The organism is Kitasatospora brasiliensis, from assembly GCF_032654805.1.
Taxonomy (GTDB): domain Bacteria; phylum Actinomycetota; class Actinomycetes; order Streptomycetales; family Streptomycetaceae; genus Kitasatospora; species Kitasatospora brasiliensis.
Map to the genome: position 1 here is coordinate 225,016 of NZ_JAUOOW010000008.1, position 54,279 is coordinate 279,294.

The following is a 54,279-nucleotide window of genomic DNA, read 5'->3' on the forward strand; positions in this document are numbered from 1 at the left end:
GGCTGTCACGGCCGGAGCGCGGGCCGGCCCTGGCGTACGGCGGTACGGCGGTACGGCGGTACGGAGGTACGGCGGAAACCAGGGCACCGGGGAACGTTACCCGGTGGGGGCCTCCAGCCGCTGGGCATACGGTCCGGCCGGGCCGCCGAGGTCTGACCAAGTCATTGCCGAGTCATTGCTGTTGATGAGGTGGCGGGATAACTTCACTCCTGTACCACCCGTCCCGTACCTGCCCGGCCGTCACGCTGTTCCCGGCCGGATCCTGCACCCGGATGATGTGGAGTCTCAATGATTGAGTCAAGCCGTCTGCGCGACGGGATCGGGGGTGAAGACCCGGTTGTCGCGCAGGAGGGCCCACAGGACGCTGACCCGTCGGCGGGCCGGCGCGATGACGGCCTGGACGTGTTTGCAGCCCTCGGCGCGCTTCTTGAGGTAGAAGTCCCGGTTGGGGCCGTCCTTGATGATGCTGGTCTGCGCGGACAGGTAGAACACCCTGCGCAGGCGGCGGCTGTAGCGTTTGGGCCGGCGCAGGTTGCCGGTGCGGCGTCCGCAGTCGCGGGGGACGGGCACGAGCCCGGCCGCCGAGGCGAGGTGCCCGGCGTCCGCGTAGGCCGTCAGATCGCCGGCCGCGACGACGAGTTCCGCGCCGAGTATCGGGCCGATGCCGGGCAAGGACTCGATGACCTCGGCCTGCGGGTGGGCGTGGAAGGTGTCGCGGATCTGCTTGTCGACCCGCTTCAACCGGTCGTCCAGGGCCAGGATCTGCGCGGCCAGGTCCGCGACGATGGCGGCGGCGACGTCCTCACCGGGCAGCACGGTGCGCTGGGCCTCGGCGGCCTCCAGCGCGGTAGCCGCAACGGCATCGGCGCCGCGGACACCCCGGTTGGCCAGCCAGGCCGTCAGCCGGGCCCGGCCGCGGCGACGGATCGCGGCGGGAGTCTGGTAGCCGGTGAGCAGGACCAGGGCGCCCTTGTGCGCGGAGTAGTCGAAGGCCCGCTCCAGGGCCGGGAAGATACCGGTCAGCACGTCGCGGAGCCGGTTGATCATCCGTACCCGGTCGGCGACCAGGTCCGAGCGGTGGGCGGTCAGCAGGGCGAGGTCGGCCGCGAGCTGGGCGGGTACCTCGATCGTGGTGAAGTCCCGGCGGTGGCGGGCGGTCTCGGCGATGACGTAGGCGTCACGGGCGTCGGTCTTCGCCTCGCCCCGGTAGGCGCCGGCCATGCGGTTGACGGTCCTGCCGGGCACGTAGACAGCCTGCTGACCGTGCGCGGCGAGCAACGCGAGCAGCAGGGCGGAGGACGTCCCGGAGATGTCCACCGCCCAGTGGACCCGGTCGGCCAGAGCGAGGATCTCGCCGAGCGCGGTCAGGATCGCGGTCTCGTCGTTGTCGACCTTCTTCGACCACAGCGTGGCGCCACCCTCGTCGACCACGGCCGCCCAGTGATGGCCCTTCCCGGCGTCAACACCCGCCCAGACACAGGCACTTCGCTCACTCACTCGCCCCTCCTCGCTCCCACCGGCATCACGTTGGCCCGAGGAACACCCCGCCGTCGTCTCCGTAAACAGCGACCGCACACAGCGCGCACATCTCAATCAGCAGCCAGGGCGCCCCGGAGAGCCGGACGGCCACTCCTCAGGAGCCACTGAAGGCAAGACCCCATAAGCCACATCCGGCCCTCCTGGGCCGCCTAACACCTTACGGAGATCCCATGGCTCGACGACGTTCCTTACTTCGACTCGGCCTGGCCGTACCGACCGTGCTGTCACTGACCGCCTCGCTCGGATTCCTCCCCGCCTCGGCCTCGGCGACGCCCCGAATACCGCCTGCCGCGCAGGCCGAGGACACGCACTCCCTGGCGTACGTCGTCAACACCGAGACCGACCGTCACACGATCGCGGAGGTGCAGCGGGCCATCACCGCGGCCGGCGGCACCATCGTCGTCACGTACGACAGCATCGGCGTCATCGTCGCCCACTCGGCCAACCCCGACTTCGGCAAGCAGCTGCGCGCGGTGCGCGGAGTGCAGTCGGCGGGTGCCACGCGCACCGATCCGCTGAGCTTGGCGGGGACGACCGACGAGGGCCCGGTGCAGCACCTCTCCAAGGCCGAGGCCGCGAAGATCGCGGAAGCCTCCGGCGGCGGCACCGCAGCCCTCGAACCCCTCGAACCCCTCGAAGCCGAGCAGTGGGCCCTGCGGGCGGTCGGCGGCGACAAGGCCGCCAAGATCAACCCGGGCAGCAGGAACGTCACGGTCGCCGTGATCGACACCGGCGTCGACGACACCCACCCGAACCTCGCCCCCAACTTCTCCCCGTCGCAGTCCGCGAGCTGCGTCAGCGGCAAGGCCGACACCACGTACGGCTCCTGGCGGCCGTCGGACCCGAGCCACTTCCACGGAACCCACGTCGCGGGCACCATAGCCGCGGCCCGCAACGGCACCGGCGTCGCGGGCGTGGCACCCGGGGTGAAGTTCTCCGGCATCACCGTCGCCCAGCCCACCCCGCGTCAGCTGATCTACGCCGAGAGCGTCGTGTGCGCCTTCGTGTTCGCCGCCGACCACGACGTGCAGATCACCAACAACAGCTACTACGTGGACCCGTGGAAGTACAACTGCCTGGACGACCCCGACCAGAAGGCCATCGTCGACGCGGTCAACCGCGCCCAGCTCTACGCCCAGCGCAAGGGCACCCTCAACATCGCCGGGGCCGGCAACTCCAACCACGACCTGGCCTCCAACGCCCTGCCCGACGCCGGCAGCCCCAATGACTCCACCCCGGTGAACCGGACGATCGACCCGCACACGTGCCTGGACCTGCCCGCACAGCTGCCCGGCGTCGTCACCGTCAGCGCGACCAGTGCCAAGGGCACGAAGGCGTACTACTCCAACTACGGCCTCGGCGTGATCGACGTCGCGGGACCGGGCGGCGACCAGTACGTGCCCTCGGACGCGCCCTCCAAGCACCCCGGCGTCCTGTCGACGCTTCCCAACAACGACTACGGCTACGAGCAGGGCACCTCCATGGCCACCCCCCACGTCGCCGGCGTGGCCGCGCTCCTGAAGTCCGCCCACCCGAACGCGACCCCGGAGCAGGTGCAGGCGATGCTCAAGGCCCAGGCGGACAACCCGGGATGCCCGACCGACCCGTACGACGGAAACGGCGACGGCACCGTGGACGCCACCTGCGCGGGCGGCAAGCGCGTCAACGGCTTCTACGGCTTCGGCATCGTCAACGCGCTGCGGGCCGTCAAGTAGCTGCTCCGCCCCCGACGGCCCCGGCCACTCCGGCCGGGGCCGTCAGCGACGCCTCGCCACCGACGGGCACACCGGCACGTCGCGGTCGAGCCCTCCGAACTCGAAGACGGCTGACCCCGCGAGGGACGGGGAGGACGTCGGTGATTGCCGCGCAATCACCCTGGGGGGCGGCTGACCCCCCGCAGGTACGGGGAGGACGTCGGTGATTGCCGCGCAATCACTCTGGGGGGCGGCCGACCCTCCGCAGGTACGGGGAGGACACCTGGGACGACGACGCGGCCCGCCGGATCAACGGCTGACCCCCGCGGGTGCGGGGAGGACGCTTCCGTGACCTCCCCGACCTCCTCCGAGATCGGCTGACCCCCGCGGGTGCGGGGAGGACGGCCCCACCGACGGCATGGCCAACCCCAACGGCGGCTGACCCCCGCGGGTGCGGGGAGGACGCCGCGATCTTCGCAACCGCCGGCACCACCCCCGGCTGACCCCCGCGGGTGCGGGGAGGACCTCACCCAGATGGAAGCCGCCGGCGACGCGGCCGGCTGACCCCCGCGGGTGCGGGGAGGACACGGCCTGGGCATCGCCGGTGGCGTCGGCGAGCGGCTGACCCCCGCGGGTGCGGGGAGGACGCGATGACGGACACCCGCGTGCTGCCGCAGGCCGGCTGACCCCCGCGGGTGCGGGGAGGACCCTTCGTGACCTGGGGTGATGCGGAGGCTTTGCTATTTCTTTGCGCGACTTGGGCGCCGCAGTCCTCCGGCTGCCCCAACGTCCCATGCGAGCCATTGAGGTGTCAAAGGGCTTGCGAGTTCTCCCATCTCTCGCCACCGAGACACGCGGGAGGTGCCGATGACTTCGGCGTCGGCGGGGCCCGTCAGCCATGTCGCTGCCATTCGGCGACGGGAACTGAACTCCTGTCCAGCGTTCGCCGCGTGGCGCTGCGTAGCTCGTTTGGGTAGAGGGGCAGTCAGTCCCCCGTCGCGCCAAGCGGATTGCCGGTACTTTCCCGGGGCGACGGCATCACCGACCGAGAGGAGCCCAGGTATGGGCAAGCACGGCGACGGCCAGGGTGGCGAGTCCGGGGACAAGAAGCAGTCCCCGAAGGAGTCGGACGGCCAGTGGACCAAGCCCGTCACCGACCCGCCCAAGAAGAAGTGAGCCTGGACTGATGGATCAGTATGCGCAGTTGCTCGCGGACCTCGCGGAGGTGGGCGCGCTGGGCGAGGAGTGGCGGGGCGCGTTCGAGCGCGCCCCGCGCTCTGCCTTCGTGCCCGACGAGGTGTGGGTCGAGGACGATGAAGCCCCCAACGGCTACCGCTCGGTCAGCAGGCACGCGGATCCGGCGAGGTGGTGGGAGGAAGTCAACTCCAGGCGGCAGATCGTCACGCAGGTCGACGACGGCCGAGCGGACGGGCCCGGCATCGCCACGTCGTCCTCGTCCATGCCCTCCCTGGTCGCCGCCATGCTCCGCCACCTGGCCGTGGCGGACGGGAACACCGTGCTCGACATCGGCACCGGCACCGGCTGGACCAGCGCCCTGCTGTGCGCCCGCCTCGGCGACCAGGCCGTGACGACGATCGAGGTCGACCCGGCCGTGGCCGCGACTGCCGGCGAGCGCCTGGCAGCGATCGGTGCGAAGCCCACCCGAGTCGTCGGCGACGGCCTCCTCGGCCACCCGGCCGGCGCCCCCTACGACCGCATCCACTCCACGGCAGCCGTTCAACAGGTGCCGCCCGTCTGGATCGAACAGACCCGCCCCGGCGGCATCATCGTGACCCCCTGGGGCACCCCGTACGCCAACGCCGGGCTACTCCGGCTGGAGGCCGGCGAACCGGGCCAGGGCGCACTCGGGCGCTTCGTGGGCGACGTGTCGTTCATGTGGATGCGAGCCCAGCGCCCCCACGCGGTCAAGGCGCTGGGCCGTCCTTCGCCGGAGTACCAGGGCCCGTCACGGATCGACCCCGACCTGGCGGAGGAGAACGTCCACGCCGCCTTCGCCATCGGCCTCCGCGTACCAGGCGTCCGAACCCTGCACACCTGGGACGAGGCCGACCCGGCCGGCACCCACCGCTTCCACCTCGCGGACGACGCCGGCTCCTGCGCATCCGTCCGCTTCCAGGACTGGGCCGGCCCCGACGCCGTCCACCAGAGCGGCCCCCGCCGCCTGTGGGACGAGGTCACGTCCGCCCACCTGGCGTGGCTCGCGGACGACAGGCCGGAGCTGACCCGCTTCGGGCTGACCATCACGGCGGAGGGCGACCAGCAGGTGTGGCTGGACGCCCCGGGCAACGTCCTGCCTTGACCCCCAGCCCCTCGAAGGAACTGGGCTGACCCCCACAGGTGCAGGGAAGACGCTGGGCCGAGCAGGACGACCCGGAGACCGGCCGGCTGACCCCCGCGGGTGCGGGGAAGACTTCCCGAAGTACGCGAACTCGCCAGTGGTCGACGGCTGATCCCCGCGGGTGCGGGGAGGACCCGGCCGCCGGAACGCCCTCGCGGTTCAGCGCCGACTGACCCCCGCCGGTGCGGGGAGGACCGGCAGCCGGCTACTGCGGCCTTGAGCGCGACCGGCTGACCCCCGCGGGTGCGGGGAGGACCCCTCGGGCTCCTCGTAGGCGTCGGCGATCTCCGGCTGACCTACGCGGGTGCGGGGAGGGCTTGACCGCGCACGCCAGTTGCTCACGCCCGTGCGGCTGACCCCCGCGGGTGCGGGGAGGGCTTGACGAGGAGAGCCATGATCGCCCCCAGCCACGGCTGACCCCCGCGGGTGCGGGGAGGGCCAGCACGCCGGCCGCCGCGTCTACGGATCGGACGGCTGACCCCCGCGGGTGCGGGGAGGGCGGGCGAAGTCCCGGACGCCTAGCTCGCGCACCCGGCTGACCCCCGCGGGTGCGGGGAGGGCACGGCGTTGATGCCGGACACGTTGAGGATGCCCGGCTGACCCCCGCGGGTGCGGGGAGGGCGATCCGATGGTCGCAGGTCGGTTCATAGGTCTCGGCTGACCCCCGCGGGTGCGGGGAGGGCAGCACGACCTGCCCCGCGGTGTGCTCGCGCACCGGCTGACCCCCGCGGGTGCGGGGAGGGCCCTTTGTGACCTGGGGCGATGTGGCGGCTTTGCCATTTCTTTGCATGGCTGGCTCCCGGCCGTTCCAACGTCCCACGCAAGCTGTTGAGGTGTCAAAGGGCCTGCGAATCATCCCACGTGGTCTCCGCCGGTCACAGCGCGCGGCCGATGGCTGCCAGGGCCCGGTCCGTGACGTGCCGCGCCGGGAGGTGGGTGGTGTCGATGGCGTTGGCATCGGTGGCCAGACGCCGCCAGCAGGTCATGCCCGGGTCGAAGCCGGGCTCCTGCGGCAGGCGCTCCCAGCGGATGCCGGTGTGCACCACGAACAGGATTCCGTACGGCGCCTGCCGGTCCGCCGCCTGAGGGCGCCCCGGCTTGAACTTCGGCGGCTCCGGCGGCAGCAACGGCTCGATCAGTCCCCACGGTTCGTTCGACACGATCCACGGACGAGACACCCTCCTCCCCGCGCGCCGACCAGCGAGCACCAGGACCCGAGGCTGCGCCCGCAACGGCTTCTGTCGGGACCTCTAAGACTCGTTGAACAAGGCTTTTGCACAACAGCTACAACCGCCGTAGTCAGGGGATTCATATGTTATGCCACCATCGGTCTTCCCCAAGAGGTCTTGGTTGTCGACGGGGCAAATTGGTACGAATCTGGGATTCACTTGAAGGAGGGTTGAATTCTTTAGGGAGAATACTGAAGTTACGGCGTCGAGACCGTGCTCGCGAATCCCTTGCTGAATGAAGTCAAATGCACCGTAGGTGTGTCCGCAGTCGCATTCAATCGGGGAGAATCTGAAGTTTGCAACTTCGACACCCAGCTCTGCCCTAATCCTTTGAGTTTCCTCTTCGGATATCAGGCGGAGTCCCGCGCGGCGGGTTCTCTCTGGCGTCCAGAGCCAATCCTTGATGGCGTCGGCCTGGGTGCGGGTCAGGTAGAACGAAATCGAAGCGCTACCTCTAATCGCGGCCTTGACAATATCTATGATGGCCTGATCGTCTGCTGAAGCCACCAGCTTTCCAGTGGCGACTATGTTGTCGATCTCTGTTAGCAGCTTCATGGTGCCTACTTCTCAAGTTCTGGGGAATCTCCAGAATTGTCTGGGAATCGCGCCGAGGTGCGCCATGGCGCCCGCCGGGAACTAGGTGCGGGTGGGATTTCAGAGAGGGTCCACCTGGCCTGTGTGGTCGCCTTTTATCAAGTCTGCGACGTCGCGCGACTGCTCCGCAACCTGACTGGTGGGAAGTCCTTGCGCTCCAGAGGGGGCAAGGAGGTGAGCCCATGGCGCGCTACGAACTGCTCCAGACGAAGCTGAAGACCGGCGAAGTCGTCGCCTCGCTGCCGGCCACCGCGATCTCGTACACCGAGACCTTGAATCAGGCGGGTACGGCGACGTTCATGATCCCGTTGAACCCGCCCCAGGCCTCTCCGGCGAAGCTGTTCCCGGCGGCTCTGGGCTCGTGGTGGTGCGCGACGACGAATCGGTGTGGGGTGGAATTCCCTGCTCTGCTGCCGTAGACCTTGCCGCCGGGCCGCTATTGGACCCACACACCCGGCTGACCCCCGCGAGTGCGGGGAAGACCCGTACAGGGTGTCGACCGAGACCGTGGTCTGCGGCTGACCCCCGCGAATGCGGGGAGGACCCGTCGGGGCTGGCGGTGAACAGGCCGAGCGGCGGCTGACCCCCGCGAGTGCGGGGAGGACGACCCGTCACCGCCGGCGGCGCCCTGGCCACCCGGCTGACCCCCGCGAGTGCGGGGAGGACACGAGCCCGTGGACGCGCAGTGCACCGACGGCCGGCTGACCCCCGCGAGTGCGGGGAGGACAGGCCGCCCTGCCACGGCTGCGAGTCGGCAACCGGCTGACCCCCGCGAGTGCGGGGAGGACGTCCGCCGCGGACTCCCCGAAGTCGTCGCAGGCGGCTGACCCCCGCGAGTGCGGGGAGGACGGCGATCAGGGAGGCGAGCATCAGGCACCGTCCGGCTGACCCCCGCGAGTGCGGGGAGGACGTCCGCCGCGGACTCCCCGAAGTCGTCGCAGGCGGCTGACCCCCGCGAGTGCGGGGAGGACGGCGATCAGGGAGGCGAGCATCAGGCACCGTCCGGCTGACCCCCGCGAGTGCGGGGAGGACTGCCACACCTGCGGTGACGGCGGGGACGCCTACGGCTGACCCCCGCGAGTGCGGGGAGGACACGTCGGTGGCGACGTCGGCGGTGTCCTGGGTCGGCTGACCCCCGCGAGTGCGGGGAGGACCCTTTGTGACCTGGGGCGATGTGACGGCTTTGCCATTTCTTTGCATGGCTGGGCGCCGCTGCCTCTCGGCCGCTCCAACGTCCCACGCAAGCTGTTGAGGTGTCAAAGGGCCCGCGAATCATCCCACGCGGTCTCCGCCGGTCACAGCGCGTCGCCGACCCGCCAGGGCCCGGTCCGCGACGTGTCGCGCCGTGAGGTGGGTGGTGTCGATGGCGTCGGCGTCGGTGGCCAGCCACTGCGCGTACGCCGCCACGTAGGCGGGCAGCTTGCGGCGGCGGAAGGCGCGTACCTTCTCGCTGCGCACCTCGTCGTCGGGGAACTCCGTGCCGGCGTCGATGCGGGCGCTGACGGTGTCGGGGTCGGCGTGGAGCAGCAGGTGTGTCAGCGGGATGCCGGCGGCGCGGATGGTGCCGTGGATCTCGGCGGCGTAGTCCTGGCGCAGCAGGGTCATGGGGATCAGCACCGGGTGGCCGTTGTTCTCGCGGTGGCAGTGGACGGCGAACTGGGCGACGAGGGGGCGCCAGGACGGGAAGTCCTGGAAGTCCTCGTGCTTGCCGGGGAAGGCCTGGCGTAGGAGGATGCCGATCTCCTCGGCGTCGAAGAGGACCGCGCCGGGCAGCTCCTGTCGGAGGGTGGTGGCGAGGGTGGTCTTGCCGCCGCCGAAGGGGCCGTTGATCCAGACGATCATTGGCTGCTCGCTCTCGTTGCCGGGCCTGATGGCGGGCCAACTGCGCGAGCGGGTCTGAGGTCACGACGTGTCCGAGGTAGCGGCTGTTCACCCGCGATCGGCGGGCGAGCAGCTGGACCAGGTCGAGCGGAACTCCATTCGGTCCGGTCGGCTTCGTGGGTGTCGACGGGTGGGCCGGCGTACCGTGCTGCCCGGCCCGGCGTTCGATATCCCGCCGATCGGTTGGTTGTCGGCGAGCGGTTCGACGTCCACGAGGTCCAGGGGCACCCACGGGTTGGTGTGGACAGGTCGGCTGACCAGTCTGCTCCCGGGGCGGGCGAACCGGCCGTCCCGTCCCAGTGACTCCGGACCCCGCCACGGTTGCGAGGCCCAGCCGGAGGTAGCAGTGTCGTTACCTGTGCCGGTCGATTCCGCCCCGGGATTCGTTGACCTCACCGACGCAACCGGTCCATGGGCGAGAGGGGCGGATGTTCCCGGTTCGCCGTCTCTTGTGTGTGGTCACGGAAGCGGGGGCGGCATCAGGTGTGAGCGAACGGAAGGGAATCCCATGTCGCTGGCCATGGAATCCGTCGAGATCAACGCCCCGATCGACAAGGTCTACGAGCAGTGCCTGCGGTTCGAGGACCTCCCCCACTACGTGGAACCGCTGAAGCGCGTCGAGCGCCTCTCGGACACTCATGCCCGCATGGTCTACGACGTCGCGGGCCGGCAGTTCGACGTGGAGGCGGAGATCGTCGAGAAGCTGCCGGAGCGGAGGATCACGTGGCGCACCACGGGCGAGCCGCGGACCACCTGGGCCACCACGTTCGAGCGCCTCGGTGATGCCAGGACCAAGGTGACGTTCCAGGTGGACCAGGTGTCCGGCGGGGCGCGGGGGCTGGTCGGGCAAGCGGTGGGTGGCGTGCAGGACGGGGTGGCGAAGGAGATCTCCGACGAGCTCCTGAAGGTGACCAAGCCCAGCGTCCGGGAATTCAAGAAGCACCTGGAAGCCCAGGCGTCCTGATCTGCTGCGTCGGGTCAGCAGCAGCCGCCGCCGGCCGGGGCGCTCAGGCTGATGGTCACGGGGGTGGTCACGGGGACGGGGTCCCCGCAGCAGCCCCCGGCCTCCTGGGTGTCGGGCTGGTCGTACAGTCCGACACCGCCGCAGACGCCGGTCTCGGGGAGGGTGAGTTCGACGCGCTGGGCGGCGTCGTGGTCGCCGGCGAGGTGGGCGGCGATGGAGCGGACCTGCTCGTAGCCGGTCAGGGCGAGGAAGGAGGGGGCGCGGCCGTAGGACTTGGTGCCGACGAGGTGGACGCCCTTCTCCGGGTGGGAGAGCTCGTTGACGCCGTGCGGGTAGACGGTGCCGCAGGAGTGCTGGTTGGGGTCGATCAGCGGGGCCAGGGCGGTGGGGGCCTGGAGGCGTTCGTCGAGGCCGAGGCGCAGTTCGGTGAGGAAGGAGAGGTCGGGGCGCAGGCCGGTGAGGACGATGACCTCGTCGAGGTCGTCGGCGCGGTGGCCGTCCTCGGAGACCAGGGCGAGGGTGGCGCCGGAGGAGCCGGAGGTCTCGACGGCGGCGGTGCGGAAGCCGGTCAGGGCGCTGGCGTGGCCGTTCTCGACGGCGGCCTTGGCGGCGAGGCCGAGCGCGCCGCGGGCGGGGAGCTGGTCGGCGGTGCCGCCGCCGAAGGTGGAGCCGGTGATGCCGCGGCGCAGGATCCACACGGCGTGAGTGCCGGGTTCGGCCTGGGCGAGGTCGGCGAGGGCGGCCAGTGCGGTGAAGGCGGAGGCGCCGGAGCCGACGACGGCGGTGCGCTTGCCGGCGTAGCGGGCGCGGACGGCGGGGTCGGTCAGGTCGGGGATGCGGTAGGAGATCCGCTCGGCGTGGGTCTTCTCGCCGAGGGCGGGCAGGCCGTCGGAGCCGAGGGGGCCGGGGGTGGTCCAGGTGCCGGAGGCGTCGATGACGGCGGCGGCGGTGATCCGCTCTTCGCGGCCGTCGGCGTGCCGGAGGTGGACGGTGAAGGGCTGGTTCTCGCGGTCGGAGTCGACGACGCGGTCGCGGCCGGCGCGGGCGACGCCGGTCACCGTGGTGTGGTAGCGGACCTTGTCGCCGAGGGCGTCGGCCAGCGGCTGGAGGTACTGCTCGGCCCAGTCGGCGCCGTCGGGGTAGACGGCGGGGTCGGGCCGGGTCCAGCCGGTGGGGGCGAGGAGCTTCTCGGCGGCCGGGTCGACGAGTTCGGCCCAGGTGGAGAAGAGCCGCACGTGGCCCCATTCGCGTACCGCGGTGCCGGCGGACGGCCCGGCTTCGACGACGAGGGCGTCGAGGCCGCGGTCGGTGAGGTGGGCGGCGGCGGCCAGGCCGATCGGGCCTGCGCCGATGACGAGGACGGGCAGGTCGGTGGCGGAGGTCATGGTGGTCTGCTCCCCTTCGGGGTGTCCGGGCCGGCCTGGCCTGGCCCGACTGATTCGACAAGCGTCGATGTACTGGCGCTTTCGACCTTGCAGCACTATTCGACGAATGTCAATATAGACATATGTCGAACCTGGAGTTGTCGGTGCTCGAACCCGACGCCACGCCGTTCTGCCCGCCGCTGACCTCGGCGGAGCTGTCCGAGCAGGACGCCGTCACGATGGCGGCGATGTTCAAGGCGCTGTCCGACCCGGTACGGCTGCGCCTGTTCTCCAAGATCGCCGCGCATGAGGACGGGGAGGCGTGCGTGTGCGACATCCAGGACGTGGGGGTGTCCCAGCCGACCGTCTCGCACCACCTGAAGAAGCTCCGCGAGGCCGGGCTGCTGACCGGCGAACGGCGTGGTACCTGGGTGTACTACCGGGTCGAGCCGCGGGTCGTGGCCGAGATGGCGGCCCTGCTCGACCTGAACTGCCGCGCCGGAACGTAAAGACCCGGAACGCAAGGACCCGGGACGTAAAGACCCGGAACGCAAGGACGCGGGACGCAAAGGAGCATCCGATGCCGCAAGCCGCCCTCGCCCCGATGGGGCGCGAGCACGCCGAGCAGGTCCTGGCCGTCTACCAAGCCGGCATCGAGGAGGGCAACGCCACCTTCGAGACCGCCGCCCCGAGCTGGGAGGCCTTCGATACTTCGCGGCTCCCGGAGCACCGGTTCGTCGCCCTCGGCGAGGACAGCCGGGTGCTGGGCTGGGCGGCGGTGAGCGCGGTCTCCGCCCGTCCCGCCTACGCCGGGGTGGTCGAGCACTCCGTCTACGTCCACCCCGACGCCCGCGGCCGGGGCGTCGCCCGCCGGCTGCTGGAGGCGCTGATCGCCTCCACCGAGCGGGCCGGGATCTGGACGATCCAGTCCGCGGTCTTCCCGGAGAACACCGCCAGCCTCGCGCTGCACGCCGGGGCCGGGTTCCGCGTGATCGGCACCCGCGAGCGGATCGCCCGCCACCACGGGGTGTGGCGCGACACCGTCCTGATCGAACGCCGCAGTCCCATTGTCGACTGAGTGCGGCCGGAGCGGCTGCGTCGGCCGGCTCAGGCCAGTAGGTCGGTGATCTGCCGGACGGCGTCGCGGGCCGGACGGCCCACGCCGATGAGGGTGGCGGAGGCAGGTCCCGTCCAGTCGCCGTAGCCGAGCAGGTGCAGGCGCGGCTCGCCGAGCGCGCGGGTGCCGTCCGTGGCGATGTGCCCGTGCGTGCCGCGCAGGCCCAGGGCGGCGAGGTGGGAGAGGGCGGGGCGGAAGCCGGTGCACCAGATCACCGTGTCCGCCCGGGCGGTCGTGCCGTCGCTCCACCGGACGCCGTGTGCGGTGAGGCTCTCGAACATCGGCCGGGCTTTCAGCAGGCCCGCGTCCCGGGCGGCCCGTACCGGTGGGACGGCGACGATGTCGCCCAGGGACGCGACGCCGCCGGTGTCGGTGCGGCCCTCGTCCAGGGCGCGGCGGCGGGCGGTGGCGGCGTCGAACAGGGCGCGCCCGTCGATGTCGTCGGCGAGGAAGCGGGGCGGGCGCTGGGTTGCCCAGGTGAGGTCGATGCCGTCGTGGCCGGCGAGGTCGGCGGTGATCTGTGCGGCGGAGTTCCCGCCGCCGACCACGACCACTCGTTGCCCCGTGAACTCGGACGGGCGCCGGTAGCCGGTGGTGTGGAGCTGACGACCGGCGAAGATCCCCTGGCCGGGGACGGCGGGGACGAACGGGCGCCACCAGGTGCCGGTCGCCGAGACGACCGCCCGCGCCGACCAGTGGCCGGCATCGGTGTCGACCCGCAGCCGGTCGCCGTCGCGGACGACCGTGTGGACGCGGACCGGGCGGTGGAGGGGCAGGTCGTAGCGGTGCTCGTAGTCGGTCAGGTACCGCACCACGTGTCCGGCGTCCGGGTACTCCTGGCCCGGCTGGACGGGCATGATCCGGCCGGGCAGTGAGGAGTAGGCGGCCGGGGAGAACAGGTGCAGGGAGTCCCAGGTGTGCTGCCAGGCCCCGCCCGGCGCGCTCTGGGCGTCGAGGACGACGAAGTCCAGCTTGTTGCGGCGCAGGTGGTACCCGGCGGCGAGCCCTGCCTGCCCGCCGCCGATCACCACGACGTCGATCGCCCCGGTCACGGGACCAGTGCCCGTACGGGTGGCGCCTCGACCGCGGCACACGCCGGACCCGCGCCGCGGCCCTCCCGGATTCCGGCGGCGGGCCCGCCGACGAGAGGCGTACGGCGGTCGAGGCGGTGCATCAGCTGTGCCTTTCCGGGGTGGTGAGTTCCGCGGACTTGAACTTCTTGCGCCAGGCGAGCGAGACGTAGACCAGGGCGACCAGCACCGGCACCTCGATGAGCGGGCCGACGACGCCGGACAGGGCCTGGCCGGAGGTGACGCCGAAGGTGGCGATGGCCACGGCGATGGCGAGTTCGAAGTTGTTGCCGGCGGCGGTGAACGCCAGGGTCGCGGTGCGGTCGTAGGCGAGTCCGATGGCCTTGCCGAGCGCGAAGGTGCCGAACCACATGATCGCGAAGTAGGCGAGCAGCGGCAGTGCGATGCGGGCGACGTCCAGTGGCTGGGAGGTGATGGTCTTGCCCTGGAGGGCGAAGAGGATCACGATCGTGAACAGCAGCCCGTAGAGGGCCCAGGGGCCGATCTTCGGCAGGAACGTGGTCTCGTAGCGTTCGCGGCCGAGCTTCTTCTCGCCGATGCGGCGGGTGAGGAAGCCGGACAGCAGCGGGATGCCGAGGAAGATGACGACGTTGAGGGCGATCTTCCACATGGAGATGTCCAGGTGCTGGCCGTCGCCGAGGCCGAGCCAGCCCGGCAGCAGGTCGAGGTAGAACCAGCCGAGCAGGCCGAACGCGATCACCTGGAACACCGAGTTCAGGGCGACCAGGACGGCGGCGGCCTCCCGGTTGCCGCAGGCGAGGTCGTTCCAGATGATCACCATGGCGATGCAGCGGGCCAGGCCGACGATGATCAGGCCGGTGCGGTACTCGGGCAGGTCCGGCAGGAAGGTCCAGGCGAGGGCGAACATCACCGCGGGGCCGACCAGCCAGTTGATCACCAGCGAGGAGACCATCAGCTTGCGGTCGCCGGTGACGGCGTCGAGCCGGTCGTAGCGGACCTTCGCCAGGACCGGGTACATCATGATCAGCAGGCCGAGTGCGATCGGCAGCGAGATGCCGCCGATCTCGACCTTCGCGAGGGCGTCGTTCAGCCCGGGGATCAGCCGCCCGAGCCCGAGGCCGACGGCCATCGCGGCGAGGATCCACACCGCGAGGAAGCGGTCGAGGGTGGACAGCTTGGCGACGACCGAGGGCTGCTCGGACGAGGGGCGGGGAGCCGGCGCGGACTCGGTACGGGGCACTAGCAGGACCTCTTGGTGACGGCGCCCTCGCGGGCGGTGGCGGCGAGATCGGCGAACTGGCCCGACAGGCCCTCCAGGACCTCCGGCTTGAGCCGGTAGTACGTGAACCGCCCGCACGGCTCGGTGTCCACGAGGCCGGCCTCGCGCAGCACCTTCAGGTGGTTGGAGAGGTTGGTCTGGCGGGCTCCGGTCTCCTCCACCAGGTGGGTGGTGCACAGCGTCTCGCGGGCGAGCAGGGCCACGATCCGGAGCCTGAGCGGGTCGGCGAGCGCCCGCAACAGGTCAGTGTCGACTGACATCAGCATGGACTGATACTTTCACATCAGCCTCGGCTGATGCCATGAACGAACGAGTGAACGAAGGATCACCCCGATGACCGGGACCACCCCGACGACCGCCGCGCCGCTCGCCTCCGTGCTGTTCGTCTGCGTCCACAACGCCGGCCGCTCCCAGATGGCCGCCGGGTTCCTCGGCCACCTCGCCGGCGACCGCGTCGAAGTCCGCTCGGCCGGCTCCGCCCCCGGCGACCGGGTCAACCCGGCCGCCGTCGCCGCCATGGCCGAGCTGGGCATCGACATCTCCGACCAGCGGCCGAAGGTCCTCACGACCGAGGCCGTCCAGTCCTCCGACTACGTCATCACCATGGGCTGCGGCGACGCCTGCCCGTACTTCCCCGGCAAGACCTACCTGGACTGGAAGCTGGACGACCCGGCCGGCCAGGGCGTCGAGGCCGTCCGCCCGATCCGCGACGCGATCAAGACCCTCATCGAGGGCCTCATCGCCGAGATCGACGCCGGTGCCCTCCGCCCGTAGGCACCGCCCCCGGGCCCGGTCGCTCCCCGAGCCGGACCGATAATGAACCGAACGGTTCCGTGGGTGAGACGCGGGGGGTAGCCGAGGGTTCGCCGGAGCTCTTCGTCGTCGAGAGGAGCGAGAGCTGCTCGCAGTTCTCGACGGTCAGTGCACGCGTTCAAAGGACGCTGTCCGTCTGTTTGCGGAGTCGGACAGTCCTCGGATGACGGCAGGCCTGTCCGCTGACAGGAGACCGCCCCGTCATCCGAGAGCAAGGCTCCCGGGGATCGCCGTAGGAGTCGGTGCCGGTTTCGAGGACGGTGCCGTGGAAGGGGTTCAGCCGCCCTACCCCACCAACCCGCTGCGGTCGAGCAGCGCGTGGAGAAGGGCGAGGGGAAGGCGCGGGTTGGCGGCCGCCGCTTCGGCGGACTCCGGGTCGTCCAGGAGGGTTTCGACCAGGTCGAGGGGCAGGAGCGGGTTCGCGGCCGCCGCCCGTCGGACCTGCGCCTCCGGGTCGGTCAGAAAGTGGACGGGCGGCCGGTCGAGGCCCGGGTCGGCGGCGGCCAAGGCGCGGACCTCCGGGGCGGGATGATCGAGGAGGTGGCCCAGCCCGGTCCGCGGAAGCCCGCGCAGCATCAGCAGGTACGGCCGCTGGCACGGAAGGGCGAGGAAGGCGTCCAGGACGATCGCGGACGGCGCCAGCGGGTGGTTGAGGGCAAGCAGGTGGCGGACCTCCGGATCGGCGTCGTCGGCCAGGCGCCGCACCGACTCCGGCGACAGCCGCGCGCAGGTCGCGGCGACCTGGCGCAGCACGGGCTCCTCGGAGCGGACGCAGGCCTCGTACCAGTCCGTGGCCGGCTCCAGGAACATCTCGCCGACCCGACCGAGGCAGCAGGCCGTGTTGCCGAGCACCCGGTCGACGGCGACGCACTGCGGCCAGGTCCGCGGCAGCGGCTGGAGCCGGGCGCGAGCCCGTACGGCGCCCTCCGGGTCCTGGGCGAGCTCCGCCAGCAGGTCCGCCGTCAGATCGGCCCGCGCCGCCACCTGCTCACGCACCTTCGGATCGGGATCGCGGGCGAGGCGCGCGACGATGGCGGCGGGCGTGAGGCGGTTGTGGGCCAGCGCCCCCAGGTCGCGCCGTTCGGCGAGGCACTGCTCGGCCACGGCGACGGAGACCGCGCAGTTGGTGAGCAGGTAACTGCGGCGGCCGCAGTCGTCGTCGGGCAGCTCGGCCCGCATCGCCCCCGGGTCCAGCGTCCGGTTCTGCGCCCGGGCCGCCTCGGCCACGGAGGCGACCGGGTCGGCCAACAGGGCGTCACGTTCCGCAGGCGTGAGCATCGGCCAGAGGTCGACCGCCGTCACCCGCAGCTCCGGGTTCGGATGACGGGCCAGCCCCCGGCGGAACGACTGCGGGATCTGCCCGGAGAACCCCAGCTCGCGCCGGATCTCGCCCGCCGTCAGCAGGGGCTCCTTGCCCTCCTCGTCCTGTGCGGTCAGCAAGGTCTCCAAGGCGTCGTCGGGCAGCGGCTCGTTCACCATGATCCCCAGGTGCGGCCGCGGGCCCGCGGCGAGCGCCGCCCGCACCAGCGGGTGGGGGTCGCCGGCCAGCCGCCCGCGCAGCTCGGGCGCGACATGCCGGTTCCGGGCGAAGGCCCCGCGGACCCTCGTCTCCGGATGCGTGGCGGCCACCTCGGCCACATCCGCCGGCAACGCCCGAGCCCCCGCCACCACCGGCCACACCACGCTCACCCGCGCGGCCAGCAGTCGCAGCAACACCTTCGACGGAGTGGCCGGGTTGGCGGCGACACCGCGCAACCAGAGCATGGGGAGAGGCAAGGGACGCATCGCGCCATCCTGCCACCCGGCCGACTTCGACGATCGCGCAGCCCGCAGTCGAACCGCGGATCGTACGGAGCGAGGCGTGCGGGCCGGTTGCCCGCCTCCCCGCAGGTGCGGGGAGAACCGGGATGCCCTCGGGGTAGGCGATCTCGCGCGGCTGACCCCCGCGGGTGCGGGGAGGAGGCTGTGTGACCTGGGGTGCAGCAGGGGGCTTGCCAGTTCTTGGCCGATGGTCCTCGGCTGCTGGGGAGTCAGCGGGAGATGCCACTGTGTCCCGGGCCGCACCGGAGAGGTGCGGCCCGGGACACAGCAGGGGGCGTCAGCTGCCCGTGGTCAGCAGGCGGTTGGCGAGGGCGTCGGCGAGGCGGTAGGCCTCGTCGGCGGAGAGGGTGCGGCAGATGGCGTCTGCCAGTTCCTCGACGTTGTGCCAGTCGACGGTGTTGAGCTCCGGCTGAGCGGGGGCGGGGGCCGGTTCGTCTGCCGGGGGGGCGGCGATGACGGCGCGCTGTTCCGGCATCGGGAGGGACTCGGAGTTTTCCGCGGAAAATTGGTCGGGGCGCGGCGCGGCGGGTTCCGGCCGGGGAGCGACCGGCTCCGGGCGGGGGGTGACGGGGGCCTCCATGGCAGGCGCGGGTGCAGGCGCGGGTGCAGGAGCGGGAGCGGGGGCGACCGGAGCCGGTGCAACAGGAGCCGGAGCAACTGGAGCCGGCGCCGGGGCAGCCGAGGCGGCCGCCTTGGCTTCCGCCTTCGCCGCCCGCCTCGCGATCACCGCGTCCGCGTCGGCCTGGAGCAGCCGCTCCAGTTCCGCGGTCTGCTCGGCCAGGGACATCGTCTCGATGCCCTTCACCGAACCCAGCCGACGCGCGACGTTGATGGAGATGCCCTCCTCGCCGCGCGCCTTGGCCCGCACCTGGCGCTGGAGCTCGGCGTGGAGCTTCAGCAGGTTTTTGCGGTGCGAGATCCAGCTCTGCGACCAGCCTTCGGCCTCGGCGGCCTCCTTGGCGGTGGGGTACTGCGCCACGATGAGCAGGACCGCGTTGGCCTCCTCGATCGGGTCGAAGTCCTTGCGCGCCATGTTCTCGTCGAGCGCGGCGCGCAGCAGGGTGGCCTTGGATTCGGCGACCGTGTCGTCCACGACGACGAGCAGCTGCTCGCGTCCGTACAGTTCGGCGGCCGCGCGGCGGCGGTTGCCGTTGACGATGATGACGTCCTGCGGGCCCGCGCCGAGGGTCTGCCGGTCCTCCGGCCACAGCCGCAGGTAGGCGTCGGGGGTGACGGCGAGGCAGCTCTGGAGCTGGCGGTCCTTGATGCTCGCCAGGTCGGAGAGGTCGCCGAGTTCGTCGCGGGGGTTGCGCGGGTTGGGCAGGCAGTCGGCGGTGGGGATCCACCGGGCGGCCGGCTGGTTGTCGTTGGCGCTTTCCACGCCGGGGGCGTCGACGACCGGGTCGGCGGCCATCGAGGCGAAGGAGACGCGACGGCCTGCCATCAGCGGCCCCCGTAACCGAGTTCGAGGGAGAGGCGGAAGAAGTCCTCGCGGGCCCGGTAGGCGGTGCCGCTCTCCTTGTACTGGGTGACGACCGTTCCCTCGGCCACCGCGCGCGAGTGGATCTTGTACCGGCGCAGGACGGTCTTGGCGCGGGGCCAGCCCTTCGCGGTGATGTACGCCTCGGTGTCTTCGAGGTCGGCGCGTCCGTCGCGCGGGTCCCAGTTGTTGACGACGACCCGGAAGGGGATGTCCATCGGCTCGATGACCTTCTGGATGGTCCGGGCCGTCGGGTCGAAGCACAGCGGCTCGGTGATCATCGGGACCAGGACGTCGTCCGCGATCTCCAGGGCCCGGCGCAGGATCTCCTCGTCGGCCAGGGTGCCCGGCGTGTCGATGAAGATGTGCTGGTACTCGTCCTTCTCGCCGAGGACGTCGAAGGTGCACGCGGCGAGGTTGACCGTGGTGGTGGTCTTGCCGACGCCGCCCTTCTGGTTGGCGATGACGTGGATCTTCGCGCCGGTGTTCTTGAGGTTTATCAACTGTTCGGCGTGGTCGTGCGCCGCCATGAAGTCGAAGGGCAGGTTGTCGCCCACTCGCTCCGCCCAGACGACGGCTGACCCCTGGGGGTCGGTGGACACGACAAGCACGGATGGCTTCATGATGTTCCGTTCTCTCCGTGGGCTTCCCGGGCCGAGTGCCCGGTACTGCGGATGTCCGCCGCGCAAAGCCGTGGGCGGTGGACGGAGAACAGCATTCCAGATGATCAGCCCGGATCCTGACACGACCCGCGTGTGTCGGGACACAAGTCGGCAACACAAAAGCGCAGGTCGGCCGGGTCGGAGTTCCGCGAAAGTCACTCAGATCGCCTGGTGGGCCTTCGAACTGTCGGGTCGGATCAGTTCCACGCGAGCAGCGCGACGCTGCCCAGGGCCAGGACCACGCCCAGGTGTCGGGACCGGGCGGATCCGCTCCTTGAGGACGATCCGGGCCAGGAGCACCGTGCTGACGGGGTAGAGGGAGGCGAGCAGGCCGGTGACGGCCAGGGTGCCGTTGCGTAACGCGACCGGGTAGAGCGCGCTGGAGGCCATGACGACTTCGGCGCGGCCCACGTCGAGGTCGAGCAGCACCACCGCCGTGGCCCGCACCCGCTCACGGAGCCCCGGGCCCGGTCCTTGAAGGTAAAGCGGAGGTCAGTAATCGGACGACGGGGTTGTGTGAGCGGACGGGTGCAGGAGATCGTTCGAGACGACCCCGTCGCCGCCCGCTGGAGGACCTCCGTGACCGACCCCGTGCCCGCGTCGCTGCCCGCCCCGCCCTACTACGCCGTGATCTTCACCGCCGTACGGACCCCCGGCGACAACGGCTACCGGGCCACGGACGACCGGCTGATGGAACTCGCCGTCGAGCAGCCCGGCTACCTCGGCATCGACTCCGCCCGCCGCGCCGACGGCCTGGGCGTCACCGTCTCCTACTGGAAGGACGAGGAGTCGATCGCCGCCTGGCGCAAGCACGCGGAGCACACCGTGGCCCGCACCCACGGCCGCGAGCACTGGTACGCCTCGTACTCCCTCCACGTCGCCAAGGTCGAACGCGCCTACGGATTCACCCGCACGGCCGACGAGTAGGCCCGTACGCTGCGCCCATGCAGAAAGGGATCTTCAGCCGCGAGTCCGTCCTGAGGGCCATCGAGGAGTGCGACCGCCTCGGAGCCGCCACCTTCCGGGAGACGTACGGCTTCGGCAAGGCCGTCAGGTACGTGCTGCACCACGGCGGGCGCACCTACGACTCCAAGGCGATCGCCGGCGTCGCCCATCAGTACGAGTACGGGCGCGCCCTCACCGGGGGCGAGTTCTCGGGCGGCAAGACGGCCGCCGCGGCCTGGCTGGAGCGCGCCGGCTTCGAGGTGCGGCAGATCCGCTGACCGCCTCCGGCCGGCCATGTTCAGGCCGGGGAACCGTCCCGCACGACCGGCGCGCTCGCCGGTCACCGGACGACCTGCGGCGCCTGCGCGTCCGGGTAGCCGTACCGCGCGGCGTGCCGCCGACCGGACCAGCCCGCCTCGCCGGTCACCCGCACGCCTCCGAGCATGGGCCTCGGCGGCCGCCGCACGCGGTCGGCCACAGCGCCCGTCCGGAGCCCCGCGGAGGAAGCATGACCACGCCCCAGAGCAGCCCGACCGCCGACCAGGTCGTCGCGGCGCCCACCTATCTGGCGGACATCCGCTTCTTCTTCCGGCCCCAGGACGTGGAGCACATGGCCGCCAAGGGCATCGACCTCGGCACCTACGACGGGGTGAAGACCAGCGCGCTCTCCATCTACGCCCAGACCGCCCCACCGAACCCGCAGATGCCCCCGGACACGGCCGGGCACTGGAGCGCCGAACGCTCCCAGACGTTCAAGAACTGGATCGTCAACGGCTACCCCCTCGGCACCGCGACGCCGCCCGCACCCGCGCCACCGGCCGCGCAGCCCCCGGCCCGGCTGCGCAAGGAGGTCACGGCGCTGAGCGACCCCGAATTCCAGCTGCTGACCACGGCGTTCACCGGCATGATGGCCCGCGACCCGTCCGCCCCGGACAGCTACTTCGCCCTGGCCGGCCAGCACGGCCTGCCCAGGCGCTGGTGCCTGCACCACGAGGACCGCTTCAACCCCTGGCACCGCCAGTACCTGCTCGACTTCGAGGACGCGCTGCGCTCCGTCCCCGGCTGCGCCCAGGTCACGCTCCCCTACTGGGACATCTCCACCGCCCTGCCGGAGCGGCTCCAGCACCCGCCGTTCGACCGGTACGTCCTGCCGGCCGACCCGGGCGCCGCCGCCACGCCGCACCCCGTCACCGGATTCTTCCCGTACACCACCCAGCGCTACCCGCTCGCCACCATCGCGCAGAACCTGAAGGACTTCGGCGTCCTGGACGACATCACCACCTCGCTGAAGCAGTCCCTGTGGGGCTCCTTCAACGTGAGCGGCTACCAGGACTTCTCGATCCAGGCCCACGACGGCGGCCACGGATCGATCGGGCCGACGATGGGCAACCAGGACGTCTCCTCCTTCGACCCGGTGTTCTGGTTCTTCCACTGCAACATCGACCGCCTCTGGCTGAGCTGGCAGACCCGCGTCCACGGCACCACGCTCACCGGGTTCCGGACCACGCTGGGGACGGACACCGACTGGCTCACGACGCCCTTCAACGCCCTGCCGCCGTTCAGCCGGACCGCCGACCAGACGATCGAGACCGAGGTCTCCTATGACCGCCTGGACCTCGTCAGCCCCGCGGAGGGCGCGTTGGAGAACCTGTCCGGAAGCATCGACGCCGCCCGCACCTTCGCCTTCCGCAGCTCCGACCCGGTCTCGGTGCGGGTGAAGGGCATCGACCGGCTGAACATCCCGGGATCGTTCGTGGTGAGCCTGCTCGCGGACGGCGAACCGGTCGCCAAGCGCTACTTCTTCCAGCCGGACGACCCGCGCCGCTGCGCGACCTGCGTGAAGCACGGCATCGTCAACATCGACTTCCGGATGACCCAGGACCAGCTGCTCGACCGGACCCTGTCGGTACGGATCGACGTGCCCGGGCACGCGGGGATCGGCACGGCCTTCCCGCTCGCCCAGGCGGGCAACCCGACCGTCAACGCCCGGCTGCTGGTGCAGGAGGCGTAGCCGGATCGGGGACGCGGGCGGGCCGCACCGGATGGCGTAGCACTCCTCGCGCGGCCCCTGGGCGTTGAGAAGACTGACCAGCGTGTCCCCCATCCCTCCGGTCCCCCTCGCCGATAGCGCCGGGACCACGCTCCACGAGCGGGTCCTGGCCGGCGCGCTGCGGGCGAGGGCCGCGCGCGGCACGCTCACCGTCGAAGCCGTGGTCCTCGCCCAGGGGCGCCTCCAGACCCCGTCCCCCTGGCCGGTCGGGATGCCCCGGCGCGGCAACGGCGGCGCCGGGTTCCCCAACGCGTGGCGCATCGCCCGCCGCTCGCCCGGCCTGGCGTACACCGAGGGGTATGTGATCGAGGAGGACGGCACGGTCTCCCGCCACGCCTGGTGCGCCGACAGCCGCGGCCGCGCCCTCGACCCGACCTGGCCCGACGGCCGCGCCCGCGGCTACGCGGGGATCGCCATGGCCACGGGCTGGGTCGCGGCCGTCCAGTGGCGCACCTGCACCCGCACCCGCTTCTCCGGCGTCCTGGACGCGACGGTCCAGCACACCCGGGACGCCGACCGGGTCCTGACGTACGGAGTCCCGCCCGAGGCCCTCCTCGCCCTCGGCCGACCGCTGCCGCCGGGGGCCGTGAGCAGGGGCCCGAACTGGTCGCCTGAGCTGGTCGCCTGAGCGCACCCCGCCCGGCCCGGCGCGGGCGACTGTTCCGCGATCGCCTGTCGGCCAGTGCCCGGTGGCGGGTCGGGCACGTCCAGGAGGCCACCGGATCGGGTGACAGCGGCAGAGCAGGACGGCAGGCAGCGCCGGGCCTGAGCGCCAAGCCGGTGGACGTCACCCGCCGCCGCCCCGTCACCCGCCTGCTCGCGCCCGGCAACAGCCGACGCTGACAACGCGAGGGGGTGGTCGAAGCCGCAGCACCGCGGCTTCGACCACCCCAGGGGTCCGGCTACGGCCGGGTGCGCGGGGCGGGGCCTACGCCGAGCCGGCGGCCGACGTCGATGGTCGGTTCCGAGCGGGGGCGGCCGCTCGCCGTATTCCTACGGCGTGGCGGAGTCGCTACCACTCAAGGGTGAGCGCACCGGGCCGGCCCGGCTGGCCGGGCTGGCTGTCGCCGCCGGGCCCGCCGGTGAAGCCCGCATACCCTTCGTAATGCGTCCAGTTCCCTGCACTGCCTCCTTGGCCGGGGCTTCCTCCGGTGCCGCCCTTGCCGCCGGCGCCTCCGGCCCCGTACGCGGGGTGCTGCCCGATCCGGGAGTCGGTGGCCGCCGTTCCGCCGGACCCGCCCCCCCGGGTTCGTGCCGCCACACGGTCACGGTCCGGGTCTGGCCGGGCATGTGCCACTTCTCCCGCTCGTCGTCAGCATCCTGCGGCTTCTGCTCTTCCTGGTGCTCCTTGAGCTTGGCCGGCTCGCCGCCCCGGCCCAACACGGGAGCGTCGGTGTGGACGTCGTCAGCGCCGCCGGCGGAAGCGTTCTGCACCGGCTTGCCGCAGGTGGCGCCGGGACTGTCCGACTCCGAGGCGGAGGCATCGCTGCCGCGGGACAGCTTTCCCTTTCCGCCGCCTCCGCCTCCACCGCCCGCTCCACCGGGCGCGACCTGCGCGCCTTCGCTCGCCCCGCCGCCGACGGTGACGAGAACCCGCTTGTCTTCAGGCCGGCAGGAGGTGGCGATCACCGTGGCGTCCCCGGGCTGTCCGGGGTTGCCCGGCTTGCCGGCATCACCGGAACTTCCTCCCCGCTCCGCTCCGCCGCCACCGGCCGGGCCGGCGCCTTGGGCGGCGGGACCGCCCGCGCCGCCGGCGCCCACCGTGATGCCCAGGACTTCCCCGGGCGTCACGGCGAACGAGCACCGCAGGTGGCTGCCGCTGGCGCCCCCCGCACCGCCCCCGCCGGACAGGCCGGCCGCACCGTCGCCACCCCCCACGTACGGAGAGGCGTCCGGTGTGCCGTGCTCATTCACTGCCACCGTGGCGCCCCCGCCGCCCCCGCCACCGGCGCCGCCGCCCGCACCGCTGCCGCCGCCCTGGCCGCCGCCCCAGGCCGAGACCGTCACCCGACTCACCCCGTCGGGCACGGTCACCGCGTAGGTTCCGGGCTGGTCGAAGACCTTGCGCCCCCGGCCCTCCACCCTGCCGCCCGCCACCTGGAACAGCCCGTCGCGCACCTTGCCGACGGCGCCCGTGCCGGCCACCCCCTTGTCGGTGTCCTGATCGACCCTGCCCCCGGCGATCGTGTAGGCCGCATCCCGCAGCTGCTCGAACGGGGTGTCGTTGGGGTTCTCACCCAAGGCGACCTCTTCGAGGATCCACCGCTGCCACCCCCGGTTGACCCACTCCTGCGCGTCCTTCCACTGCACGACCCCCGCACCCGCGCTCATGGAGCGCCCCTCGACCGTCAGCACCAGCTGCGACTCCAGGACATGGCGGATCGAGCACAGGTTCGCGCCTTCGTGCCACAAGAGCCATTCCACCGCCTCCGTACTGCCGTTGTAGACCTCGGCAACGGCGGACAGGCCCTTGCTGTCCCCGCGCACGTGCAGCAGCTGACGGCTGGCCCGGTTCTCCAGCTTGTGCCGGGTCATGACGCCTCGCTCGTAGGGCGCGTGCGTGATGTTCCACAGCTGCCGCTCCAGCGCCTGGCCCCGCAGCAGCGCCTCCTGCGCCACCGGAGACCCCGGGGCCGTGCCCTGCGCCGTCATGTACAGGCCCGACCTCGCGCAGCGGACCAGATAGGTCCCCGCGTCCGGCCGAAGTTCGGAATAGTGCGGACGAACGGTCACCTTCACTCCCAACGTCGGATATTCGAGGCACATGCCGCCACCCGACGCTGCCCGGCCCTTTGCCCCGGAAACCGCACCGAACACGCGGCCGTCGAGATCGAGTCACGGGCGTGAGGAGTGACGTGGTGGCGGACGGACGGCGAGAGCCGGGCGACGTCCTGGTCACGGACGTCGCAGCCCTCGGCGAGAGCCGGTCGCGGGCTGCGCCCTGGAGGGCGCCGTAGTCGGCGGCGCGGTCACTGCGCCACCGCTTCTGGTCGGGCAGGTCGGCCGGCTGTGGCGCGTATGCGAACCCGGCCAGGGTGAGCGGGTCGAACACGATGTCGGAGGACGAGGCGGTGTCGGTGACCGCCATCTCCGGGCGCCGCCAGCCGTCGTGGTCGTCGAGGACGCCCAGCACGTACGGGAGCCGCGCGGGGCGTCGGACGCCTACGGCGCCGGGTCGCCGGGCGGGTCGTAGAGGGCGGCGGCGCGGCGGGCCGCCTCGGCGAGGCGGGCGCGCAGGTGGGGAGGCTGGAGGACTTCGGCCTCCGGGCCGAGGCGCAGGAGTTCGAGGTAGCCGATGTCCCAGTTCTCGACCGGCAGGGTCACGGTGACCCAGCCGTCGGTGTCCGCGGGGCCGGCGGTGGCGAGGGCGTCGGCGGCGGCGGTCGGTTCCAGCAGCGCGGCGAGGTGCTCGACGGCGAACGGGCTCAGGCGCACCAGGGCCCGCTCCCGCAGCAGGGCGCGGGTGAACTCGCGCGCGGCCGCGGCCCAGTAGGCGGCGAGGTCGAACTGCGGGTCGCGCTCGAAGCGTTCCTCGCCGGCCTCGGCGCTCTCGAAGCGCTCCACCCGGTACGAGCGGACCTGCCCCGAGGCGCCGCGCGCCGCGAGGTACCACTGCCCGGCCTTGAGGACCAGGCCGTACGGTTCCAGGCGCTGCTGCCGGGTGCCGCCGCGCGCCGCGTAGCGGGCGTGCAGGACGCGCTCCTGCCAGACGGCGCGCGACACCTCGGCAAGCAGGGGCGGGGTCCGGGCCTCGCGGAACCAGGCCGGTGCGTCGAGGTGGAAGCGCCGGGCGGCGGCCGCGGGGGCGTCGCCCAGGTCGCCGTCGCTCAGGGCGGCGGCGACCTTCAGCCGGGCGGCGAGGGCGGGGCCGGTCAGGCCCATGTCGCGCAGCGGGCCGGGGAGCCCGGCCAGGTGCAGCACTTCGGCTTCGGCGCGTTCGAGGCCGGTGAGGCGGGTGCGGTAGCCGTCGACGAGCCGGTAGCCCCCGCCGCGGCCGCGCTCGGTGTACACCGGCACCCCGGCCTCGGCGAGCGCGGCGACGTCCCGCTGCACGGTGCGCTCGGAGACCTCCAGTTCGGCGGCGAGCCGGGCGGCGGTCATCGTGCGCCGGCTCTGGAGGAGGAGTAGCAGGGCGATGGCCCGGCTCGCGCGCATGTCCGCTCCCTTCGGGGGTCCAGCCAAGGTACGGGCAAGAGGGGCGATGACGGTTCAGTGCGGCTCTTCGGCCCCCGTCGCACCGGCGCCGGCGTTCGGCTGCCGGGCCGCTGCGGCGCGCCGTGGCTGGGTGGGTGTCAGCAGCGCGGCGAGCCGGTGGGTGTCCGCGAGGTAGCGGTCGTAGGGGAAGCCCGCCTGGAGGAGGGCGGTGCGCAGTTCTTCCTCCAGGGGTTTGCCCTCGGCCAGGAAGGCGGCCTGGCCCGACGGGGTGAGGGCGACCAGGCGCCGGCGCCGGTGGGCGGGGTCGACGCTGATCGTCACGTACCCCTGCGCCTCCAGTGGGCGCAGGGAGCGGCTGACGGCCGGGTCGGACAGGGCCAGGGCCTCGGCGAGCTGGTGCTGGGTGGCGGGTTGGATCTCCTCAAGGGTGCCCAGCAGTCGCAGCTGGCTGTGGGAGAGGCGCTGGTCCGGGTCGGAGCGGCGCCGTGCCGCGTCGCCCATCAGCATGACCACGCGGTACAGCAGCTCTGCCAGTCCTTCGTCCATGAGCTCATCCTACCGGATACTTGCAGTGTTAATATTAACCATGCAACACTCGATCCCATGGGCAATCTTCCCTATGCCGTTCGAACCACGTTTCCGCTCCTGTTCATGCTGGTGCCCGCCCTCGGGGCGCTGCTGAGCTGCCGTCGCCGCGGCCCGGGCCGGTCGGCGGCGGAGATCTGGCAGCGCTGGTGGGCAGTCGGCGCCCTCGGCGTCGGAAGCCTGTGGATCACCATCTCGTTCCTGGCGCTCCCCAAGGGCATGGCCGACACCATCGGATTCGCCACCTCGCCGTTCCAGTTCGAGCTGGCCTTCGCCAACCTCGGCCTCGCCGTACTGGGCTTCCGCGGCGCGTGGGCGTCGCCCCGCGAGCGCCTCACGAGTGGGCTGGCGGCCGCCGCGTTCCTGTGGGGGGCCGCGATCGGCCACGTCCACCAGTGGTTCGCCCACGGCGACCACGCCGCCGGAAACACGGGTGGCATCCTCGCCAACGACGTTCTGATCCCCGCCGTCATGATCGCCTTGGCCGCCCGGGACGTCCGCCGCGCCCGCTCGGGCCTCGGCGACGGCGCCCGCCCGGCCGCCTGACACGGCGGCGAGTGCCGTCGCCCGGCGGCTCCGCACCGGTCACGCCCGGCGGCATCGCGCTTGACCGCGGCTGCGGGAGCGGAGCCCGGGAGGGGCGTTACGGCCGGCGGGGTGTGGATCCGCGCTCGGTAGCGGGTGAGGGGCCGGCTGTGGGCGTGGTGTCCCGCTCTGTCCAGCTGCCGAGCAGTGCCAGGTTCTCCCGGTCGGAGGGTTCGGGGCCCGCGGTGTAGATGCACAGGGTCTGGTCGGGGTCGTCCGGCGGGGAGAGGCATTCGTAGCGGAAGGTGATGTCGCCGACGAGGGGGTGGCGGTAGCGCTTGATGCCGTGGCTGCGCTCCTGGACCTGGTGGTCGGACCACCAGCGGGGGAACTGCGGGCTGTGTACGGACAGTTCGCCGATCAGGGCCGTCAGCTGCCGGTCCTGGGGGTGGCGGCCGGCGTCGAGGCGCAGCATGGCCACGGTCTCCGCCGCCGTGCGCTCCCAGTCCAGGCAGCTCTCCCGTGCGGCGGGGTCGAGAAGCAGGTAGCGGGCGTAGTTGCGCCGGCTCGCCGGAAGTGCCTCGAAGTCGGTGAGCACGGTGCGGGCGAGCCGGTTGGCGGCGAGGACGTCGGTGCGCCGGCCCAGGATGAACGCGGGTACGTGGTCCAGGACGTCCAGTACCTCGTGGAGGCCGGGGCGGACCCGCTGCGGGCGCTCCGGGGCGCGGCGGCGCGCACCGGTACCGGCCGCGGCCAGGTTCATCATGTGGGCGCGCTCGGTCCGGTCCAGGCGCAGGGCCTCGGCGAGGGCGTGCAGGATCTCCTCGGACACGTTGCCGTTGCGGCCCTGTTCGAGGCGGATGTAGTAGTCGGTGCTGATGCCGGCGAGCCGGGCCAGCTCCTCACGGCGCAGCCCGGCCACCCGCCGGGCGCGGGCATCCGGTGCGAGCCCGACGTCGTCGGGCCGCAGCCGGGCGCGGCGGGAGCGCAGGAACGCGCCGAGCTCCGCGGTCTGCTTCATACGGCCTCCGTGATCCGTTCCGTACGTCCATTGTGCGGATCGTGGGTGAGGGCGCGGGCCCGCAAACCTGGTACTGGCGGTACCAGGCGGGAGCGGGCCAGCCACGGCCGCCACGAGCGCCCGTGCGGCTGGTCTCCTGGATGAGGCGGCGGGAAACGGCCGCAGCCGACAGCGATGAAGGAGCACCACCCCATGCCCGAACTGGTCACCGACACCACCCTCGCCGGCCGTATCGCCGTGGTCACCGGAGCCTCCAGCGGCATCGGCGAGGCCACCGCCCGGCGGCTGGCCGCGCGCGGCGCCGAGGTGGCCCTGCTGGCCCGCCGCGCCGACCGCCTGGAGGCGCTGGCCGCCGAGATCCGGCGGGCCGGCGGCACCGCGATCGCCCTGGCCGTCGACGTCACCGACGCCGAGGCCGTACGGGCGGCGGCCGATCGGGTCGAGCGGGAGCTCGGCACCGTCGACCTGCTCGTCAACAACGCCGGGGTGATGCTCCCGGCCCCCGTCGAGGAGCTGCGCACCGACCAGTGGCAGCGTCAGATCGACCTGAACGTCACCGGCCTGATGAACGTCATCGGCGCGTTCGTTCCGCAGCTGGTCGCGGCGGGAGCCGCGCGCGGCGTCGCCGACCTGGTCAACCTGTCCTCGATCGCGGCGAAGAACATCTTCCCGAACTTCGCCGTCTACTCGGCCACCAAGGCCTACGTCACGCAGCTCTCCCGCCACCTGCGCGCCGAGCTGGGTGAGAAGCACGTGCGCGTGTCGGCGATCGAGCCGGGGATGACGCACAGCGAGCTGCACGACCACGTCACCGACCGGGGCGTGCAGGAGTGGACGGCCGGGATCCACGACATCATGCTCCACTCGGAGGACATCGCCGAGTCCATCGTGTTCACCGCCTCGCTGCCGCCGCGCGTGAACCTGCAGCAGATCACGATCATGCCCACCGGCCAGCCCGCCTGACCCGCCGACGGGGTGCGGGCGTTTGGGGCCCGCACCCCGTCGGACAAGGGCGGGCTCCCTGGTGTCCGCGCCTTGGCCGGGCCTTCTTCAGCCGCGGTGGTCGGAGGGTGCCGGGTCGAGGGAGGCGGGGTCGGCGGCGTAGGCGGTCATCCAGTGCGGGTGCAGCCGGTAGTAGACCACGTCGTGGTCCCAGTCGAAGGCGTCGGCGCCGTAGAAGTCCTGGAAGTACGCGAGCAGCTCGGGCCAGTCGGCGGCGGGCTCGCCGTCCGCGGGGTTGAGGACCTCGACGGCGCCGTGGGTGAAGACGCCGAGGTCCTCGCCGCGCAGGTGGGCGGCGCTGATGGCGGGCCGGGCGGCGAGGTGGCGGGCCTTGGCGGCGGTGCGCGCGGTGCCGAAGTGCCACGTGCCGTGGAGGAAGTGCCCGTCCGCGCCGCTGATCCGCGGTTCGCCCTTGGCCGTGACGGTGGCCAGCGCGAGGGTGCACATGCCGGTGAGGACGCGGGTGAGCTGTCCGGCGGTGAGGGTGCGCTCGCCGCTGATGATGGAGCGCAGGTGGGCGGTGGAGCGGGAGAGCGAGGTGTCCAGGAGGTCCTGGAGGCGGTGGAGCTCGTCGGGTGTCTCGTGCACGGGGGTCCTTGTCCTGTCCGTCGTTGCGTCGGCGTCCCTACTGTCCCGTCGAATCCCGACATCTCCTGTCGTCATTTCGGGTCCGGTTGTGCTGCGATGATGATCCGGTGAACGAGGCCCCTTCCCCGCCGACGCCCGTCATCCTCGGCATCGACGACCTGCGGCCGCTGCCCAGGGCCACGCGGATCGCCCGGACCAGCGGGGACGGCGTCCGGCTGCTGGAGGAGCACCGCGGCGCTTACATCGACGAGCTGTGGCTCGACCACGATCTCGGCGGCGATGACGACATCCTTCCCGTGGTGGCCCTTCTGGAGGAGGCGGCCTTCGGCGGGGAGCCCTTTCGCATCGGAACGGTCTTCGTCCACAGTGCCAACCCGATCGGCGCCGCGAGGGTCGTCCAGGCCCTCACGCGCTGGGACTACCGGGTGCGGCGGGCGACGGCCTAGCGGATCCGACACCGGCAAAAGGGGTCCGCTCCTCTCTCTGAAGGGTTGTTTTAGACAACCGCCGAGTACACCACCCACCCAGGAGAATCGCGCGCGCCCCTCGCCTTCGCCTTCCCCACGCACATCAGCCACCCTGCGACTGAGAGGGTGGCTTCTTCGTCCGTTGTCTAAAACAACCCTCTTCCGGGGCACTCCCAAGGCCCGACGGGCGAAGTTGCCGCGTGCCCTGGCGCCGCGGACCGCGTTGAGCAGGTCGGCACAACCAGCCCCAGAAGGAGCGTCCCGTGACGACACCTCCGATCCGCAGGACCGCCCTGGCCGCGGCGGCGGCCGCCCTCGCCCTCATGACGACGACAGCCGCCGCCCCGCCCCAGGGCGCGTACACCGACCAGAGCGACACCGCGTTCCAAAGCGACTGCCTCACCACCATCAACGCCTACCGCGCCAAGCACCAGGCACCCCCGCTCACCACCGACCCCAAGACCGTGGACTACGCCAAGACCCGGGCCCAGAAGGTCTCCCAGCCCAACGGCTTCCACCACAACGGCCTCGCCGACGGCTACGGCGAAATCCTCGGCTGGACCTCCTACGCCACCCGCGACACCGACGCCGCCTACACCCCCCGCACCTGCCAAGCCGCCGTCGACGCCTGGTACCGCGAGATCAGGAACTACGACTTCGCCGACCCCGGCTTCAAGGAAACCGCCGGCAACTTCACCCAGCTCGTCTGGAAGTCCACCACCACCGTCGGCTGCGCCCGCGTCGGCGGCCCGCGCGACCAGACCCCCGACCACGACGGCTTCCGCTGGTTCGACACCTACATCGCCTGCGAGTTCACCCCACCCGGCAACCTCACCACCGACCCCCACGACCCCGCCAAGGACTACAAGGACAACGTCCTGCCCGCCCCGTAGGACAAACAGCAGGCCCCCCGGCCCACCGCCGGGGGCCCACGGGGCCTCCCCACACCGACCTCCTCCCCCACGTCCCCCACCTCGCCGACGGCCTCGCCGCCAGCCCCAACCCCTTCCTCGGGTAGGCCCGCCGGAAGTCGTACCGGCATCCCGTACGCTGCACGCCATGACGACCGACGCCCCTGACTGGCGGGCACGCTGAAGCGCCCGCCGGGCCGCGCACGCAGAGGCCCGGGCCTCCGAAGGCAAGCTCTCCCCGACCGCCCGGACAATCCTTGGCATAGCCGGAACCGCCATGGCCGGCGCCGGCGCCACCGCGGTGTTCAAAACCGAGGTCGAAGTCGGCCCCACCGCCCTCATCACCATCGGCAGTATTCTGCTGGTACTCGCCGTCATGGGCCGTCGCATCACCTCCATCGGCCTCACCGAAGGCAAGATCGACTGGACAGTCGAACAGGTCCGCCGTGACCTTGCCTCAGCGAAGGACGACACCGAGCGGGTCGAGATCGTCACCGCAGCAGTCGAAGAACGCCCCCGCATCCGGAACATCCTCGACATCGCGATCAACTCCGAGCGCGCCTACTTCAACGTGATCCGGGACCGCCTCGTCGGACACTTCGGCGAAGACGCCGTGGCAACCGACGCGCAGCTCGGTCCGGGCTTGAGCCGGGCAGACCTGATCGTCACCAAGGGGGGCAAGTCCGTCATCGTCGAGGCTATGTTCGGTGCCCCCAACCGGGCCCTCAACGCCCTCCAGATGATGGGAAGCTCAACCCGTCCCTTCTCGGTACCGAGCAAGCCGACACCATCGTGATTGTCAGCAACATGATCGAACCCGGACTTCACCACCTTGCCGAGACCCGCGAGTTCGCTGAGCAGGCCGACAAGTACTTCGCGTACGCCCGCTGGATCGACGATCGCGACACCGCAGGCTTCATCCGGGTCGTTGAGGACCTCCTTCAAGAGTCCTGACCTAGCCGGTCCGACCCCACGGCCCGCGGTACCAGGACGTCGTGGGTGGTGGATGCGGTGCTGCCCTCATGGACAACAGCACCGCGTTCGAGACGGACCGTAGGAGCCGGGCGCGACCAGCTCACCCGCGCTTGCGGCGCGGGATCGTGGGAACCAGGTCAACGAAGTCGGGGGCGAGGTCGGCGACGCGGGTGAGGGGTGGCCGGTCACCGACATAGCGCCCGAACACCCTCAGGCCCCGCACTCCGTTCCCCAACTCCTCCTCACCACCGGCAAGGACCCTGATCGCCGCGGCGGAACTGGCTGGGTCGAGCACCGACACCAGGAGCCCCGCTCCGCCGTCGTCGAACCAGCCCAACTCCCGACCGCCGACGCCCTCCACCACCTTGGACGGCGACTCGTGCTTGGGCAGCTTCACCACCGGCCGATGCCCCGCCGCTTCTTCGCCGGTGAGAGTGACAACCGAACCGTCAGCGGCCAGGCGCAGCACCCGATCTGGGGTCCGCAGGTCAGTGCGGCTGGTGGGGCGCCGGTGCCACAGCCACAGCTCGGAGTCAGCTGCGGCGATCAGCAGGTCGTACCGTGCGGGGCGGTCGTGCGTGGCCGGCACCTGGAAGACCGTGAGCTCGGCTCGCCGGAAGCCGCCGCCGCGGCGGACGAACCGCTCGGCGATGTCGTGCATCCAAGCGTCGGCGGCCGCGGGGTTGGGCAGCTCGATCACGCTGCGTCGATCGACGTCGCGCCATCCCTGCTCGTACTCCGCAGCCAGCTGCGCATCGGTGTTCCAGAACCCGTACGCGCGCGGGCCGGGCTGGGCTCGGTGGTGGCACAGCGGGCATGGGTCGGGGTGGACGTCCACCTTGCGCCGGGAGCCGGGGGCGACGAGGTCGAGGATCGTCGGCGAGTCGAGCGCGGAGAGCATCAGTCCGAGCAGCGCGGTGTCCTGCTCGCTGCCGGGCAGGACCCGGACGAGTTCCCACGGGTCCTGCGTGCTCTGGCGCGCACGGATCTCGGTGACGCTGGTCCTCATGGGGCAGCGGCTCGCGCTCCCCACCGCGGGCGGCCGGCGGTTGCTGGTGACCCGCAGCGGGCACTACCTGCACATCGACACTGCCAGCGAGCTGGATGCCGCCCGGATCGTCTACCAGCAGCCGCACCTTCGGGAGGACAACCTTCCGCCGGTGCTGCTCGCTGCCCGACACGCCCTACGGATGGTCGCCTCGCTCGCCCTGCCGACGGAGGCGCGCACCGTGCACTCCCTTGCCGGAGTCCAGGCGGCCGCCACCATCACCGAACTGCCGCGCTCCACCGTCGGACCGGATGTACGAGCCCAACGGGGCATCGCGGCCCAGCTCCTCGTCAACCACCATGGGTCTCAGGCTGCTGTCCGTGAGGAACTGAGCCTCGCCAAGTCCACGCTCAGCGAGCTGCTGTCTGACCGGTGAGTTCCTGCCGCAGGCCTCCCGGGCGCATGGCCCATCGAGGGCCATGGCCTCCTCCGCCCGTGGCGCACCGCCGCGCTCGCGGCGGTCGGCCCTCAACGGGTGAGGACTTGGTCGGCGCGGTGGAGGAAGTCGGCGACGGCGGGTTCGGTTCGCCAGGGGGCGAGGTTGGTGATGAGGGTGCGCAGGTAGGTGCGGCTGCGGGTGGAGTGAACCGTGCTGAGGATGGTCAGGGCCTGTTCGCCGGCTTCGAGACCGGGTTCGAGGTTGCGCTGCTGGAGGTGGGCGGTGGCGATGACGGTCTGCCGGATTCCGACGGCACGGCTGAAGACGCCGGCGGGCATGGTGGCGGCCTGCTCGTTCCAGCGCAGGACTTCGGCGGGGCGTCCGAGGTCCCGGTAGATCTCGGCGGCGTCGGTGGCGACGCGGGCGTGGGTGAGGTAGGAGAGCCAGTCGGGGTCGCGGGGGTCGGTGTCGGCGGCGGTGACGAGCTGTTCGCAGCGGCTGAGTGCGGCTGCCGCTGCCGGGGCGTCGCCGGCGAGGCCGTGGGCGCGGGCCTCGGCGAGCTTGGCGAAGGCGAGGACGCGGGCGGGTGCGTCGTGTTTGGCGCGCTCGTAGGCACCTTCGGCCATGTCGATGGCCTCGTTCGGGAAGCCTCGCAGGAAGGTGTGCAGGCTCATGGTGGCCAGGACGTAGGACCCGACGGCGAGGTCGCCGGAGGCGCGGGCGAGGCGGAGGGCCTGGACGAAGTGGGCCTGGGCGCTGCCGTGGTTGCCCATGTCGACGTCGTGCCAGGCGGCGACGCGGGCGAGTTCGGCGGTGGCGGCGAAGAGCTCGGTGCCGATCTTCTCGGTGAAGGTGCCGCGCAGCAGCGGGGCGGCACGCTGGTTGAGGCAGTCGGTGACCTGCGAGGCGCGCCAGTTGCCGCCGCCGTACTTGGAGTCCCAGCGGCGGGCGTCTTCGGCGGCGCTCCACAGGTCGTCCAGGTCTGCGCGGCCGACGTGGCCGACGCGGTGTCCGGCGACGCGGGCAAGGGGCGGGTCTGTGGGGACGGCCAGCCACCGGGTGACCGGGGTGGTGTAGGCGGTGAGGGCGAAGGGGCTGCTCTGGAGGAAGCGGCGGCGGTCCACGGTGCTCCAATACTCGGCCGCGAGGGTGAGGGCCTGATCGGGGTCTCGGTGGAAACTCAAGCCGGTTTCGGCGGTGGCCGCGGAACTTTTGGCCATCCCCATCTCTTCGAGTGACACCTTCCGGCCCAGCCGTTCGCCCAGTGCGGTGGCGAGGAACGCGGGTGCGGGCGGGTCCGGCACCATCGCGCGGGCCGTCCAGTTGCGGATCGAGGTGTGGGTGTACGCGCGGTCGACGCCGGCGAGAGCGAGGAGCTCGTTGACGCGGTGGGCGAGGGCGGCGTTGCTGGCTTCGCTCTGCTCGATGAGGCGGGCGAGGCGGTGGTTCGGCTCCTTGGCACGGCGTTGCGCCATGGTGGTGACCCCTTGGGTGTCCGGATCGGACTTGTGGAACCGGGGCGGCATGGGCTCCGCGTCGGCCGCACACCCGGGAGGGCGAGCCTAGCCCAACTCGCTTTGTGTGTGCGGGGTTTCGTGATTGTGAGCCCCCGTTGTGAGCCCTGCCCTGTGCGGCGCGGCGGGTGTCTGCTGGTTCTCACGCCGGCCGGGCTCGACAAGACGCCCGCGGCGTCGCCTCAAGCACACTGCCGGCCGATCGCGGCTGGCGAGGACGTTCCTTCCCCTCCCCGAGCCGCGCACGGGCACCGGCCCGTGTCCGGCGGACCGGGCCCTACCCCATCGAGGTTCAGGAGACACACCGTGCGCATCCTCGTTGACGGACTGGACATGTCGGGCAAGACCACTCTGGTCGCCACTTTGATCAAGACCCTCGAAGCCCGGGGAGTCGCCGCGGTGCGGCACCGCGGGATGCTCGCCGAGCACCACCCCGTCGAGCCGCTGCTGAAGAAGCTCCCCCTGGTCAGGCAGGCCCAGAGCAGTGCCATCACGGCGGCGTTCCTGGTCGGCGGGTACGCCCTGGATGGACTCCTCGTCCGTGTCGACCCGCCCCGGCCGGCCGACGCCGTGATCATCCAGGACGGCTACGCGGACCGCACGATTGCCTTCGGCCTGGCGGGCGGCCCCTACCTCACGGCCGCCCTCGCGCTGTGGGCCAGCCAGGCGTTCGCGACGTTCGACGTGGCCGTGTACCTGCACGCCAGTGCGCAGGTGCGGCGCGAGCGGATGGTGCTGCGCGCGGACGTGGATGCCGCCGACCGCCGCAGCGTCGAGGACGAGCCCTTCGCGGCCCGCTTCAACGCGAGCCTGCTGAACTTCGTCGGCCGCCGCCACCGCAACCTCCTGATCTTCGACACGGCCGAGCACACGCCTGAGGAGATCGCCGACCAGGTGCTCGCCGCCGCCGGTCTGCCCACCCTGCCGACCTCCGAGTCCGAATCCAGGTGGAGCGCATGACCTTCCTCATGCCCGCACGCGACACCGGTCTGTGGCAGGCCGCCGAGCACGAGCTGGCGGCGGCCCTCGGCGGGAGGCCGTTGGTGGCCGCCGAGCGGTTCGCCAGCAGCGGCCGCACCTCCTACGCCGGGCCGGTGCCGATCGCCACCGCCCGCCCGGCACTGGCCATCGGCTGCTACGAGCCATGGGTGCCCGCGTCGCCGTTCGAGGCGCTGACGCTGGAGGGCCGGACCTCGCTTCGCGGTGTCGCCCAGCGTCGGTCCTGGATGGCCGCCCTCGACCGCGCAGCCCAGGCGGCCGTCCGGCGCCACGGGCGGCCGGTCGTCGCGGCCTGGTACGCCACTGACCGGCTGCGGAGGTGGGCCGGGCCGCGTGGCACGGTGGCCGCCGTCGACGCGAGCCTGCGGGCCGAGGTCGAGGACAAGGCGAACTTCGGCAGCATCCTCGACCACTCCGGCGTCCCGGCCGGCCTGCACTTGACCGGAGCCCGGGTCGACGGCCCGCTGCCGGGCCTGCGCGAGCTCCGCCGCCTCGTGCGCTCGGAGAGGGTGGTGGTGCAGTGCGGCGCGGACTCCGGCGGACGGGGCACCGTGTTCGTCAACGACGAGACCGACCTCGCGCGGGCGGCCGAGATGGCCGGGCCCTACCGGGTCACCGCGTTCGTGACCGGCTGGTCCTCGAACACCACCGTGCTGTCCGTCCCGGACCACGCCGGCTGCCTGCGGGTCTACGTCGACCGGCCCTCCCACAAGGCCGTCAGGGTGTCCGAGGCCGGAGTCGCGGAGGGAAAGAGCGGCGGGAACACCTGGTGCCTGCCTTGGCCCGAGGACGCCGCCGCCCGCCTGGTCGACGCGGCCGTGCGGATCGCCACCTGGGCTTGGGACAAGCACCGGATGAAGGGCCTGTTCGGCCTCGACGCCATGCTGACCCCCGACGGCAAGGTGTTCCTCAACGAGATCAACTGCCGCAACCAGGGCACGACCGAGGTCTCGGCGGTCAACCAGCAGCTGCGCGGCCTGCCGCCCTTCCTGGCCGCTCACCTGACCACGATGCTCAACCACCCGGTCACCTGGCTGCCGGAGCCCGACGACTTCAACGCGGCCACCGTCGACCTCGCCGCCGGACCCGCACCCGGGCCCTACTACCTCAAACTCCGCCACCGCGGCGAGGTGCCCGTCCACCTCGACCCCCACCTCGCTCTGCCCGGCGTCTACCGCATCCACGAAGGCCACCTGCGGTGGGTCCGCCCCGGTGCGCACCCGGCCGACGCCGGGCCCGGCGAGGTCTTGCTCGCCAGCCTCCCCGCCCCCGGAACCATCTGCGAGCCGGGCGCCGAACTCGGCACCGCCGAAGGCATCACCGCGGCCGCCGACGCCCCCTTCGCCAGCCCGCACACCCTCTCGAAGGCCGGCCGCGAACTCCTGGCCGCCTTCGACCAGCACCTCGTCCCCGCCGACCACCAGGAAGGAACCGCCCCGTGACCACCGCAACGATGCCCAGCCTGCGCGCCCAGCTCGCCGCCGTGCCCGACGACGCGCTCACCCGCCTGCAATACCTCGCCGCCGAGGTCGGCTGCGTCAACAAGTGCGCGATGTGCAGCCAGGCCGCCGGCAGCGACCTGTGGCGCTTCACCCCGCGCGGCCTCACCCAGCTGATGACCGCGCTCGCCGACGAGGCCGCCGCCCGCGGCGTCCGGGTCGCCCAGGGCCGCATCCACCGCCCCGGCGTCGTCTTCCCCTACTTGGACAACGACATCAGCTCCTACCCCTACCTCGACACCTACGCCGAGCTCGCCCGCGACGTCCTGGGGGTGAAGATCCGCATGTCCTCAGTCGGGTTCTCCGCCCAGAACGCCCGCCTGAGCGAGATGCACCGCCGCATCGTCGCCGACCTCGGCGAGGTCTTCGACGGCATCCGCTTCTCCCTCACCCCGTACGCCACCGGCTACATCGGCAAGGCCCCCGGCACCTCCCGCGACCAGTACACCGCCGGCCTCGCCCACACCCTGCGGATCTACCAGCCACTGCTCGACCGCCTCGGCCACGGCGCCGCCACCGCCGCCGTCGAGCTGCGCTTCGCGCCGCTGGTCGGCATCGCCGAGCTGACCGACACCCACATCGACGGCCACCACGTCCTGAAGGTCGGCCCGCACCTGCTGATCTCCACCCAGCCCGACCCGAGCCCGCTGCCGATCACCGCCATCGAGTGCCTGGACGAACGCAACCAGCCCGTCCTGTCCACCCCCGGCCGGCCCTACCTCCACATCACCGCCGACGCCGCCCAGCTGAACAGCGCCACCGTCCACGACGCCCTCTCCGGGGTCCTGGCCGTGCAGCACCAGGCCACCCCCGTGAGCCTGCACCGCTTCACCAACGCCGACGGCGACTACTACAGCGCCGACCCCGACTTCCACCCCGACGGCCGCTTCACCGCCCTGAACATCTACCCGGCCACCGAGACCCGGAAGGCGGCCGGCTACACCGACGCCACCCGCCACTTCCTGAACACCCTGCTCGACCACAAGGCCGCCCGCGGCCTGGCCCGGCGCCAGGCGTTCCCGAACGCCACCGCCAGCGATATCGACGCCGTGCTGTCCGCCCTGCGTACCAAGGCCCAAACCCTCGACCCCGTCGACAAGGCGGCCGCCGCCCACCTGCGCGAACGGGTCATCCCGATGGTCGGCGTCCACGCCCGCGCGCTCCTGACCGCCGGCTACCCGGCCTCCGCGTTCTTCTCCCGGGACTTCACCATCGACACCGGCCAGATCGTCAACCAGGGACGCGCCCTCCACCTCTTCCGGGGCCTGGCCGCCACCGACGGCGAACCGATGACCCTGCGGGAAGAGCGTGGCTTCGGCCAGGCCAGCCTCTCCACCGTCCGCGGACCGATCTGGCGGATCACCCCGCTGCCCTGGACCGACAGCCGCCTGCCGCTCGCCGTCACCGGCCGCAAGAACCCACCGACCGAGCAGCCCACCGTCCTCATCGAGGAGATGGACCCCTGCCACCTCGCCCCGGTCATGCGCGCCACCGGCTGCCGGCTCCGCCGCTTCACCCTCACCGGCGTCGAGATCGAACACATCGCCCAGGCCGACGCGCGCACGGCCCACGGCTTCCCTGGGGCAAGCTAGAACACCTCAACACACCGACTCCTCCCGGGTGTTGACCCGGGAGGACCGCTGGAAACCTCCAGCACAACACCATCCCCACCAAGGAGCACCAACCCCATGAGCACCACCGAAGCGACGACGCCCAAGCCGTTCAGCAGGATCAAGGTCCGCGTCACCGGGCTGGTCTTCTGCGGCGACGACGTCGCGCTGCTGCGACGGGACCGGGCCGAATCCGTGCACTACACCACCATCGGCGGCAACGTGCAGGACGGCGAGGACTACCGCGAGGCCGTGTACCGCGAGCTCGAAGAAGAACTCGGCCTCGGGCGTGACCAGGCGTCCACCGAGCCGGAGCTGATCTGGATGGCGGACGCCCGGATCAGCCGACCCGGTCCGACCCCGCCGCCCCGCAAGTTCCACCTGATCTACCGGCTCCACGTCACCCCCGAGGTCCGGGCCCAGCTCGCCACCCAGGAATTCGACGAGCTCCCCGACGGCAGCCACGAGGTCGGCACCATCGAATGGCACGACTACCGCAAGGTGGACGGCCTGCCGCTGTTCCCACCGATCGGCCGGCAGATCGCCGAGCTCGACGGGCCCGACGCCCCGGTGCACCGGTTCGAGCTGGAGCCGATCACGGACCAGAACTACACCTGGATCTGACCCCGGCCGGACCTCCGGACCTGGCTCCGACCACCCTCCCAGGCACTCACTCGTTTGAGTGAATGCCTGGGAGGGCCCCTTCGCGCGAGCGAGGTTCAGCTGGGGACGGGGGTCGGGAAGGTGGTCTGGTTCTCGTTGTCGGGCAGCGGTGGGAGGACGACCCCGCATGCGGTGAGTTCAGCGTGCTCCGTCGCGCTGAGGTTGCCCTTCCGTGCCTTCCTCTGGCAGTGCTTCAACCAGTTTCCAAGGGTGTTGAGGTCGCCGGCCTTTTCCGACCGGGGGACGCGCACGTGCCCATTCTGTGCCGCGAACGCCTTCAGCAGCTTGATGTTGTTCGCGAATTCGGCATCTTCGACGTTGGTCACGAACCCGAGGCGGGTCAGTGTTCTGCGTTCTGCCTTGGTGAGGCCGGCGAATCGGACGCGCGTGTTGCGCTCGTGAAAGACCTTGCCGCCCGGCGACCCACCTGCGGCGACCATCGGTGTCGGGGAATATCGGTACAGCGGTTGGCGCTGAGAACGGCCATGGTCGGCGAGCACCTCAGCCGGGGGCTCCGCTGGGGTTGGGGGAAGATCGGCGTCAGGCCTTGATCGGTGTGGCCTCCCTGGCGGCCTGCTCGATCTTCGCGCGGTAGGCCGCACGGGCTTCCTCGTCGATCCGCTTCTCGTGTTCGGGGCGCAGCCCGGTTCGGCCGTCGAGGCCTTCGCGCAGGATGTCGGCGTGCCCGGCGTGCCGGATGGACTCGCCGAGGACGTGGACCATGACGGCGAACAGGTTCGTGTCGGAATGAGGCTCCGGCCACCAGGGCACGTGGCCGGGGGCGTCGAGGGGAAGCGCGTTGATCGTCGCGTCCGAGTGTTCCCAGGTGCGCCGGTAGAACCCGGTGATCTGGTCGCGGGTCTCGCCCTCGGTGGCCCACAGATCGCTGCCGTCGGAGTCCTGCCACCGGGGCAGCGGTTCCGGGGAGGGGCGGTCGAAGACCTCGCCGAAGTACCTGGCCTCGATGGTGGCCACGTGTTTGACCAGGCCGAGGAGGTTGGTGCCGGTCGCTGTCAAAGGTCGGCGGGCGTCGTATTCGGACAGGCCGTCGAGTTTCCAGAGCAGCGCCTCGCGGTCCCGCCGCAGTCTCCCGTGCAGGTTGTCCTTCGCGAATCCATCGATCATGCGGCATGAGCCTGCCACGGGCTGCCAGTGTTCTCAAGATCCCGTACGTAGTCCGCAACGACCGGACGCCGTGCGGCTGAGCGTGGTGCGCCAGGGCCGGACCCGGCGCACCACACCCCTCTCAGGTCACCTCATGACCGGTCAGTCCCTCGCCTCCAGGCGCGACTCGGCGAGCGCGAGGCCGGCGATGGCCAGCAGCATCACCACCGTGCCGACGACCGTCGCCGCGGTGAGCCGCTCGCCGAGGAACAGCACGGCCAGCACCGCCGCGCTGACCGGCTCGATGAGCATCACCACCGACGCCGTGGCCGCCCGGACGGCGCCCGCCCCCGCGAAGTACAGCGGGTAGGCCAGCGCCGTCGTGACGGTGGCGACGTAGAGCATCAGGAGCACGACGTGACCCGGGTGGGCGGTGTGCGGCACCAGGCCCTCGCCCCAGGCGAACGGCAGCATGACGGCCGCGCCGACGGCGAAGGACCCCACCGTGAGGGTGTACGGGTCCTCACCGCCGCCGTGCCGCCCGGTCCACCGGCCCAGCAGGGTGGAGACGGCGTAGCCGGCGGCGGACAGCAGCGCCATGCCCACCCCCAGGGGGTGGACGACGCCGGCCCGGTTACCCAGCACCAGGACCGCCAGGCCGGCCAGCGTGCCGCCGATGGCCAGCAGCCCGCCGCCGCCGACGCGCTCGCCCAGGAACAGGCGCCCGCCGGCGGCGGTGAACACCGGCGCCGCCCCGAGCGCGACGATGGTGCCCACCACCAGCCCGGTGTCCTGCACGGCGGCGAAGTAGGCGCTCTGGAAGACCGCCAGAGCGATGCCGGTGCCCGTGAACAGCAGCACCCGCCGGCCCCTCGGCCGCGGCGCCGCGGGCGCCTTGCGGGCCGGGCGGAAGATGCCCGCCGCGAGCAGCAGGGCCACGCCGGTCAGGAAGCGCCAGAAGGAGACGGCCATGGGCCCGAAGTCGCTGGACCGGTAGACGATGTCCACGGCGGCCCCGGTGGTGCCCCAGGCGGCGCCGGCGAATGCCAGACAGGCGAGGCCGCGGCGCACGGAGCGCGGCGCCGGCACGGGGGCAGCAGGGATGACAACAGCAGTTTTCGACACGGAAGGGATCTCCAGACGGAGCGGATGGTCGTGGTCTCGCGTCTGCGGGGGCACAACCAATCAGCGCGTCGCGGCCCGTGGCCTACCTACGCGCCGGTGTCGATGCGACCCGCCTCAGAGGGCGGGCGGCGAGAGAACTGCTGCGAAAGACATGCCCCCACAATACGGCCCCGGGCCCCGCCGGGACAGGCGGAGGTCTTCCCGCCGGTGCGCCTCCCGCCCACGCCGCTCCCCGGTGTGACGGTGTGTGACATGCCGCGTTCGGAGCAATCGGAAAGCCCGGACCGTCCAGCCGTCACGCTGTGCGTGCAGCCCGGGCAGCGGGCACGTCATCGGGAGAACAGCAGTGAGCAGGCACCAGGCCCCGGAACAGTCAGCAGGGGCACGACGGGACGGGCAGTGGCGGCGGGCGGCGGGTACTTCGCGGGCGGGGGCGGTGGCGGCGGGGGCAGCAGCTTCGTCACCCCGACCGCCACCGGAACCTCCCTCGCCCCGTCCACCGTCGGGACGGCGAACCACAACGGCCAGGTGGTCGTCACCTACACCGTGGGCCAGCCGGTCAGCACCCTCCTGACGGCGTCGCCGCGCAGCACCCGGGCCAACCGGCCGGTCGTGCTCGGCGACCTCGTCTGCCCCGGCGCGGGCTCCACCAGTACGGCCACGCCCACCGGCACCGTCACGTTCACCGACACCACCACCCACACCACCCTGGGCACGGGACGCCTGTTCCTCTCCCTCGGCCGGTGCGCCGCCGCCGGACTGGTCACCTCCTTCAGCACTGTCGGCACCCACACCGTCACCGCCGTCTACAGCGGCGACTCGGTGTACCAGGGCAACAGCGCCACCCCCGAGACCATCACCGTGACGGTGAAGCCCGTGACGGTGAGCCGGTGACGGTGAGCCAGGCCGACTTTTGATGGTCGTGGCCTCGTCGTCGCGGGTGGCCAGGCCGCGCCATCGCTTGAGCTCCTTGATGCAGCGTTCGACGTCGGTCAGCCTCGGGACCGCCCGAGGGCATGGTCGTGCGGCTCACCGCCCGGTTCACACGCCGGCGGCCGGACCGCGAGCCGGAGAGCCGCACGTACGCGTAGGTGGTGGAGGAGCCGGTCTCCTACGATCCGGCCGAGCTGCCGGGCTGAGCGGCGGCCCGGTCGACCAGTACGGCGAAGCCGTTCAGCAGGTGTTGCAGGCCGAACTCGAAGAGCTGGTCGAGGTCGAAGTCGTAGCCCTCCATGGTGAGGCGGAGGAAGGTCGGGTGTTTGGCGACCAGCTCCATGAACTGCGCCTCCTGTTGGGCCATCCAGGCGTCCGCGTCCTGCCCGGTGGCGGCTTCGGCGGCGGCCTCCATCTCCAGGTTGAGAGCGGTGCCGCGGACATAGTTGAACAGCGTCAGGTACGCGGTGAACACCGTCGGCACGTCCAGGCCCTCGGCGACCAGGGTGGACAGCACCCACTCGCCGAACGGCAGCGCGTTGGCGACCGGTTGGGGGCGGGTCACCGACAGGGCGGACGCCAGCCACGGGTGCGCGCGGAACAGGTCCCACAGCAGGCGGGCGGCGAGTTCCAGGCGGGCCCGCCAGGGCAGCGCGGTCTCGGCGGGGGAGAAGGAGACGGCGCTGAAGACCCGATCCATCATCAGGTCCACCAGGCCGTCCTTGTCGGGCACGTGCCGGTACAGCGACATGGCGGCGGCGTCCAGTTCGGCCGCGACCCGGCGCATCGACAGGGCCTCCAGTCCCTCGGCGTCCGCGATCTCCACCGCCGCCGCGACGATCCGATCCGTCGTCAGGCCGCCCTCGGCGGCGGGCCGACGGGGGGCCGGCCGCTCGCCGGGGGCCGGCCGGGCCGGGGGCTTGGCCGGGGCGGGGGCCTCCGTGACCACCGTGCCGACGCCCGGGACCGCCCGGACCAGGCCCTGGCCGCGCAGCTCCGCCAGCACCTTGGTGGCGGTGGCCATCGCGACGTTCCACCGGCGGGTGATCTCCCGGGTGGACGGCGCCCGGTCGCCGGGGCGCAGTTCGCCGCTTTCGATGCGCTGCCGCAGTTCGCCCGCGATCTGCTTGTAGCGGTCCACCCGCTCCACCTCCGCACTAGTGCACCAATCGGGCCATGCTAGCCGCCCGCCGCAGGCACCCGTACCGGGGGCACGGCCGCTTCGGGGCACCCTAGTGCACTAGTGCAGCACCGGGAAATTCCAGGGAGGGTATCTTGCACAGTGCGACGCGTACGCCGTACGTTCACTGCCATGAAGAACACGGACATCCTCGTCTCCGGTGGCGGCATCGCAGGACCCGCACTGGCGTACTGGCTACGCAAGGCAGGCTTCCGTCCCGTCGTGGTGGAGCGCGCCCCCGGGCCCCGCCCCGGCGGGCAGAGCGTCGACCTACGCGGCGCCGGACGCACCGTCATCGAGCGGATGGGCCTGCTCGACCAGGTCCGGCAGGTCGCCGTCGACCAGCGCGGCCTGGCCCTGGTCGACCGGAACGGCAAGCGCCTCGCCGAACTGCCCACCGAGGCATTCGGCGGCGAAGGCATCGTCTCCGACCTCGAAATCCTCCGCGACGACCTCGCCGGCGTGCTGTACCGGGCCACCGCCGAGGATGTCGAGTACCTCTTCGACGACACCGTCACCTCGCTGACGGAGGACCCCGACGGCGTGGACGTCACCTTCGAGAACGCCCCGCCCCGCCGCTTCGACCTGGCAGTCGGCGCGGACGGGCTGCACTCCACCGTCCGCCGCCTCGCGTTCGGTCCCGAGAGCGAGCACTTCGTTCCCATCGGCGGCTACACCGCCTGGTTCACCGCCCGCTTGGACCTCGGCCTCGACGACTGGCTGCTGATGTACAACGCCCGCGGCGGCCGGGTGGCGATGGCCCGCCCCGGCCGCGCGCCGGGCGAGATCAAGGCCGGACTGAGTTTCCGCTCCGACCCGATCGCCTATGACCGCCGCGACTCGGCCGCCCAGCGGCGCCTGCTCACCGAACGCTTCGCCGGGGCCGGCTGGGAGACCGACCGGCTGCTCGCCGCGATGGCCGACGCGGACGACTTCTTCCTCGAACACCTGGGCCAGGTCCGCCTCGACCGCTACACCCGCGGCCGGATCGCCCTGATCGGCGACGCCGCCTGCTGCCCCACCCCACTCACCGGTCTCGGCACCAGCCTGGCCCTGGTCGGCGCCTACCTGCTGGCCGGCGAACTCGCCACCGCCCAGGGCGACTTCACCACCGCCTTCGCCCGCTTCCAGCGGCAGATGAAGCCCTACGCGGCCAAGGCCCAGGACCTCCCGCCGGGCGGCATCGCCGGCTACGCCCCCAACCACCGCCCCATGATCGCCCTCCGCGCGGCCTCGATGCGCTGGATGACCCGCCGGCCCCTCCGCACCCTCATGGAGGCCCAGGCCGCCAAGGCGGGCGACGTCGAACTGCCCGACTACGCCGGCGCCCTGGAGGCGGTCTGAGACCGGAGACCGCTCCAGCACGGCCTCCCGCAGGGTGGCGTGGCGGCCCCAGGGCCGGGCCCGCTCCAGCTGGGCGCCGAGGGAGAGCAGGAGCCCCTCCTGGTGGAGCCGGGCGGTCAGCATCACGCCGATCGGCAGCCCGTCCGGTGTCCAGGACAGCGGCAGGCTGATCGAGGGCCGGCCGGTGAGGTTCGCCCCCGGGGTGCGCGGGGTGACGGCGAGCATCCGGGCGTAGGTCTTCTGCGGGTCGTCCGCATCGGCCAGCGCGCCGACGGGCAGCGGCGGCTGGTTCGTCGTCGGGCTCAGTACGGCGTCGAGCCGCTCGTAGCGGTGGCAGATCGTCCGGGCGGTGGCGGCCGGCGAGGCCGTCGCCGCGTGCAGCCGCACCTCACGGCGATGGGCCGCCGCGCCGGGATCGGCGCGGCGGCCCATCAGTCCGTGGAGGGGCGTCAGCAGCCCAGGTTGCCGCCCGGCACGGTGCCCAGCAGCTGGGTGAAGCGCTGGTAGGCGTCGATCCGGCTCTGCACCTGCGCGGGGTTGCCGCCGTTGCACTCCAGCGAGCCGTTGATGCTGCGGATGGTCTCGCCGAAGCCGTAGCCGTTGACGATCGCGTTGTGCGGGGTCATGGTGCCCGGCCCGCTCTGGGTGTTCCAGTACCAGAGCGCGGTCTTCCAGGCGACGGCCGGGTCGGTCTGCACCAGGTTGGGGTTGTGCAGCAGGTCGATGCCGAGGGCGTCGCCGGCCGCCTTGTAGTTGAAGTTCCAGCTCAGCTGGATCGGGCCGCGCCCGTAGTACGCGGACTGCCCGGCCGGGCAGCCGTACGGCTGTGAACTGTCGCAGTAGTGCGGGTAGTTGGCGGTGTTCTGCTCGACCACGTAGACCAGCGCGCCGGTCTCGTGGTTGACGTTGGCCAGGAAGGCCGCGGCCTCCTGCTTGCGGACGGTGTCGCTGCCGGTGGCCGCGAAGGCGGGGTAGGCGGCGAGGGCGTCGATCAGGCCCTGGTAGGTGTAGAAGGGGTTCCGGTTCGGGAACATCTGGTCGAACTGGGCCTGGCTGACGGGGAATCCGCCCGGGTTCGGCACACCGGTCGAGGTGCCCGTCGGGGTCGGCGTCGGGCCGGTGCCGCAGCCGCCCTGGTCGGACCAGACGCCGGAGCCGCCGGTGCTGGGCGGCTCGTTCTGGGTCCACCACTTGGCGAGCCAGTTGTGGCCGCCGTAGGAGACGGCGGCGCCGCCGGTGTAGACGGCCGAGGAGTTCCAGGGCGCGGCGCAGACGGCGGCGCTGGCGTTGGCCGCGGGGAGCAGCAGGACCACCGCCAGCGCCGTGGCGACGGTGGAGAGCAGTGCGAGCAGGCGTTTCACGGACACTTGATCACCCCTTGTGCGGTTGTGGGGCCGCACGGTCGTGGAGGTAGGGACGTCGGGGCAGGGGAGCCGGGCCCCGCGGGGTGGAGGGCACGTCGTGGGGGACGGGCCGACCGGGGTGCGGGCCAGTACTGCGGGGCTGCCCCAGACTCAAGCGGAGTGGTCTATACCTGTCAAGGGGTCGCGGCCAAAAGAGTCACTTCACGCGTCCGATGGCGACGCCTGACGGCACCTCCGCTCCCCCGCCGCGCACCGTGACCGGCCCCCCTCCCGAGCGCCCGTCAGGCGTCGGCGATCGGTAGCCTCGTATATCTGGCAATATACGAGGCTACCGCTGTGGGAGGCTTTCCCCCGTCAGCACCCCACGCGCGCAGGAGAGCCAGTTGAGCACCGACCCCGACGTCCTGGACGGCGAGTTCGTCGACGGGGACGGAAACGGGAACGGGAACGGGCGGATGCTGCCCGCCACCCGTACCGGCGGGCACGGGATCGACGTCGGCGGCTTCGACCGCGACACCGTGCTGGTGGCCGGCCGCCCCCTGCCGGCGCCCTTCGTCGCACCCGCCTACGCCGCCACAGACTTCGTGATCAGCGAGGACACCGCGCAGCTCCTCGCCGAGTCGACGGTGCCCAACACCGAGCGCAACCATCGGGCGCGGATCCGGGTGTTCCAGCGCTGGTGCGCCGAACGCGGCCGGGTCGCGCTGCCGTGCACCACGGCGACGCTGATCGAGTACGTGGGGTGGATGGTCCTCGGCGGCGTCTACGACCCCAACACCGTCTCCGACTACCACAGCGCGGTGGTCACCTGGCAGGAGCGGGAGACCCCCGGCAACACCCGGCCCGGGACCATCCAGACCAGCAGGATGATCGCCGCCTTCCGCCGGAAGTGGTCCGCGACCAAGACCGAGAAGCAGTCACCGGCCGTACTGGAAGCGGACCTTGAGGAGATGCTCGCCGACTGCGACGAGGACCACCGCCACGGGATCGGACGGCGCGACGCCGCGATACTGGCCATGGGCTGGCACCTGCTCAGCCGGCGGATCGAGCTGGCCCGCCTGGTCCCCGTCCACGCCGAGCTGCACCCCGACGGCATCGCCGTGCGGCTGGTCGCCCGCAAGACCCGCAAGGACGGCTCGGTGTTCGAGGCCTGGATCCCGGCCCGCGACGACGCCCCGCAGCTCTGCCCGGCGCGGCGCCTGCGCGCCTGGCTGGAGTACGCCCGCACCATCCGCATGCCGCTCGACCAGGCCCTGTTCCGCGCGCTCGACAAGGCCGGCCAGCTCCAGGTCCGGCTCACCCCGCAGACCCGCCCGAAGCACCCGGACGGGCAGGCGAAGGCGGACCACGAGATCACCGCCGAGGAGTGGGTGGAGCTCTCCTACCTGTCCGGCGACGCCGTGAACGCCATCGTCAAGACCCGGGCCCGCAACGCGTACCGGCGGGTGGCCGGCCTCGGCGAGCAGCGGCGCGTCGACCTCGGCCACAACGCGCTGCTGCACGAGGACACCGCGAAGGCCGTCACCGCCCACGGCCTGCGGGCCGGCGGGGCGTCCGCGCTGCGCGAGGCCGACGTCCCCGAGGACCAGATCGCCGAGATGGGCGACTGGCGCAAGGACTCCGCCGCGATGCGCCGCTACTTCCGCCGGATCCGGGTCCGCAAGCAGAACCCCTGGGCGGCCGCCCGCGCCGGCCGGTCGGCCACCCTCTGAAAACCGGCGGGGCCGAGCGGCGGGCGCCCGGGCGCACGAGGAGTCCGGCCACCTCGACCGCGCGGCGGCCCAGCGCCAGGCCGCCGAAGCCGCCCGCGGACGGGCGGGAAGCGGCCCGCCGGCAGGCCAGGGAACGGCGCCGCGGCCGGTAGCGCCCTGTCCTCTCTCCTATCCGCTCCTCTGCTCCTGTTTCTGTTCCCCCTCCTACGACGGCGCCGGGACGGAAGAAGGGGACAGACGAGGGGTCGGCGGGGTGTGGCGGGCGTCTCAATGGCGACCGATCGGCGGTGACTCGACGTGACGACCCCGAGCCGGTCAGCGATACCGCCGACCCCCGCCCGGTGAGGGCGCTCACACACGGATGTGATGAACGACGACGGCTAGCAATGTCCGTTTTGCCCTGCTTTTACCAAGGGATGGAAGGCGTTCGCGCAGGTCAGGGGCGATCGAGGCGCCCGGCGAGGCCCTTCCTTCGAATCGGAGCCGGTCCGCCGGCTACGACGGCGGATCGTAGCGAGAGGCCCTTGGCTGCCACCGATCCGGTCTGGCACCTTGGCATTCGTCGCCAGCCACACCGGCTCCTGTCCCGCCGGTGACGGCTTCCCGCCGAGTCACTCCCCGCGACCATGAGGCCCCTGTCCGGCCACGGTCGCGGCGGGGTGTGACACCGGCCCAACCGATTGAGGTCTTGCTCTACATGCCCGCTTTCAAGCTCCGTATGCGTACCTCTGCCGCGATTCTTGCCGCCACCGCCGGCGTGACCGCCCTGGGTGCCGCCGTGGTCCCCTCCGTCGCCTCCGCCGCGGACGCCTCCCCCCAGGCCATCGCCGCCCAGATCGTCCCTGCGGACCAGCTGGCCTCGTTCAGCCAGATCATCTCCCACGAGTCGGGCTGGAACGTCACCGCGACCAACCCGAGCTCGGGCTCGTACGGCCTGGGCCAGGCGCTGCCGGCCTCCAAGATGGCCTCGGCCGGCGCGGACTGGAAGACCAACCCCAGCACCCAGATCAAGTGGGCGCTGGACTACATGAACACCCGCTACGGCAGCCCGAACGCCGCCTGGAACTTCTGGCAGAACCACCACTGGTACTAAGCCGCTCCCCTGCGGGAGTGACCGGCGAGGCGGGCACTAGCACCTGAGACGCCCGGAGTACGGGGAAATCACCCGAATTCCCCCGACCAGGCGATGCCCACGCGGGCTCGGCCCACCACTCCGGGAGCATGGGATCCACGGACTCGGCGGGCCCGGTGGCCCGCGGGGCCGCCATCCCGACAACAAAACAGGAGAGATCGTGCCCGCCGACCTCACCGTCCCCCTCCACCGAGTCGTCACCCCGGCACCCGGGCCGCCCCGGCTCACCGCGCTGCCGAACGGCGCCCCCGTGTGGCTCGTGACCCGGTACGACGACGTGCGTCAGGTCCTCAGCGACTCCCGCTTCGGCCGCTCACCGGTCCACGCGCCGGACGCCGCTCCGGTCACCGACAGCCCGAGCCTGCTGGACAGCCGCGACGCCATCGGCCAGCAGGACGGCGACGTGCACCTGCGCCTGCGGCGGGCCATCAGCCGCGCCTTCTCCCCGCGCGCGGTCGCCCACCTGCGCCCGTGGGTGGCCTCCGTCATCGACGGCCTCCTCGACGACCTGGTCACGCAGGGCCCGCCCGCCGACCTCGTCGCCGACTTCGCCCTGCCCCTGCCGTGCGCCGTCATCCACCGGCTCCTCGCCATCGACGACATCCCCATCGACCAGGTGCTCCACTGGGCCGAGCACGCCTTCGCCGACACCGATGCGGCGGCGAAGCAGGGCGCCCACGCCCGGGACGAGCTGAACGACTTCACCGCCGAGCTGATCACCAAGCGGCGGCGCTCGCCCGGCGACGACGTGGTCAGCGCCATCGTCCAGGCCTCCGACCTCGAAGGCGGCATCCCCCAGGCCCAGCTCGTCAATCTGATCGCCACCATGGTCGTCGGCGGCCACGACACCACCATGACCATGATCAGCAACATCCTGCTCTACCTGCTGACCGAACAGCGGCAGGCCTGGACCCGGCTCGGCGCGGACGAAGAAGCCGCCGCCCTCCTCACGGAACGGGTGCTCCACCAGATCCCCCTCGGCGACTGGGTGGAACGCGGCCGCCTGCTCGCGGCCCTCGAAGACATCGACCTCGGCGGCGTGACGATCCGGGCCGGTGACCTCGTCACCACCGACCGTGTGACAGCCAACCGCGACCCCGACGCCTTCCCCGGCGACCCCGACGACCTGTTCACGCCCCTGCCGAACCCCTCCCTCTCCTTCGGCGCGGGCCGCCACTACTGCCTGGGCACCTGGCTCGCCCGAGCCGAACTCCAGCTCGCCCTCCACCACCTCGCCCGGCGCCTGCCCACGCTGCGCCTCACCATCGGCACCGACGACGTCCTCTGGCGACGCGGGACCATCACCCGCAGCCCCGTCCGGCTGCCCGCGACCTGGTGACGGGGCGCTGCCTCCACCCAGCCGACGCCCGGAGCGGTCAGCGCACCTTCTCCGCCGCGCCGCTCCGCCCCGAGCGCTCGATGGCGGCCGGCACCCGGTGGTGGGCCGCCGCCGCGTGGAAGTCCGGGTGGGGCCGGCGCCCCTCCGCGATCGACCGGGCGAGCTCCTGGTAGCCGACCGCGACGTTGGGGACCGGTCCGGTAGTCGTCGAGCACCGTCCCGGCGCTTCGAGCAGGCCGCCGACCTGGCGCCGCGCACGCGGTTCCGGTCGCACGGCCCGTCCGTCAGCTGAAGCGGATCGAGCGGTACGGGGCCTGGCCGAACTCGATCGCGGACTTCTCGTCCAGGACCGCGTCGGCCACCCCGGTGCACGTGCCGTCCACGTACAGGTACGCGTTCCGGTCCGTGCCGTTCCACCACCGCGTCCAACGCGAGCCGATCGTCGCGGGGGCGGCCGGCACGGCGTGGCAGCCGGTGGGGTCGTCCAGGACGAAGTAGGGCGGCGCGTACTGGCAGCCCCAGGGCCCGCAGTCCTGGGCGCTGACCGTGAACGCGCCGCCGGCCCTGGCCGACGGCGCGGCCCCGGCCGGGGCGGGCGGCGCGCCCAGGAGGGACAGGACCGGCGCCATCGAGGCGGCGGAGACGAGGAGCAGAGCGCTTCTGCGCACGGGACCTTCCTTTCGTCCGGCGGTGCGGGCACGGCCCGGTGACATACCGGCCGGCATCGCGCCCTGGGGCGGCCGCGGAGCACAGCGTCTCCCCGCCGACCGGGGCGGGCGAAGACGCTGCTCCGAACGCGGCATGTCGCGACTGCTTCCGGCCGCCGATCCGGCGGCGGAGCCGAGGTACATCGCGACCGTCCGGAAGGCGACGATCGACCCTCCCCGACTGGCAGCCGCGGAGCCCACGGGCGGCCCGTCCACGGCGACTTGTTCATCCGTCAGCTCCGGCGCGCCGAAGTACCTGGGGAAGCCACAGGCGTGACAGAGAGGCGGGACCGATGTCCGGAATGACCCGACGGAGGCTGCTGGGATCGGCGGCCGGGGTGATGGGCGCGGCGGCGGCGGTGAACCTGCTGCCGCCGAGCGTCCAGCGGGCGGTGGCGGCGGGAGTGCCGAAGGGCGGCTCGCTGCGGGACGTGAAGCACGTGGTCCTGCTGATGCAGGAGAACCGGTCCTTCGACCACTACTTCGGCACCCTGGCCGGCGTGCGCGGCTTCGCGGACCCCGACGCGCTGCGGCTGGACGACGGGCGCTCGGTGTTCCACCAGCCCGACAGCGCCCACCCGGACGGCTACCTGCTGCCGTTCCACCTGGACACCCGCACCACCAGCGCCCAGGCGATCCCCTCCACCAGCCATGCCTGGGCCGTCCAGCACCAGGCGTGGAACGGCGGGAGGATGGACCGGTGGCTACCCGCCCACCGGGCCGCCGACGGCGCCAACGGCCCGTACGTGATGGGCTACTACACCCGGGAGGACATCCCCTTCCAGTTCGCCCTGGCCGAGTCGTTCACCATCTGCGACCACTACTTCTGCTCGGTCCAGGGCCCGACCTGGCCCAACCGGCTGTACTGGATGACCGGCTCGATCGGGGCCGACGACGCCCATGGCGCCCACGGCGGCCCGATCATCCGCAACGCGGCGCCGGAGCCGCTGACCTGGACGACCTACGCCGAACAGCTGGAGGCGGCCGGCGTCAGCTGGCAGGTGTACCAGGAGGAGGACAACTACGACACCAACATGCTCTCCCTCTTCAGGAGCTTTCAGCAGGCCGAACCCGGCAGCCCCCTGCACCATCGGGGCATGACGGCCCGTCCGGCCGGCACCTTCGAGGACGACGCCCGCAACGACCGGCTGCCCGCCGTCTCCTGGATCCTGCCGACCAGCCACCAGTCCGAGCACCCGGACTACCTGCCCGCCGCCGGCGCCGACTACGTCGCCTCCAAGATCGAGGCGATCGCCTCGAACCCCGAGGTCTGGGCGAAGACCGTGTTCATCCTCGACTACGACGAGAACGACGGCCTGTTCGACCACGTGCCACCGCCCGTGCCCCCGGCCGGGACCCCGGGCGAGTTCGTCGACGGCCTGCCGATCGGCGGCGGCTTCCGGGTGCCGTGCGTCATCGTCTCGCCCTGGACGGTGGGCGGCTGGGTCGCCCGCGAGGCCTTCGACCACACCTCGGTGCTGCGCTTCCTGGAGCGCTTCACCAGGGTCCGCGCGGCCAACCTCACCGACTGGCGCCGCCGCACCTTCGGCGACCT

53 protein-coding genes, 3 pseudogenes and 3 CRISPR repeat arrays (1 of these 59 only partly in view) are annotated in these 54,279 nt (G+C 72.0%); of the genes and pseudogenes, 28 read left to right on the forward strand and 28 right to left on the reverse strand.

Annotated features, from left to right (window positions below; all coding sequences use genetic code 11):
* Nucleotides 1-297: 297 nt before the first annotated feature.
* Nucleotides 298-1,497 carry an IS110 family RNA-guided transposase gene (locus tag QWJ13_RS29655; protein ID WP_316528331.1) on the reverse strand — a complete coding sequence of 400 codons (1,200 nt, stop codon included), beginning with the start codon at nucleotides 1,495-1,497 and terminating at the stop codon, nucleotides 298-300.
* A gap of 212 nt (nucleotides 1,498-1,709) precedes the next feature.
* On the opposite strand from QWJ13_RS29655, the gene QWJ13_RS29660 reads away from it, so the two are divergent.
* Nucleotides 1,710-3,254 (forward strand): S8 family peptidase, encoded by a 1,545-nt coding sequence (locus QWJ13_RS29660; RefSeq protein ID WP_316528333.1) that lies wholly within the window; start codon nucleotides 1,710-1,712, stop codon nucleotides 3,252-3,254.
* A gap of 292 nt (nucleotides 3,255-3,546) precedes the next feature.
* A CRISPR array of direct repeats spans nucleotides 3,547-3,941; the repeat unit is 29 nt; unit sequence CGGCTGACCCCCGCGGGTGCGGGGAGGAC.
* Between the two features lie 478 nt (nucleotides 3,942-4,419).
* Nucleotides 4,420-5,553, forward strand: a complete 1,134-nt coding sequence (locus QWJ13_RS34420; protein ID WP_432277625.1) for a methyltransferase domain-containing protein — start codon at nucleotides 4,420-4,422, stop codon at nucleotides 5,551-5,553.
* Nucleotides 5,554-5,636: 83 nt separating this feature from the next.
* Nucleotides 5,637-6,336: a CRISPR direct-repeat array (repeat unit 29 nt; unit sequence CGGCTGACCCCCGCGGGTGCGGGGAGGGC).
* A gap of 221 nt (nucleotides 6,337-6,557) precedes the next feature.
* Here the strand turns inward: QWJ13_RS34420 and QWJ13_RS29670 are convergent.
* Together QWJ13_RS29670 and QWJ13_RS29675 are read right to left on the reverse strand one after the other, a co-directional pair.
* Nucleotides 6,558-6,755 (reverse strand): annotated as a pseudogene (locus QWJ13_RS29670) (transposase); the annotation flags it as partial.
* An 87-nt stretch (nucleotides 6,756-6,842) separates the two neighbouring features.
* On the reverse strand, nucleotides 6,843-7,376 hold the full coding sequence (locus QWJ13_RS29675) for a hypothetical protein (RefSeq protein ID WP_316528336.1): 534 nt from the start codon (nucleotides 7,374-7,376) through the stop codon (nucleotides 6,843-6,845).
* Between the two features lie 221 nt (nucleotides 7,377-7,597).
* On the opposite strand from QWJ13_RS29675, the gene QWJ13_RS29680 reads away from it, so the two are divergent.
* A complete protein-coding gene (locus tag QWJ13_RS29680) occupies nucleotides 7,598-7,834 on the forward strand; it encodes a hypothetical protein (protein ID WP_316528338.1) in 237 nt (78 codons plus the stop codon).
* Nucleotides 7,835-7,869: 35 nt separating this feature from the next.
* A CRISPR array of direct repeats spans nucleotides 7,870-8,569; the repeat unit is 29 nt; unit sequence CGGCTGACCCCCGCGAGTGCGGGGAGGAC.
* A 118-nt stretch (nucleotides 8,570-8,687) separates the two neighbouring features.
* Here the strand turns inward: QWJ13_RS29680 and QWJ13_RS29685 are convergent.
* A complete protein-coding gene (locus tag QWJ13_RS29685; RefSeq protein WP_316528340.1) occupies nucleotides 8,688-9,257 on the reverse strand; it encodes a P-loop nucleotide/nucleoside kinase family protein in 570 nt (189 codons plus the stop codon).
* Nucleotides 9,258-9,804: 547 nt separating this feature from the next.
* On the opposite strand from QWJ13_RS29685, the gene QWJ13_RS29690 reads away from it, so the two are divergent.
* Nucleotides 9,805-10,260 (forward strand): SRPBCC family protein, encoded by a 456-nt coding sequence (locus QWJ13_RS29690; protein WP_316528342.1) that lies wholly within the window; start codon nucleotides 9,805-9,807, stop codon nucleotides 10,258-10,260.
* Nucleotides 10,261-10,274: 14 nt separating this feature from the next.
* Here QWJ13_RS29690 and QWJ13_RS29695 read toward each other — a convergent pair whose 3' ends face one another.
* On the reverse strand, nucleotides 10,275-11,645 hold the full coding sequence (locus tag QWJ13_RS29695) for an FAD-dependent oxidoreductase (protein WP_316528344.1): 1,371 nt from the start codon (nucleotides 11,643-11,645) through the stop codon (nucleotides 10,275-10,277).
* Nucleotides 11,646-11,767: 122 nt separating this feature from the next.
* Between QWJ13_RS29695 and QWJ13_RS29700 the strand changes: the two genes are divergently transcribed.
* The gene (locus QWJ13_RS29700; protein WP_316528346.1) at nucleotides 11,768-12,133 is read left to right on the forward strand and encodes an ArsR/SmtB family transcription factor; all 366 of its coding nucleotides are present in this window, start codon (nucleotides 11,768-11,770) and stop codon (nucleotides 12,131-12,133) included.
* Nucleotides 12,134-12,204: 71 nt separating this feature from the next.
* A complete protein-coding gene (locus QWJ13_RS29705) occupies nucleotides 12,205-12,702 on the forward strand; it encodes a GNAT family N-acetyltransferase (RefSeq protein ID WP_316528349.1) in 498 nt (165 codons plus the stop codon).
* 29 nt (nucleotides 12,703-12,731) lie between these two features.
* Here QWJ13_RS29705 and QWJ13_RS29710 read toward each other — a convergent pair whose 3' ends face one another.
* The 3 genes from QWJ13_RS29710 to QWJ13_RS29720 all read right to left on the reverse strand — a co-directional run bounded on the left by QWJ13_RS29710 (nucleotide 12,732) and on the right by QWJ13_RS29720 (nucleotide 15,338).
* Nucleotides 12,732-13,793: an ArsO family NAD(P)H-dependent flavin-containing monooxygenase gene (locus QWJ13_RS29710; RefSeq protein ID WP_316528350.1), complete on the reverse strand. Its 1,062-nt coding sequence runs from the start codon at nucleotides 13,791-13,793 to the stop codon at nucleotides 12,732-12,734.
* 121 nt (nucleotides 13,794-13,914) lie between these two features.
* Nucleotides 13,915-15,033, reverse strand: a complete 1,119-nt coding sequence (arsB, locus tag QWJ13_RS29715; RefSeq protein ID WP_316528352.1) for an ACR3 family arsenite efflux transporter — start codon at nucleotides 15,031-15,033, stop codon at nucleotides 13,915-13,917.
* Nucleotides 15,033-15,338 (reverse strand): ArsR/SmtB family transcription factor, encoded by a 306-nt coding sequence (locus QWJ13_RS29720; RefSeq protein ID WP_316528353.1) that lies wholly within the window; start codon nucleotides 15,336-15,338, stop codon nucleotides 15,033-15,035. The genes arsB and QWJ13_RS29720 overlap by 1 nt, the downstream gene beginning before the upstream one ends.
* 67 nt (nucleotides 15,339-15,405) lie before the next feature.
* On the opposite strand from QWJ13_RS29720, the gene QWJ13_RS29725 reads away from it, so the two are divergent.
* Nucleotides 15,406-15,846, forward strand: coding sequence for an arsenate reductase ArsC (locus tag QWJ13_RS29725; RefSeq protein ID WP_316528354.1), 441 nt, complete (start codon nucleotides 15,406-15,408; stop codon nucleotides 15,844-15,846).
* Nucleotides 15,847-16,170: 324 nt separating this feature from the next.
* Here QWJ13_RS29725 and QWJ13_RS29730 read toward each other — a convergent pair whose 3' ends face one another.
* From QWJ13_RS29730 to QWJ13_RS29745, 4 genes are all read right to left on the reverse strand, one after another.
* Nucleotides 16,171-17,670: a hypothetical protein gene (locus QWJ13_RS29730; protein WP_316528355.1), complete on the reverse strand. Its 1,500-nt coding sequence runs from the start codon at nucleotides 17,668-17,670 to the stop codon at nucleotides 16,171-16,173.
* A 313-nt stretch (nucleotides 17,671-17,983) separates the two neighbouring features.
* The gene (locus QWJ13_RS29735) at nucleotides 17,984-19,150 is read right to left on the reverse strand and encodes a ParB/RepB/Spo0J family partition protein (protein ID WP_316528356.1); all 1,167 of its coding nucleotides are present in this window, start codon (nucleotides 19,148-19,150) and stop codon (nucleotides 17,984-17,986) included.
* Nucleotides 19,150-19,788 carry a ParA family protein gene (locus QWJ13_RS29740; RefSeq protein WP_316528357.1) on the reverse strand — a complete coding sequence of 213 codons (639 nt, stop codon included), beginning with the start codon at nucleotides 19,786-19,788 and terminating at the stop codon, nucleotides 19,150-19,152. Before QWJ13_RS29740 ends, QWJ13_RS29735 begins: the two co-directional genes overlap by 1 nt.
* 219 nt (nucleotides 19,789-20,007) lie before the next feature.
* On the reverse strand, nucleotides 20,008-20,295 hold the full coding sequence (locus QWJ13_RS29745) for a hypothetical protein (protein WP_316528358.1): 288 nt from the start codon (nucleotides 20,293-20,295) through the stop codon (nucleotides 20,008-20,010).
* A 132-nt stretch (nucleotides 20,296-20,427) separates the two neighbouring features.
* Here QWJ13_RS29745 and QWJ13_RS29750 point away from each other — a divergent pair, with 132 nt between their 5' ends.
* The 4 genes from QWJ13_RS29750 (at nucleotide 20,428) to QWJ13_RS29765 (ending at nucleotide 23,471) form a co-directional block, all read left to right on the forward strand.
* Nucleotides 20,428-20,775, forward strand: a complete 348-nt coding sequence (locus QWJ13_RS29750; RefSeq protein ID WP_316528359.1) for an antibiotic biosynthesis monooxygenase family protein — start codon at nucleotides 20,428-20,430, stop codon at nucleotides 20,773-20,775.
* Nucleotides 20,776-20,792: 17 nt separating this feature from the next.
* Complete coding sequence (locus tag QWJ13_RS29755; protein ID WP_316528360.1) at nucleotides 20,793-21,071, forward strand: ScoMcrA-related endonuclease; 279 nt, start codon at nucleotides 20,793-20,795, stop codon at nucleotides 21,069-21,071.
* Between the two features lie 230 nt (nucleotides 21,072-21,301).
* Nucleotides 21,302-22,804 (forward strand): tyrosinase family protein, encoded by a 1,503-nt coding sequence (locus QWJ13_RS29760; RefSeq protein WP_316528361.1) that lies wholly within the window; start codon nucleotides 21,302-21,304, stop codon nucleotides 22,802-22,804.
* Nucleotides 22,805-22,886: 82 nt separating this feature from the next.
* Nucleotides 22,887-23,471 (forward strand): hypothetical protein, encoded by a 585-nt coding sequence (locus QWJ13_RS29765; protein ID WP_316528362.1) that lies wholly within the window; start codon nucleotides 22,887-22,889, stop codon nucleotides 23,469-23,471.
* 365 nt (nucleotides 23,472-23,836) lie between these two features.
* Here QWJ13_RS29765 and QWJ13_RS29770 read toward each other — a convergent pair whose 3' ends face one another.
* The 4 genes and pseudogenes from QWJ13_RS29770 to QWJ13_RS29785 form a co-directional block, all read right to left on the reverse strand.
* Entirely contained in the window at nucleotides 23,837-25,576 is a 1,740-nt protein-coding gene (locus tag QWJ13_RS29770; protein ID WP_316528364.1) for an RICIN domain-containing protein, read from the reverse strand.
* A gap of 187 nt (nucleotides 25,577-25,763) precedes the next feature.
* Nucleotides 25,764-26,096: pseudogene (locus QWJ13_RS34425) on the reverse strand (Tn3 family transposase); the annotation flags it as partial.
* Nucleotides 26,006-26,998, reverse strand: a complete 993-nt coding sequence (locus QWJ13_RS29780; RefSeq protein WP_316528365.1) for a helix-turn-helix transcriptional regulator — start codon at nucleotides 26,996-26,998, stop codon at nucleotides 26,006-26,008. The gene QWJ13_RS29780 and the pseudogene QWJ13_RS34425, both read right to left, overlap by 91 nt.
* Before the next feature lie 54 nt (nucleotides 26,999-27,052).
* Entirely contained in the window at nucleotides 27,053-27,544 is a 492-nt protein-coding gene (locus QWJ13_RS29785; protein WP_316528367.1) for a MarR family winged helix-turn-helix transcriptional regulator, read from the reverse strand.
* A gap of 57 nt (nucleotides 27,545-27,601) precedes the next feature.
* Between QWJ13_RS29785 and QWJ13_RS29790 the strand changes: the two genes are divergently transcribed.
* Entirely contained in the window at nucleotides 27,602-28,129 is a 528-nt protein-coding gene (locus QWJ13_RS29790) for a DUF6790 family protein (protein ID WP_316528368.1), read from the forward strand.
* 97 nt (nucleotides 28,130-28,226) lie between these two features.
* Here QWJ13_RS29790 and QWJ13_RS29795 read toward each other — a convergent pair whose 3' ends face one another.
* Nucleotides 28,227-29,129 (reverse strand): helix-turn-helix transcriptional regulator, encoded by a 903-nt coding sequence (locus QWJ13_RS29795; protein ID WP_316528369.1) that lies wholly within the window; start codon nucleotides 29,127-29,129, stop codon nucleotides 28,227-28,229.
* Between the two features lie 192 nt (nucleotides 29,130-29,321).
* On the opposite strand from QWJ13_RS29795, the gene QWJ13_RS29800 reads away from it, so the two are divergent.
* Entirely contained in the window at nucleotides 29,322-30,092 is a 771-nt protein-coding gene (locus QWJ13_RS29800) for an SDR family oxidoreductase (protein ID WP_316528370.1), read from the forward strand.
* An 87-nt stretch (nucleotides 30,093-30,179) separates the two neighbouring features.
* Here QWJ13_RS29800 and QWJ13_RS29805 read toward each other — a convergent pair whose 3' ends face one another.
* A complete protein-coding gene (locus tag QWJ13_RS29805; protein WP_316528371.1) occupies nucleotides 30,180-30,719 on the reverse strand; it encodes a pyridoxamine 5'-phosphate oxidase family protein in 540 nt (179 codons plus the stop codon).
* Nucleotides 30,720-30,826: 107 nt separating this feature from the next.
* On the opposite strand from QWJ13_RS29805, the gene QWJ13_RS29810 reads away from it, so the two are divergent.
* From QWJ13_RS29810 to QWJ13_RS29825, 4 genes are all read left to right on the forward strand, one after another.
* On the forward strand, nucleotides 30,827-31,165 hold the full coding sequence (locus tag QWJ13_RS29810) for a cyclic-phosphate processing receiver domain-containing protein (protein ID WP_316528372.1): 339 nt from the start codon (nucleotides 30,827-30,829) through the stop codon (nucleotides 31,163-31,165).
* A gap of 284 nt (nucleotides 31,166-31,449) precedes the next feature.
* Nucleotides 31,450-32,079: a CAP family protein gene (locus QWJ13_RS29815; RefSeq protein WP_316528373.1), complete on the forward strand. Its 630-nt coding sequence runs from the start codon at nucleotides 31,450-31,452 to the stop codon at nucleotides 32,077-32,079.
* A gap of 295 nt (nucleotides 32,080-32,374) precedes the next feature.
* Nucleotides 32,375-32,893 (forward strand): hypothetical protein, encoded by a 519-nt coding sequence (locus tag QWJ13_RS29820; RefSeq protein WP_316528374.1) that lies wholly within the window; start codon nucleotides 32,375-32,377, stop codon nucleotides 32,891-32,893.
* Nucleotides 32,894-32,904: 11 nt separating this feature from the next.
* The gene (locus QWJ13_RS29825; RefSeq protein ID WP_316528375.1) at nucleotides 32,905-33,051 is read left to right on the forward strand and encodes a hypothetical protein; all 147 of its coding nucleotides are present in this window, start codon (nucleotides 32,905-32,907) and stop codon (nucleotides 33,049-33,051) included.
* A gap of 121 nt (nucleotides 33,052-33,172) precedes the next feature.
* Here QWJ13_RS29825 and QWJ13_RS29830 read toward each other — a convergent pair whose 3' ends face one another.
* Nucleotides 33,173-34,081 (reverse strand): hypothetical protein, encoded by a 909-nt coding sequence (locus QWJ13_RS29830; RefSeq protein WP_316528376.1) that lies wholly within the window; start codon nucleotides 34,079-34,081, stop codon nucleotides 33,173-33,175.
* Between QWJ13_RS29830 and QWJ13_RS29835 the strand changes: the two genes are divergently transcribed.
* Entirely contained in the window at nucleotides 34,080-34,496 is a 417-nt protein-coding gene (locus tag QWJ13_RS29835) for a hypothetical protein (protein ID WP_316528377.1), read from the forward strand. The genes QWJ13_RS29830 and QWJ13_RS29835 overlap by 2 nt on opposite strands.
* A gap of 92 nt (nucleotides 34,497-34,588) precedes the next feature.
* Here QWJ13_RS29835 and QWJ13_RS29840 read toward each other — a convergent pair whose 3' ends face one another.
* Entirely contained in the window at nucleotides 34,589-35,974 is a 1,386-nt protein-coding gene (locus QWJ13_RS29840) for an NsdA family TPR-like regulatory protein (RefSeq protein ID WP_316528378.1), read from the reverse strand.
* Between the two features lie 345 nt (nucleotides 35,975-36,319).
* On the opposite strand from QWJ13_RS29840, the gene QWJ13_RS29845 reads away from it, so the two are divergent.
* From QWJ13_RS29845 to QWJ13_RS29860, 4 genes are all read left to right on the forward strand, one after another.
* Entirely contained in the window at nucleotides 36,320-36,973 is a 654-nt protein-coding gene (locus QWJ13_RS29845; protein ID WP_316528380.1) for a nucleoside/nucleotide kinase family protein, read from the forward strand.
* Nucleotides 36,970-38,454 (forward strand): hypothetical protein, encoded by a 1,485-nt coding sequence (locus QWJ13_RS29850; protein WP_316528381.1) that lies wholly within the window; start codon nucleotides 36,970-36,972, stop codon nucleotides 38,452-38,454. Before QWJ13_RS29845 ends, QWJ13_RS29850 begins: the two co-directional genes overlap by 4 nt.
* Nucleotides 38,451-40,103 carry a hypothetical protein gene (locus QWJ13_RS29855; protein ID WP_316528382.1) on the forward strand — a complete coding sequence of 551 codons (1,653 nt, stop codon included), beginning with the start codon at nucleotides 38,451-38,453 and terminating at the stop codon, nucleotides 40,101-40,103. Before QWJ13_RS29850 ends, QWJ13_RS29855 begins: the two co-directional genes overlap by 4 nt.
* A 96-nt stretch (nucleotides 40,104-40,199) precedes the next feature.
* Complete coding sequence (locus tag QWJ13_RS29860; RefSeq protein WP_316528384.1) at nucleotides 40,200-40,745, forward strand: NUDIX hydrolase; 546 nt, start codon at nucleotides 40,200-40,202, stop codon at nucleotides 40,743-40,745.
* A 95-nt stretch (nucleotides 40,746-40,840) separates the two neighbouring features.
* Here QWJ13_RS29860 and QWJ13_RS29865 read toward each other — a convergent pair whose 3' ends face one another.
* From QWJ13_RS29865 to QWJ13_RS29875, 3 genes are all read right to left on the reverse strand, one after another.
* A complete protein-coding gene (locus QWJ13_RS29865; protein ID WP_316528385.1) occupies nucleotides 40,841-41,284 on the reverse strand; it encodes a helicase associated domain-containing protein in 444 nt (147 codons plus the stop codon).
* Between the two features lie 40 nt (nucleotides 41,285-41,324).
* Nucleotides 41,325-41,909, reverse strand: a complete 585-nt coding sequence (locus QWJ13_RS29870) for a DinB family protein (RefSeq protein ID WP_316528386.1) — start codon at nucleotides 41,907-41,909, stop codon at nucleotides 41,325-41,327.
* A gap of 141 nt (nucleotides 41,910-42,050) precedes the next feature.
* Complete coding sequence (locus QWJ13_RS29875) at nucleotides 42,051-42,977, reverse strand: DMT family transporter (protein ID WP_316528387.1); 927 nt, start codon at nucleotides 42,975-42,977, stop codon at nucleotides 42,051-42,053.
* Nucleotides 42,978-43,412: 435 nt separating this feature from the next.
* Between QWJ13_RS29875 and QWJ13_RS29880 the strand changes: the two genes are divergently transcribed.
* Complete coding sequence (locus QWJ13_RS29880; protein WP_316528388.1) at nucleotides 43,413-43,907, forward strand: Ig-like domain repeat protein; 495 nt, start codon at nucleotides 43,413-43,415, stop codon at nucleotides 43,905-43,907.
* Nucleotides 43,908-44,124: 217 nt separating this feature from the next.
* Here QWJ13_RS29880 and QWJ13_RS29885 read toward each other — a convergent pair whose 3' ends face one another.
* Nucleotides 44,125-45,087, reverse strand: a complete 963-nt coding sequence (locus QWJ13_RS29885; RefSeq protein WP_316528389.1) for a TetR/AcrR family transcriptional regulator C-terminal domain-containing protein — start codon at nucleotides 45,085-45,087, stop codon at nucleotides 44,125-44,127.
* A 171-nt stretch (nucleotides 45,088-45,258) separates the two neighbouring features.
* Between QWJ13_RS29885 and QWJ13_RS29890 the strand changes: the two genes are divergently transcribed.
* The gene (locus QWJ13_RS29890; protein ID WP_316528390.1) at nucleotides 45,259-46,470 is read left to right on the forward strand and encodes an FAD-dependent monooxygenase; all 1,212 of its coding nucleotides are present in this window, start codon (nucleotides 45,259-45,261) and stop codon (nucleotides 46,468-46,470) included.
* Between the two features lie 96 nt (nucleotides 46,471-46,566).
* Here the strand turns inward: QWJ13_RS29890 and QWJ13_RS34430 are convergent.
* Both QWJ13_RS34430 and QWJ13_RS29895 read right to left on the reverse strand, forming a co-directional pair.
* A pseudogene (locus tag QWJ13_RS34430) lies at nucleotides 46,567-46,902 on the reverse strand (amidase family protein); the annotation flags it as partial.
* 17 nt (nucleotides 46,903-46,919) lie between these two features.
* Complete coding sequence (locus QWJ13_RS29895; RefSeq protein ID WP_316528479.1) at nucleotides 46,920-47,831, reverse strand: glycoside hydrolase family 19 protein; 912 nt, start codon at nucleotides 47,829-47,831, stop codon at nucleotides 46,920-46,922.
* A 386-nt stretch (nucleotides 47,832-48,217) separates the two neighbouring features.
* On the opposite strand from QWJ13_RS29895, the gene QWJ13_RS29900 reads away from it, so the two are divergent.
* From QWJ13_RS29900 to QWJ13_RS29910, 3 genes are all read left to right on the forward strand, one after another.
* Nucleotides 48,218-49,546 (forward strand): site-specific integrase, encoded by a 1,329-nt coding sequence (locus QWJ13_RS29900; RefSeq protein ID WP_316528391.1) that lies wholly within the window; start codon nucleotides 48,218-48,220, stop codon nucleotides 49,544-49,546.
* Nucleotides 49,547-50,264: 718 nt separating this feature from the next.
* On the forward strand, nucleotides 50,265-50,639 hold the full coding sequence (locus tag QWJ13_RS29905; protein WP_316528392.1) for an aggregation-promoting factor C-terminal-like domain-containing protein: 375 nt from the start codon (nucleotides 50,265-50,267) through the stop codon (nucleotides 50,637-50,639).
* A gap of 199 nt (nucleotides 50,640-50,838) precedes the next feature.
* Entirely contained in the window at nucleotides 50,839-52,017 is a 1,179-nt protein-coding gene (locus QWJ13_RS29910; RefSeq protein WP_432277626.1) for a cytochrome P450, read from the forward strand.
* A gap of 37 nt (nucleotides 52,018-52,054) precedes the next feature.
* On the opposite strand, the gene QWJ13_RS29915 is transcribed toward QWJ13_RS29910, so the two are convergent.
* Both QWJ13_RS29915 and QWJ13_RS29920 read right to left on the reverse strand, forming a co-directional pair.
* Nucleotides 52,055-52,291, reverse strand: a complete 237-nt coding sequence (locus QWJ13_RS29915; protein ID WP_316528393.1) for a hypothetical protein — start codon at nucleotides 52,289-52,291, stop codon at nucleotides 52,055-52,057.
* Between the two features lie 10 nt (nucleotides 52,292-52,301).
* Entirely contained in the window at nucleotides 52,302-52,685 is a 384-nt protein-coding gene (locus QWJ13_RS29920) for a hypothetical protein (protein ID WP_316528394.1), read from the reverse strand.
* 332 nt (nucleotides 52,686-53,017) lie between these two features.
* On the opposite strand from QWJ13_RS29920, the gene QWJ13_RS29925 reads away from it, so the two are divergent.
* A protein-coding gene (locus tag QWJ13_RS29925; RefSeq protein WP_316528395.1) for an alkaline phosphatase family protein crosses the window boundary here: on the forward strand, nucleotides 53,018-54,279 show its 5' portion. The gene runs 178 nt beyond the window's last position; only the first 1,262 of its 1,440 coding nucleotides appear in the window; the start codon lies at nucleotides 53,018-53,020; its stop codon lies beyond the right edge, outside the window.

Coding starts and splice junctions, on each gene's coding strand:
- QWJ13_RS29660 (WP_316528333.1), top strand. CDS start 1,710: ATGGCTCGACGACGTTCCTTACTTCGACTCGGCCTGGCCGTACCGACC.
- QWJ13_RS34420 (WP_432277625.1), top strand. CDS start 4,420: ATGGATCAGTATGCGCAGTTGCTCGCGGACCTCGCGGAGGTGGGCGCG.
- QWJ13_RS29675 (WP_316528336.1), bottom strand. CDS start 7,376: ATGAAGCTGCTAACAGAGATCGACAACATAGTCGCCACTGGAAAGCTG.
- QWJ13_RS29680 (WP_316528338.1), top strand. CDS start 7,598: ATGGCGCGCTACGAACTGCTCCAGACGAAGCTGAAGACCGGCGAAGTC.
- QWJ13_RS29685 (WP_316528340.1), bottom strand. CDS start 9,257: ATGATCGTCTGGATCAACGGCCCCTTCGGCGGCGGCAAGACCACCCTC.
- QWJ13_RS29690 (WP_316528342.1), top strand. CDS start 9,805: ATGTCGCTGGCCATGGAATCCGTCGAGATCAACGCCCCGATCGACAAG.
- QWJ13_RS29695 (WP_316528344.1), bottom strand. CDS start 11,645: ATGACCTCCGCCACCGACCTGCCCGTCCTCGTCATCGGCGCAGGCCCG.
- QWJ13_RS29700 (WP_316528346.1), top strand. CDS start 11,768: ATGTCGAACCTGGAGTTGTCGGTGCTCGAACCCGACGCCACGCCGTTC.
- QWJ13_RS29705 (WP_316528349.1), top strand. CDS start 12,205: ATGCCGCAAGCCGCCCTCGCCCCGATGGGGCGCGAGCACGCCGAGCAG.
- QWJ13_RS29720 (WP_316528353.1), bottom strand. CDS start 15,338: ATGCTGATGTCAGTCGACACTGACCTGTTGCGGGCGCTCGCCGACCCG.
- QWJ13_RS29725 (WP_316528354.1), top strand. CDS start 15,406: ATGACCGGGACCACCCCGACGACCGCCGCGCCGCTCGCCTCCGTGCTG.
- QWJ13_RS29730 (WP_316528355.1), bottom strand. CDS start 17,670: ATGCGTCCCTTGCCTCTCCCCATGCTCTGGTTGCGCGGTGTCGCCGCC.
- QWJ13_RS29735 (WP_316528356.1), bottom strand. CDS start 19,150: ATGGCAGGCCGTCGCGTCTCCTTCGCCTCGATGGCCGCCGACCCGGTC.
- QWJ13_RS29755 (WP_316528360.1), top strand. CDS start 20,793: ATGCAGAAAGGGATCTTCAGCCGCGAGTCCGTCCTGAGGGCCATCGAG.
- QWJ13_RS29760 (WP_316528361.1), top strand. CDS start 21,302: ATGACCACGCCCCAGAGCAGCCCGACCGCCGACCAGGTCGTCGCGGCG.
- QWJ13_RS29780 (WP_316528365.1), bottom strand. CDS start 26,998: ATGCGCGCGAGCCGGGCCATCGCCCTGCTACTCCTCCTCCAGAGCCGG.
- QWJ13_RS29785 (WP_316528367.1), bottom strand. CDS start 27,544: ATGGACGAAGGACTGGCAGAGCTGCTGTACCGCGTGGTCATGCTGATG.
- QWJ13_RS29790 (WP_316528368.1), top strand. CDS start 27,602: ATGGGCAATCTTCCCTATGCCGTTCGAACCACGTTTCCGCTCCTGTTC.
- QWJ13_RS29795 (WP_316528369.1), bottom strand. CDS start 29,129: ATGAAGCAGACCGCGGAGCTCGGCGCGTTCCTGCGCTCCCGCCGCGCC.
- QWJ13_RS29800 (WP_316528370.1), top strand. CDS start 29,322: ATGCCCGAACTGGTCACCGACACCACCCTCGCCGGCCGTATCGCCGTG.
- QWJ13_RS29820 (WP_316528374.1), top strand. CDS start 32,375: ATGGCCGGCGCCGGCGCCACCGCGGTGTTCAAAACCGAGGTCGAAGTC.
- QWJ13_RS29825 (WP_316528375.1), top strand. CDS start 32,905: ATGATCGAACCCGGACTTCACCACCTTGCCGAGACCCGCGAGTTCGCT.
- QWJ13_RS29835 (WP_316528377.1), top strand. CDS start 34,080: ATGGGGCAGCGGCTCGCGCTCCCCACCGCGGGCGGCCGGCGGTTGCTG.
- QWJ13_RS29830 (WP_316528376.1), bottom strand. CDS start 34,081: ATGAGGACCAGCGTCACCGAGATCCGTGCGCGCCAGAGCACGCAGGAC.
- QWJ13_RS29840 (WP_316528378.1), bottom strand. CDS start 35,974: ATGGCGCAACGCCGTGCCAAGGAGCCGAACCACCGCCTCGCCCGCCTC.
- QWJ13_RS29850 (WP_316528381.1), top strand. CDS start 36,970: ATGACCTTCCTCATGCCCGCACGCGACACCGGTCTGTGGCAGGCCGCC.
- QWJ13_RS29860 (WP_316528384.1), top strand. CDS start 40,200: ATGAGCACCACCGAAGCGACGACGCCCAAGCCGTTCAGCAGGATCAAG.
- QWJ13_RS29870 (WP_316528386.1), bottom strand. CDS start 41,909: ATGATCGATGGATTCGCGAAGGACAACCTGCACGGGAGACTGCGGCGG.
- QWJ13_RS29890 (WP_316528390.1), top strand. CDS start 45,259: ATGAAGAACACGGACATCCTCGTCTCCGGTGGCGGCATCGCAGGACCC.
- QWJ13_RS29905 (WP_316528392.1), top strand. CDS start 50,265: ATGCGTACCTCTGCCGCGATTCTTGCCGCCACCGCCGGCGTGACCGCC.